Here is a 56,168-nt window from a genome sequence, read left to right on the forward strand (position 1 = left end):
CCACAAACCCCCCCCCCCCCCCCCCCCCCCCCCCCCCCCCCCCCGCCCCCCCCCCCCCCCCCCCCCCCCCCCCCCCCCGCCGCCGATGACCACCAAGCGCTCCGCTGCCATTGCGCGTCCCTTCGTGTCCGTGCCGGGCACCGCGCACCCGGCACACAGACGCTACGCGGACGCGCCGGATCAGTCCCGCCCGCCCGCGTCCGGCGCCGGACCCGCGCCGGGCCCCGGCGCGGGATCCGGGGCCGGGGCCGGGGTGTGGGACCCGGCCGGGACGGGCGCGGGCGCCGGGGCCGGGGTCCGCGTACGCCGGGACCGCGGCCGGAAGCCGAACAGCAGCCACAGCCCGAACAGCACCCCCAGCGCCACGACGAACGGCAGGATCGCGGCCACCACCACGACGAGCCACCGCACCACCGTCACCAGCGCGTCCCAGCCGCCGCCGAGCGCGTCCAGGAAGCCCGGGTCCCCGTCCCCGGAGTCCTTCTCCTCCTTCTCACGCTCGCTCAGGTCTAGCGTGACGGTCGCCATCGCCGTACGGTCGGCCAGCGACGCCTGCTTGGCCAGCAGCGCCTCCAACTCGGCCTGACGCGTGTTCAGCTGCGACTCCAGGGCCACCACGTCCGTGATGTCCTCGGCCCGGTCCATCAGCTTCCGTACGCGGTTGACGCTCGCGCGCTGCGTGGCGATCCGGCTGTTCACGTCGACCACCTGCTCGGTGACGTCCTTCGCGTTCGCCGAACGCGCCAACAGCTTGCCGGTGCCCGCCAGTTCGGTGAGGACGGAGTCGTACTCGGCCTCCGGGACCCGCAGGACGACGTTCGAGGTCACGCGGGTGTCGTCGATCCGCTCGGTGGTCTCGTCCTCGACCGCGCCGCCCGCCTCCAGCGCGACCGCACGGGCCTTCGCGAGGGCCTTCGTCACGCTCCCCACCTCCACCGAGAGGGTGGCGGTGCGGATCACATGGGTCTTCACGGACTTCTCGCTCAGGGTCCCGCCCTCGCCGGTCCGCTGCTCGCCGGTGTCCTCGTCCGCCGCCGCTCCCGCCCCCTGCCGGCCCACCGCCGGCTCGGCCGCGCTCTCGGCCTTCATGTCTCCGCTGTCCGAATTCGAACCGCTGCATCCCGCCAGGGCGAGTGAAGCGGTGAGAAGTGCTGCCGCGAATGCGGGAAGTGCACGCATGTCGGTCCCCCCAAGGCTGCCGTGCGTGAATGTCGCCGGTTCGACGGACCGGTGCCGGAGCGGGTTGCGCTTTTCCGGTCGCGAAGCGGTCACGGTCGGGACTCGGTACGGGCGGAGGCTCGCCGGACCCGCCCACGGGGGTCTGAGAGAGTGGAGACCATGGTGAGCAGCCCCGATCCCACGCCTCCCGCCCGCCCCGCGCCCCATGTCGTCGTCGTGGGCGGCGGCATCGCCGGTCTCGCCGCCGCCGACCGGCTGCTCTCCGCCGGGGCCCGGGTGACGCTCCTGGAGGCGACCGGCCGGCTCGGCGGCAAACTGATGCCCGGCGAGATCGAGGGCGCCCCCGTCGACCTCGGCGCCGAGTCCCTGCTCGCCCGCCGCCCCGAGGCCGTCGACCTCGCCCGCTCCGTGGGGCTCGCCGAGCGCCTCCAGCCGCCCGCCACCACCTCCGCCTCCGTCTGGTCGCGCGGCGCGCTGTACGCCATGCCCAAGGGCCATGTGATGGGCGTCCCCGCCGAGGCGTCGGACCTCGGCGGTCTGCTCTCCGCCGAGGGCGCCGCCCGGATCGGCCGCGAGCGGGAACTCGGCCCGGTGACCGTGGGCGACGACGAGTCCGTCGGCGAGTACGTCGCGCGGCGACTGGGCCACGAGGTCGTGGACCGGCTGGTGGAGCCCCTGCTCGGCGGTGTCTACGCGGGCGACGCCTACCGCATCTCGATGCGCGCCGCCGTCCCCCAGCTCTACGAGGCGCTGCGCACCCATGACTCGATGCTCGACGCCGTCCGCGCGATCCGCTCCAGGGCCGCCGAACAGCCCCGTGACGACACCGTGTTCACCGGTGTCGACGGCGGCGTCGGCCTGCTCCCGGGCGCCGTCGCCGACTCCGTACGGGCCCGCGGCGGCGACATCCGTACAGAGACGCCCGTCCTCGCCCTCACCCGCACCGCCGGCGGCTGGACGGTCCGGACCGATCAGGGGATCGTCGCCGCCGACGGAGTCGTCATGGCGAACCCCGCCTGGTCCGCCTCCGCGCTCCTCGCCCAGGAGTCGCCCGCCGCCTCCGCCGAACTCGCCGCGATCGAGTACGCCTCCATGGCCCTGGTGACGATGGCCTTCCGCCGCGACGCGATCACGCGACTGCCCGGTCTGCCCGACGGCAGCGGCTTCCTCGTACCGCCCGTCGACGGCCGCACCATCAAGGCCGCCACGTTCTCCACCCGCAAGTGGGGCTGGGTCGACCGGTCGGCGCCGGACCTGTTCGTACTGCGCACCTCCATCGGACGGTACGGGGAGGAGGAGCAGCTCCAGCGCGAGGACACCGAACTCGCCGGGGCCGCCCTGCGCGACCTCGGCGCGGCCACCGGACTCGCGGCGCGCCCCGTGGCCACCGAGGTGACCCGCTGGATCGGCGGCCTGCCCCAGTACCCGGTCGGCCACCCCGCCCGCGTCGCCCGGATCCGCGAGGCCGTCGCGAAACTCCCCGCGCTGCGCCTGTGCGGCGCGCCCTACGACGGCGTCGGCGTCCCGGCCTGCGTCGCGAGCGCCCGGCGCGCCGCCGACGAGATCATGGCCACGGCGACCCTGGCGCGGGGCACGGACCCGGACACGGGACAATAACCGTATGACTTCCGCACCAGACAAGATCCCCAACGCGGGCAAGAAGGCCAAGGATCTCAACGACGTCATCCGCTACACGCTGTGGTCCGTCTTCAAGCTGCGCGATCTGCTGCCGGAGGACCGGGCCGGTTACGCCGAAGAGGTCCAGGAACTGTTCGACCGGCTCGCCGCCAAGGACATCACCGTGCGCGGGGCGTACGACGTGTCCGGGCTGCGCGCCGACGCCGACCTGATGATCTGGTGGCACGCCGGGACCGCGGACGAGCTCCAGGGGGCGTACAACCTCTTCCGCCGCACCAGGCTCGGGCGGGCGCTCGACCCCGTCTGGTCGAACATGGCGCTGCACCGTCCCGCCGAGTTCAACAAGTCCCATGTGCCGGCCTTCCTGGCCGACGAGACGCCGCGCGACTACGTGAGCGTCTACCCCTTCGTGCGCAGTTACGACTGGTACCTGCTGCCCGACGAGGAGCGGCGTGCGATGCTGGCCGACCACGGAAAGATGGCCCGTGGTTATCCGGACGTCCGCGCCAACACCGTGTCATCCTTCTCGCTCGGTGACTACGAGTGGATTCTCGCGTTCGAGGCCGACGAACTGGACCGTATCGTCGACCTGATGCGTCATCTGCGTGGTTCGCAGGCACGGCTGTACGTACGGGAAGAGGTGCCGTTCTACACCGGCCGCCGCAAGTCGGTCGCGGACCTGGTCGCCGAACTCGCCTGATCCACAGGCGCGGCCCGCGATCCGCCCCGGGCGGTCGCACAACTGCATGACGGCCGGACCGCCCTCGGGCAGCCCGGCCGTCCCACCCGGAAGATCAGACGACCGGCGGCAGCCCGCGGCCGGACCTCTCGTCCAGCGACACCGGGTTCGGCTCCGCGTGCGGCGCGCACTCTGCGCGCCGCACCGGTGTCTTTCCGGCCAGCAGATACGCCTCGACGTGGTCGTTGACGCACTCGTTGGACCCGCCCGCGATGCCGTGCGTGCCCGCGCCGCGCTCGGTCACCAGCGCGGACCCGGCCAGCCGCCGCTGAAGCTCCAGCGCCCCCGGGTAGGGCGTCGCCGCGTCCCGCTCGGCGGCCAGGATCAGCGTCGGCGGCAGCTCACCGGGGCTCGTGCGGATGTCCGCCGGCCGCCGGCGCTCGGCCGGCCAGAAGGCGCACGGCAGATTCATCCACGCGTTGTCCCAGGTCTCGAACGGCGCGACCTCCGCGAGCCCGGTGTTGTCCCGGTCCCACACCTTCCAGTCCGTCGGCCACGGCGCGTCGTTGCACTCCACGGCCGTGTAGACGGCGTTGCTGTTCTCGTTCTCCACGGCCGCCGCGGCGCGCGGCGCGGCCTGGTCGACCAGGGGCTTCGTGTTGCCCTTCTGGAACTCCGACAGGGCCGTGGCGCGCACCGCCCAGTAGTCGTCGTAGTAGCCCACCCCGAGCATCGCCGCGTGGAGCTGGCCGGGGCCGACCTTGCCGCCCGCCGGCCGGTGCGCGACCTCGGCCCGTACCCGCTCGTAGGTGCGCTGGACCTCGTCGGGCGTGGTGCCGAGGTGGTACGTCGCGTCGTGCTTGGCGACCCAGGCGCGGAAGTCCGCCCAGCGCCGCTCGAAGGCGTACGACTGGTCGAGGTTGTTGCGGTACCAGATCTGCTCCGGGTCCGGGTTGACGGCCGAGTCGAAGACCATCCGGCGTACGTGGGACGGGAAGAGCGACGCGTACAGGGCGCCGAAGTACGTTCCGTAGGAGGCGCCCATGAAGGACAGCTTCTTCTCACCGAGGGCGGCCCGCAGGACGTCGAGGTCGCGGGCGTTGTTCAGCGACGTGTAGTGGCGCAGGGACGCCCCCGCGTTGCGCGCGCAGCCCTGGGCGTACGCCTTGGCGCGCGAGATCCGCTCCCGCTTGTACGACTCGGTGGGGTGCGTCGGCGCGAGCGTGGGCGCCTTCGCGAAGTCCGCGGGGCTCTGGCACGAGAGCGGCGCCGAGCGGCCGACCCCGCGCGGGGCGTAGCCGACCAGGTCGTAGGCCGCCGCGATCCGCTTCCACTCGGGCAGCTTGGCCGCCAGCGGGAAGGCCATGCCGGACGAGCCGGGACCGCCGGGGTTGTAGACGAGCGCGCCCTGGCGCCGGACGGTCTCCACGGCCTTGCCCTCGCCGCCCGCCGCGCCTGTTTTGCCCGACGCCTTCACCCGGCTGACGGTGAGCTTGATCCGCTCACCGTCCGGCCGGGCGTAGTCGAGCGGCACCTCGACCGTGCCGCAGGTGAGGGGGGCGGGCAGCATCTCGGCCTTGGGGCACGCCCGGAAGGTGATCCCCCTGGCGGCGGCGCGCTCGGCGGCGACGGCGGTGCCGCGCGCCTCGGGCGAGGCACCGGCGAGGTCCGCGCCGCCCGCTGGTGCGGCGGAGAGGGTGGACAGGACCAAGGATCCGAGGGTGGCCAGGGCCCCGTACTTCACAACTGCTCTCATCGCTTTCCCTTCGGGCGTGCCGCGTTGGGGGGAAGGCGATCATCTCCGGAGCCCCGGACATGCCAAGGATCTGTGAGCGGTGTCGGGACCCGTGACTCCGATGCGTCATACAGTCACTCAATGAGCCCGTACGGGGTGCGCGATCGGGTGCGGTGTGCTCCGCGCGCGGGTGTGTGCGACGGCGAGGGGCGGGGAGTGCGGCCGGTCCCGGCGCGAGCGCCGGTGTGAACCCGGGCCCCGGGGCCGGTCAGCCCCCTCCGCCTCCGCAGCCTCCTCCGCCTCCGCCGCAGCCGCCGCCACCCCCGCCTCCTCCGTCACCCGAGCCGCCTCCGCCGCCGCACCCTCCGCCCGAACTGCCGCAGCCCGACCCGCCCGAGCCACCGCAGCCGGCCCCGCCGTCGCCCGCGTCCGCGGCGCACCACACCACGGTCGTGGCGGCGAGATGCGGCGCCGGCTGGAAGTCACGGCCGGGACGCATGGCCCGTGCGGCTGTCAGCTGCTCCCGCAGCAGCGGGTTGTCCAGCGCCAGGTGTCCGTCCACGGCGATCCGGTGCTCGGGCGTCGTGATGTGCCGGTAGGCCGTACGGAACCTCAGCCGCGCCCGCACACCGGTGCCGGTGAGCCGCCGCTTGGCGAGCGCGGCGCAGATGAAGCCCGAGACGAACCCGATCACCGCCAGTGGCACGGTCGGGACGAGCGCGAGCGAGCCGGTGCCGATGAGCCGGGTGATGGCGACCGGGAAGGTGACCAGGCACACGACCCCCTGGACCAGCCCCCAGACCACCCACACGCGGGTCTTCCGGGCCGGTACCAGCAGCCCGCGTGCGGCGAGGGAGTCCCCGATGTCCTGGACGGCACGCCCGCGCATCACCGCGAGACGCAGTCCGTGCAGGGCACCGTGCGGCGCGCGGTTGTGCTCGTCGATGACGGCACGTTCCACCGCGTTGCGGGCCACGTCGCCGCGGAGGGCGACGATGCCGGGGCCGCCGATGGTCAGCCTGCCGTCCGCGTGCATCGCGACGACGGCGGTCTCGGCGACCCGCCCCGGTCCGCCGCCGAGGAAGGCCATGTCCATGAGGTCGCGGATGTCGGCCGTACCTCCGCTCGCCCGGGCGGAGACCACTCCGACGACCAGCGTGACGAAGGAGAGCGGGATGAGGATCTGGAGTGCGGTGAGCACGGTGTCCACGGCCGGTCACCGCCCCACGAGCACGGAGCGGGCGGCGCGCACCATACGGGTCGCCCGGCGCGGCGGTCGCGCGCCGGAGCGGTCCCGCCACCACCGGGTCAGCTCACGCCGGGCCGCGGCGTCCTCGGGCAGGTCGGCGATGAGCAGGTGCTCGGCGAAGTCGAGCGCGTCGCGCCGGTAACCGGCGCGCATGGGGCGGGACTTGGCGTACGCGAGGAACGCGGCGCGGTAGCCGGTGCCGAGGATGCGCGGGATGTCGGGCGCCACCTTGGCGACGACCTCCGCCCGCTTGCCCGCGAGCGCCCGGCTCTGCACAGCGAGCCGACGGGAGTCGAAGCCCTCCGGGGCGGGGGTCCCGGCGACCAGGGCGGACAGCAGGGCCGTCTGCGCGAGGGCGAGCCGCTCGCGGGCGTGGTCGGCGGGCTCGTCGGCCGGGGACGTCTCGGGCGCCTGGGGTGCCTCGGGGGCTCCGGGTCCGCCGGCCGGTGCCTCAACGGCTATGTGCGCAAGCGTGGTTGACGCCCGCTCGGGACGGGAATCGAGACGCGGACCCGGACCCGGACCGGCCAGCGTGGCGCGGATCGTGTCGAGTTCGGCGGCGAGTTCGGCGGTGGGCGGGAAGTTGTCGTCGCGCTCCAGCAGGACGCCGGGCGGCGAGACCCGCGAGCGCAGCTCCGCGAGTACGTCGAGCACCGGCGCGCTCACCGGGTGGGCGTGCGTGTCGTGCCAGACGCCGTCGCGTTCGACGCCGCCCGCGACATGCACGTACGCGATGGCCTCGACCGGCAGCCGGTCGAGTGCCACCACCGGGTCCTCGCCCCGGTTGACATGGTTGGTGTGCAGGTTCGCGACGTCGATCAGCAGCCGTACGCCGGTCCGCTCGACCAGCTCCGCCAGGAACTGACCCTCCGTCATCTCCTCGCCGGGCCAGTTGATCAGCGCGGCGATGTTCTCCACCGCGAGCGGCACGGGCAGTGAGTCCTGCGCGATGCGCACGTTCTCGCACAGCACCCGCAGCGCGTCCCTGGTGCGGGGGACGGGCAGCAGATGGCCGGCTTCGAGCCCTGGGGACGCGGTGAGCGGCCCACCGGCCCGTACGAAGGCGATGTGCTCGGTGACCAGCGGGGAGCCGAGGGCCTCGGCCCGCTCGGCGAGATCGGCGAGACGCCTGGCGTCGGGCCGTGCGGCGCCGCCCAGACCGAGGGAGACGCCGTGCGGGACCACGGTGACCCCGCGGGCGCGGAGCCGGACGAGCGAGTCGGGGAGATGGCCCGCGCAGACGTTCTCGGCGACGGCCTCCACCCAGTCGATGCCGGGCAGCGCCTCCACCGCTTCCGCGATCTCGGGCCGCCAGCCGATGCCCACTCCCAGGGCGGTCCGTGAGTCTCCGGGCCCCCCCGGACCCCGCTTGTCCCCAGGCTTCCCCGGTTCCCCCACGTTCACCACGTGTGTCGTACGGCTCATGTCTCCCCCTTCTCCGAGCCTCGGCGTGCGCCGGTTCAGGGGTAATGGCCCTGCCGGGCGCCGGTGAATCCACGAGAGGGGACGTTCAGAGCATCATTTGAGGTTCCCGTGATCGGCCGGTCGTCCGGCCGATCACGGGAACGCACGGTGGTTCACGGACTCGCCTCGACGCTCGGCGGCGCCGGACGGTTGGTGTTGACGGCCGTCGGCGCACCCGGCTGCGTGGAGGGCCGGGAGGTGAAGGAGCTGTCACCGGTCGGTGCGGCGGCGGGCGGCGACGGCGGGAGGCCGCCGTCCGGCGGCGGCGGACCGGTGGGGCTGGCGGTCTTGGTGCCCGCGGCCTCGCGTGCGATCTCGTCGAAGTCCACGAGTCCGGTGGCCTCAAGCATCGTGATGTGGTCCAGGACCGTCTGGTTGGCGTCGCTGGCGAGCTGCCGTATGAGGGTGTTCCGTGTCGTGTGTCTGACCTCTGCTATCAGCGCGAAGACCTTGCCGTGGGCGTTGCGCAGGAGGTTGGCGAACTTCCTGTCGTACTCGGCGCCGGTGGCGGCCGACAGCTCCCTGAGCCAGCCCTGCTGCTGCTCGTTGGGCTGGTTCGGCAGCGGGACGCCGAGCTTCGCCGCCACGTCGCGCGCGCGGATGTCGAGGTCGGTGTGGCCGACGACGAGATGGTCGCCCGCGTCCTTGATGGCCTGGCTGGGGGCACGTTCGATCGCCTGCTGGCCGGCGGGCAGCTCCCACAGCCCCGCGAGCCGTACCTTCACGAGGAAGTCGCGGTCCGTCGCCGAGAGCGGCCCCCACTGGGTCGCCACGCTCGACGCCGCGAGATTCGCCTCCCCGGTGCCGGACCGGTCGGCGTACGACCAGACAGGAAAGGCGAGTGCCCCGACCGTCGCGACGAGAGCCGCGATGATGAGTGCCGTGCCGTTGATACGTCGCAACAAAGTGTCTCCCGGGCCGATGTGCAACCGCGTACCACCGCGGAATCAACCGCGCGCTGACCGGTCGTTCAACCTACTTGGCGGTATGGGGAGATACGAGTCCCGGCCCGGGAATGTTCAACGCCGCAGCGCGGGATGATCGGCGACCACCGTGCACGACCCCGGTGCGATCTCCGTGAAGCCGGCGTCGCGGACCAACGGCAGCCCGCTGTGGATCAGTTGACGCCAGCGCGCGGCGTCCGCAGTGCGTACGGAGAGCGGGAATCCTGCCTCGCGCCACGCCTTGCGGTCCGTCTCCGACAGTTCCCACCAGGCGAGTTGGGCGCCGTGACCGGCCTGGGCCATCGCCTTGCCCGCCGACATGCCGAGGCCGGGGCCGAGCCAGAGCACGGGGGTGCCGGGGCCGGCGGCCGGTGGCGGGTCCCCGGGGTCGTCCAGATCGGTGCCGGAGACCTGGAGCTTCGCCAGCTCCTTGGGCCAGCCGTCCAGGGGGACGGGCGGGAAGACCCGTACCTCCGCGTACGGGGCGAAGACCGGGCCGTCGCCGGACCCGGCCGCCAGGGGTGTCGGCGCCGCGTCCGGACCCGGTCCGCTGTCCGAAGCGGCGTCAGGATCCGGTCCGGCGTCCGGACCGCCCACCGTGATCCCCGGCAGCAGCGACGCCTTCCGCCACTCCGCGCCGCGCGCCCTTCGCACCACCTTGCGGATCCGGGCGTCCTGCCAGTCCCGCATCGCCCTCGCCCACTCGCCCTCGCCCGTCGACCGCTCGTCGGCCAGCATGACCAGGACGGCGCGTGCGGCGGCCTCCAGCGCGTCGGTACGGGTGGGCGGCGCGGCCTTCTCGATCCGTACCACCAGCGGCAGCGCGAACTGCGGGGCCTCGTCGCGGGCTGTCCGCTCATGCCGGAACGGGCTGTCGGCCGGGTGCCCGGTGCGGTCCTCCGCGGGGCCGGCCGCCCCGGAGGCGGTGTCGTCGGTGCTCACGGGGCCAGTGTGCCAGCACCGGCTCGCCGGATTGTTGGCGGAATGGGCGCCTCCGGGTGACCATGCTCGGCATGAAGAGCGATCTCTTTTCCAACGAGAACATGGCGCAGCAGGCGACGACCCCCGGGATGAGCCTCCAGAACGCCAAATCCGTCAAGTACGCCGTCAACGGCGAGATGCACGCGCGTCAGGGCTCGATGATCGCCTTCCGCGGCAATCTCCAGTTCGAGCGCAAGGGCCAGGGCATCGGGGGCATGCTCAAGCGCGCCGTCACCGGCGAGGGCCTGCCGCTGATGGCCGTGAAGGGCCAGGGCGAGGCGTGGTTCGCGCACGAGGCGGCCAACTGTTTCATCGTCGACATCGAGCAGGGCGACGCGCTCACCGTCAACGGCCGCAACGTCCTGTGTTTCGACGCCACCCTCTCCTACGAGATCAAGACGGTGAAGGGCGCCGGCATGACCGGTGGCGGTCTCTTCAACAGCCTGTTCAGCGGCTACGGGAAGCTCGCGATCATCTGTGAGGGCAGCCCCATCGTCATCCCCGTCAGCCCGCAGGCACCGGTGTACGTCGACACGGACGCGGTCGTCGGCTGGAGCGCCCAGCTCAGCACCTCGCTGCACCGTTCGCAGTCCGTCGGCTCGATGATCCGCGGCGGTTCCGGCGAGGCCGTCCAGCTGATGCTCCAGGGCGAGGGATTCGTCATCGTCCGCCCGAGCGAGGTCACGTCGCAGGCCCCCGGAAGCTGACTTCCGCACGGGGCCCCGGGGAGCGCGGCGCCGCCCGGACGGCGGCGCGACGGGGTTCAGTACGCTCGGCGGTATGGGAGACGACGTCAGCGCCGCCGGGCCGGTCGTGTACGCGGACTGTGTGCACTGCGGAGAGCCGAGCGAGTACCCGGAATCGGTGAAGGGCATCACGCTGTGCCCCGTCTGCGAGTGGCACGAGGCGCAGCGGGCGGCCTGTTCCGGCTGACGGCCCCGCCGGCCGGCGGCCCGCTCCGTCCGGCGGTTCGTTCCGTCCGGCGGCCGGGTCAGCCCTTCATCAGCTCCGACACCTTCACGAAGCGGTAGCCGCGCTCGCGCAGCGCGGGCACGATCTTGCGCACCGCCTCGTCCGTCACCGGCGCCGCGCTCATGGTGCAGTGCATGACCACCACCGAGCCGGGCCGTACGTCCGCGAGCACCTGCTCGGCCACCGCGTCGGCGTCCGTGGCGAAGGCGTCGCCGCTGACGACGTCCCACTGGACCGCCGTCAGACCGGCCGGTGCCAGGGTCCGCAGCGTCGACCGGTCGTAACAGCCGCCGGGGAAGCGGAAGTAGGGCACCACCTGGCGGACCCCGGCCTTGCGGAACGCGCCGAACGCCCGCTCCACGTCGGCTGCCATGTCCTTCTCGCCGAGTGCCGGGAGCCCGTGGCAGTCGGCCGTGAAGGAGTGGTGGCTGTAGGAGTGGTTCGCGACCTCGAAGAGGGGGTCGGAGCCGATGTCCCTCGCCTGGAAGGGGTACTCCTCCACCCACCGGCCCGTCATGAAGATCGTCGAGGGGACTTCGAGGCGGCGCAGCGAGGAGATCAGGGTCGGATTGTCGAAGCGCTCGCCACGGGCGGCACGCGGCCCCTGGCCGGCGGTCATGTCGGCGTCGAAGGTGAGGGCGACGGTCTTGGCGGCCGTCTTGGCCCCGGGGGTGCTGGTGGGGTCCGCGCCACGGAGGAAGACGGGGGTCACGGCGGGACGTTCCGGCCCGGCCGGCTGCCGTGACGCGGGTCCGGGCGAGGGGCCCGCGGTCAGGCGCGCCTCGGTGTCGGCGCCGCATCCGGCGAGGGCGGCACCCAGCGTGGCCAGGGAGATGAGTCGCAGCAGATATTTAGGCATATGGGGAAAATATATGACTAAATGTTCATGCGGTGGTTACGGCGCTCGAAGATTGCCGGAACACGGCACTGCGCAGCCGTGACGGACCGTGAGAAAATCTCCTCCCATTCAAGGGTTCGCAGGGGGACCGGCGGAAGCCGGGGGAGGGGGCCGACCCGTGGATGTGTTCCTCGGCCTCGGTATAGCGGGCGTGGTCCTGCTCGCCGTGGCGCTGATCTTCGACGGCATCTTCGAGGGCCTGTTCGGCGGAGTGCTCGACGGCCTGTTCGCGGGTCTGCTGTCGCTGCCCGTCGTGGCGGGATTCGTGGCGATGCTGGGCTTCGGCGGCGCGATCGTGCTCGGCACGACCGATCTCGGAGCCGGCCCCGCCGTCGCCGTCGGAGCGGTCGCCGGTGCCGTCACCGGCTGGCTGGCCTGGAAGCTGAGCCGTGTGCTGATGCGAGACCAGACGGACGCCACGCCACGGGGAGCGGATCTCCTCGGTACGCCGGGGTCCGTGGTCACCGCCATTCCCGCCGACGGATACGGCGAGGTGATGCTCCGGGTGGCGGGCCAGCCGGTGAAGTTCTCCGCGAGGAGCGCGGTGCCGCTCGCGCGGGGAGCCGAGGTCTGGGTGGAGTCGACGCTGTCGTCCACCTCGGTCGGCGTCCGGCCCGTCGAGCGCTGAACCGGCCCCGGCCGGTCCGTCCACCGGATCAGTGCTCCGCCGGTCCGGCCCTCCGCCGAACCGTCCCGCGGCGGTCGGCGTCCCACAGGTGCGGCGTCCACAGCAGCCCGTACGTCAACAGGGGGAGTTCCACATGAGTCCAGTGATCATCGCGGTGGCGGGAGTGGTCGTACTTCTCGTCCTGCTCGCCCTCGTCGTCATCACCCGCTACAAGGTCGCGGGCCCCAGTGAGGCATTCATCATCACCGGCCGGCGCGGCAAGTCGTCCACGGATCCGGTCACCGGCCGGGTCAGCACCGACAACAGCGGTCAGAAGGTCGTGGTCGGCGGCGGTGTCTTCGTCGTCCCGTTCGTCCAGCAGAGGTTCACGCTCGACCTGTCCAGCCGGCACATCCCGGTCGCGGTCCGGGGCGCCGTGACCCTGCGCGGCGTCAAGGCGCATCTGGAAGGCGTCGCGATCGTCAAGGTCGGCGGCAACGAGGACGCCATCCGCGCCGCCGCGCAGCGGTTCCTGCGGCAGCAGAAGGGCATCGTCGGCTTCACCCAGGAGGTGCTCTCCGGCGCGCTGCGCGCCATCGTCGGCCGGATGGCCGTCGAGGACATCATCCGTGACCGCGCCGCCTTCGCGGGACAGGTCGCCGAGGAGGCAGAGGCCAGTCTCTCGGGCCAGGGCCTGATCCTGGACGCCTTCCAGATCCAGGACATCACCACCGAGGGCTCCTATCTGGAGGACCTGGGCCGGCCCGAGGCCGCCCGCGCCCGGCAGGAGGCGGACATCGCCGAGGCGATCGCCAAGCGGGCCTCCGAGCAGGCCAGGCTCAAGGCCGCCGAGGAGATCGCCGTGGCGGAGCGGACGTTCTATCTGAAGCAGGCCGAGATCAAGGTCGAGACCGAGGCGGCCAGGGCCAAGGCCAACGCGGCCGGACCGCTCGCCGAGGCCGCGCGCCAGCAGGAGGTGCTCGGCGAGCAGGAGAAGGTGGCGCAGCGTCAGGCGGCACTGACCGACCGTCAGCTCGACACCCAGGTGCGCAAGCCGGCCGACGCCGCCCGTTACCAGGCCGAGCAGGAGGCCGAGGCCCGCAGGATCGCGCAGGTCAAGGAGGCCGAGGCGGACGCCGAGCGGTCGCGGCTGACCGGTGAGGGCGAGAAGCTGCGCCGTGCGGCGCTCGCCGAGGCCGTAAGGATCGAGGGCGCGGCGGAGGCCGACGCCATCACGGCGCGCGGCAGTGCCGAGGCCGGGGCGATGCAGAAGAAGGCCGACGCGTTCGCCCAGTACGGCGACGCGGCCGTGCTCCAGATGCTCGTCGAGGTCCTCCCGGCCGTCGTCGCCAAGGCGTCGGAGCCGCTGAGCGCCGTCGACAAGCTGACGGTCATCTCCACGGACGGCGCGAGCCGGCTCTCGCGCACGGTGACCGACAATGTCGCGCAGGGCATGGAGCTGCTCTCGTCGACCACCGGCGTGGATCTCGCGGAGCTGCTCAAGGGGCTGACGCAGCAGGGGAGTCCGAAGGAGCCGGCCAAGGCCGCCGGCGCCGGGAAGGCCAAGGCGCCGGAGGGCGACAAGAAGATCGGGAGCGGCGGCTGACGGTCCGTCAGGCCGCCTGTGGGGAGGGGCCGGCCGGAACACTGTCCGGCCGGCCCCCGGTATGTCGGCGGCCGGTCCGCTGAACGCGGCTCCCGTGCCGCCCGTATCAAGGGGTCACTCCGTAATCCCCACAGGAGGCGACGAGTTGAGTCACAGGCGGATATCCAAGAGCAAGGCCGTTCTCGCGGGCGCCGGGGCGGTGGGTGTCGCGGCAGCGGCGATCCTGCTGCCGAACGCCAACGCCTCGCAGTCCGGCGCGGACGACGGCGCGGGCGACGGCGCCCGCCAGCAGGCGAGGACGGTCAGTGCCGCGTCGGCGCCGGAACTCGTCGCGCGGCTGTCCTCGCAGCTCGGTGAGGAGTACGCCGGCGCGTACTACGACGCGGGCAGGAAGCAGGTCGTGGTGAACGTCGCAGACGGCGACGGCGACGGCGGCCGGTCGGCCGAGCGGGTGCGCGACGCCGGCGCCGTGGCGAGAAGCGTCCAGCACAGCATGGGCGAACTCCGCTCCGCCACCGGCACGTTGAGCCGTGAGGCCACCATCCCCGGCACCGCGTGGGCCGTCGATCCCCGGACCAACCAGATCCTCGTCACGGCAGACACCACCGTCACCGGTGAGCGCTGGGACACCCTGGAGTCGACGGTGCGCTCGCTGGGCGACGGTGTGGCCCGCATCCAGAAGTCGGCGGGCGAGTTCAAACCGTTCCTGGAGGGCGGCGACGCCATCTTCGGCGGCGGCGCCCGCTGTTCGATGGGCTTCAACGTCACCACGCGCGACGGCACACCGGGCTTCCTCACCGCAGGACACTGCGGCGTCGCGGCCGAGCAGTGGTCCGAGGACCAGAACGGCGCGCCCGTCGGTACGGTCCGGGCGGCGACGTTCCCCGGCGACGGCGACTTCGCGCTCCTCACGTACGACGACCCGGCCACCCGGGCGCCCAGCGAGGTCGACATCGGCGACGGCCGGACCGTGCCGATCAGCGGGGCGGGCGAAGCCGCGGTGGGCCTGGAGGTGATCCGGATGGGCAGCACCACCGGGCTGGCGGACGGCACGGTCACCGGCCTGGGCGCCACGGTGAACTACGCCGAGGGCTCCGTCAGCGGGCTCATCCAGACCAACGTCTGCGCGGAGCCGGGCGACAGCGGGGGCCCGCTGTTCACGGCGGACGGTGCCGCGATCGGTCTGACGTCGGGCGGCAGCGGTGACTGCACGTCGGGCGGCGAGACGTTCTTCCAGCCGGTGACGACGACGCTGGCCGCGGTGGGAGCGGAGATCGGCTCCCCCTGACCCACGGGTCCCCGGCCGCCGGGCGGGCTGCGAACGAGCCCGTCCGGCGACCCGGGACGAACCGGTCGCCGGGCGGACCCGGTGACCGGCACCCCCGGACTACCGCCAGGGCCCCGTGATCGCGAACGTCTTGCCCGGCGTGTAGGAGTTCAGGTACATCGTGTCGCCGTCCGGCGCGAACGTGACACCCGCGAACTCACCCCACTCCGGCTCCTCGGGCGTCCCGATGTTCTCGGCCGCCCGCGCCATCTCGTACAGCTCACCGCGCCGCGTCAGCCCGTACACGTGCTGCGCGCCGCCGCCGTCCTCGCACACCATCAGACCGCCGCTGGGCGCGAGGCAGATGTTGTCGGGTGACTCGCCGGGCATCTGGATGTCGGTGTCCGGGCCGAAGGCGATCACCAGCGTGAGCCGGCGCCGCTGCGGTTCGTACTTCCACACCTGCCCGTAGTGGTCGGCCGCCGAGCCCTCCGCGCTCTTGGCGAAGCTCGACACGAAGTAGACGGACCGGTCGCCCCAGTAGCAGCCCTCCAGCTTCTGGGCGTGCGTGATGCCCTTCTTGCCGAAGTCCTGGAGCCGGATGGGCGTCTCCTTCGCCTGCGAGTCGGGCACGGGCACCCACTCGACGCGGTCGAAGCTCGCGCCCGGCTCCTGGACGACCGACAGATCGGGTACGCCGGGGACGCGCATGGCCTCCAGCGTGCCGCCCGCGCGCAGCGACCCCAGGCCGCCGAGCGGCTTCTCGGGCAGGAAGCGGTAGAAGAGTCCGAAGGGCCTGTCGAACGCGTCCTCCGTCTCGTACACCACACCCGTACGTGGGTCGATCGCGATCGCCTCGTGCTGGAAGCGGCCCATCGCCTTGAGCGGTACGGCACCGGTGCGGTGCGGATCGGCGCCGTCGACCTCGAAGATGAAGCCGTGGTCCTTGGTGTAGCCGTTGGTGCCGGCCTTGTCCTCGGTCTCCTCGCAGGTGAGCCAGGTGCCCCAGGGGGACGGGCCGCCCGCGCAGTTGACGGCGGTACCGGCGATGGCGACGCGCTCGCCCAGTACGTTGCCCTGTCCGTCGAGTTCGAGCGCCGTACAGCCGCCCTTGCCCATCGGGTCGTACGTCAGACCCTCGACGGTCGGGACGCCGATCCGGCCGTTGTGCCGGTTCTCGTGGTTGCGGACCAGATGGACGCGTCCGCGACGGCCGGCGAAGGCGGCCATGCCGTCGGGATTGCTGGGGACTTCGCCCTCGCCCGAACGCAGCTCGTCGCCCGTTCTGGACAGGACGCGGTAACGGAAACCTTTCGGCAGGTCGAGCAGGCCGTCCGGATCGGGGACGAGCGGGCCGTAGCCGCTGCGCCCCACTTCTTGTGCGACGGCGGTGCCGGCGAAGAGCTCCGACACCGCTCCGGTGAACGCGATTCCGGCGACCGATGCTCCGGTGGCCAGGACCTGACGTCGTGTTGCGGACATGAGGCAACTCCCTGTTGGCGGACAGGAGACGTGACCCGCACGTGTGTATCACGGGTGTAGTGCACACGTGAACTGTGCGGGCCACTGAGCCTGATGTGTCCTGAGAGATCAGCGGTTCAGCGGATCCGTCAATTCCCGGATCCGGGGTCCGCCGTTCAGGCCAGCGAGGCGGTGAGCGTGATGCTCGTGCCCGCGAGCGCCTGGCTCACGGGGCAGTTCGCCTTCGCGTCCTCGGCGGCCTTGACGAACGCCGCCTCGTCCAGGCCCTCGACCTCACCCTGAACGGTGATGTGGACGCCGGTGATGCCGGTGCCGGGCACCAGCGTCACCTCGGCCTGGGTGGTCAGCTTGGTCGGCGGGGTGCCGGCCTTGGTGAGACCGTTGGACAGGGCCATCGAGAAGCAGCTGGAGTGAGCGGCGGCGATCAGCTCCTCCGGGCTGGTCTTGCCGTTCGCCTGCTCGGCGCGGGAGGCCCAGGAAACCGGCTGCTCGGCGATGCCGGAGGAGTCGAAGGTGACGACGCCGCTGCCCTTGAGGAGGTCGCCCTCCCAGACGGTGTGTGCCTGGCGCGTGGTAGCCATGGTGATGGGAACCCTTCTGTATCGGGCGCGCGGGAGCCGATCGAACGCATCTCGCGCGCCGCACATCGTTACGGCACCGAACTTACTCGGCGAGCAGGCCCTTTGCGTCGCGTGCCAGGGCGGTGAGACGCGAGATCGCACGGAAGTACTTCTTCCGGTAGCCGCCGTTCAGCATCTCTTCGCCGAACAGCCGGTCGAAGGGGAGCCCGGAGGCGAGGACCGGTATCTCCCGGTCGTACAGCCGGTCGGCGAGCACGACGAGCCGCAGCGCCGTCGACTGGTCGGGCACGGGGCCCACATCCGTGAAGCAGGCGGCCCGCAGACCTTCCGTCAGCGCGCCGTACCGGCTGGGGTGGACGGTGGCGAGATGGGTGAGGAGAGCGGGGAAGTCGTCCAGGCTGGCGCCCTCGGTCGCGTGCGCGGCGCGCGTCACCTGCTCGGTGGTGAGCGGGGCAGGCGCCTCGGGCAGTCCCCGGTGCCGGTAGTCCTCGCCGTCGATGCGCAGCGGGCGGAAGCGGGCGGAGAGCCCCTGGATCTCGCGCATGAAGTCGGCGGCGGCGAAGCGGCCCTCGCCGAGCTTGCCGGGCAGCGTGTTGGAGGTGGCCGCGAGCGCCACGCCCGCCTCCACGAGCCGGCTGAGCAGGCTCGACACGAGGACGGTGTCGCCCGGGTCGTCGAGCTCGAACTCGTCGATGCAGAGGAGTCGGTGGCCGCCGAGGGTCCGTACGGTCTGCTGGAAACCGAGCGCGCCGACGAGGTTCGTCAGCTCGACGAAGGTGCCGAAGGCCTTCTGCTCGGGGGCGGCGGGGGCGGCGTGCCAGAGGGAGGCCAGCAGATGGGTCTTGCCGACGCCGTAGCCGCCGTCGAGGTAGACGCCGCGGGGGCCGGTCTCGGCGGCGGGTTTGCGGCCGAACCAGCGGCGCCTGCCCCGCGTGGTGTCCGTGGCGCCTCCCAGCCCGGCGGCGAACGCGCTCAGTACGGTGACGGCCTCGGCCTGGCTGGGCTGGTTGGGGTCGGGGACGTAGGTGTCGAAGCGTACGGAGTCGAAACGCGGCGGCGGCACCATCTCGCCGACCAGCCGCTCGGCGGCGACGCGGGGGGTGCGGGCGCAGAGGGATACGGGGGTGGCGGGGGAGGCTGGCACGTTGCCCCACTCTAGAGCGTGCGGATCGGTGCGGTGGCGGGTGGCCCGACGGGTGCCCGACCGCCCGTCGCGGGGGTGTGTCCTCAATCGCCGGACGGGCTTGAAAGGCGTGTCCGGCCGGGTTGGGGTGTGGGGCTCTTGACGGGGGGCGGTCCGTCTGCCGGCCGGTTTGTCCTCAATCGCCGGACGGGCTTGAGAGGCGCGTGTGGGCAGGCTATGGGTGTCGCGGTCTTGACGGGGGGCGGTCCGTCCGCCGGCCGGTTTGTCCTCAATCGCCGGACGGGCTTGAGAGGTGCGCCGGACGGGCTTGGGAGGGCCGCCGGGTGGCTTGGGAGGGCCGCCGGGCTGGTTGGAGAAGCCCCGGATGGGCCTCGGGGCTGCCGCCGAGGCCGGCCACAATCAGCCCGTCCGGCGATTGAGGACACCCACGACGGGCGGTCAGGTGCCGTCCGGCGCCGGGCGCAAGCAGCCCGTCCGGCGATTGAGGACGGGGCCGCCCGCCCAGCCGAAGGGCACCGCGCGTGTCAGACTGCGCGCATGCGACGCCTGTACCCCGTGCCGTCCGAGCCGACGCCCGACCACGAGTGGGCCCTCGACGTCCTCGCCGACGCCTACGCGTACCCCGCGCCCCGCGAGGACCGCCGCTCCTGGCTCCGCGCCAACATGGTCTCCACCCTCGACGGCGCCGCCCACCACGACGGCCGTTCGCAGGCCATCTCCTCCGGCGCCGACATGCGGATCTTCGGCACCCTGCGCGCGCTCGCGGACGTCGTGCTCGTGGGTGCTGAAACGGTTCGCCTGGAGAGCTACCGCCCCGCCCGCGCCCGCGAGGCCTTCGCCGAGCGCCGCGCCGCCGCCGGCCAGGCACCCGCGCCCGTGATCGCCGTCGTCAGCGCGAGCCTGAACCTGGACTTCTCGCTCCCCCTCTTCGTCTCGCCCCTCGTCCAGACCCTGGTCCTGACCGGCGCCGCCGCGCCCCCCGACCGGATCCGCGCCGCCGAGGAGGCCGGCGCGCGGGTGCTGGTCGCCGGGGACGGGCCGGGCGTCGAGCCGCGCCGCGCGACCGAGGCCCTGGCGGAGCTGGGCCTGAAGCGCCAGCTCACCGAGGGCGGCCCCCGGCTGCTCGGCCAGTTCGTGGCGGCCGACGTCCTGGACGAACTCTGTCTGACGGTCTCCCCCCTGCTCGCGGTCGGCGGCGCGCAGCGCATCACCGGCGGCCCCGACCTCACCGACCCCGAGCGCTTCGCCCTCGCGTCCGTACTGGAAGAGGACGGGTTCCTTTTCACCCGATACCGTCGGATCTGACATTGGGCGGAATTTCTCGTTCCGGTTAGCTTCCGCTGGGCACACTTACTCAGGCAGACCCCGTGCGGACACGGGGAAGGATGGTTTCCGCAGCGGGCCTCACCGGCCCCTGAACGTTGAAGGGCGCCTGTCGTGTTCACAAGCGTATTGATGATCGAGAAGCCCCTGTCGTCCGTGGACGTCGACTTCGTGACCACGCTCCACGGCGAGGAGAGCGTCACCTTCATCGTGCTCATGCAGCCCCGGGGCGACCAGGCGGACGCGCTGCTGCGCGCCATCGACGACGTCGCGTTCGGCGAGCTTCGGGAGGCCGGCCGTGAGGGCGAGGAGCCCGAGGGCGCCGCCGCCCGCGGCCCCGCCGAGCTGGCCCTCGCCCACTCCCTGGCCGCGCTGAAGGCGGCGGGCCGGGAGGCGAGCGGCCTGGTGGTCGAGAACCACCCGCTGGACCATCTCAAGTCCGTCGTCGAGCAGTCGGCCGCCGACGAGGTGATCGTCCTGACCGAACCCCACTACGTGGAGGAGTTCTTCCACCGGGACTGGGCCTCGCGCGCCCGCCACAAGGTCGGTGTCCCGGTGCTCAAGCTGTTCGCGCACGGCGCCGAGGACGAGAACGTCTGAGCGGGCGGGCCGAGGGGGCGGGCGGACCGGGCCGGAGCGAATAGGCTGGGGGACCGCCGGCGGCGCGCGTACGGCCGGCAGCCCGGCCCCGCGCCGCCGCACCGCATCGCACCGACCGCACCACCCTGGGAGAACACGCAATGGCACCCGGTATCCCCACCGCCATGGAACGGCCGCACTTCATCGGCATCGGCGGCGCCGGAATGTCTGGTATCGCCAAGATCCTCACCCAGCGGGGCGCCAAGGTCGCGGGCAGTGACGCCAAGGAGTCCGGCACCGCCGAGGCCCTGCGCGCCCTCGGCGCCACGGTCCACATCGGCCACGCGGCGGAGCACCTCGCGGACGACGCCTCGTGCGTGGTCGTCTCCAGCGCGATCCGGGCGGACAACCCGGAGCTGGTCCGGGCCGCCGAGCTGTCCGTCCCCGTCGTCCACCGCTCCGACGCGCTCGCCGCGCTGATGGGCGGCGGTCTGCGGTCCATCGCCGTCGCCGGTACGCACGGCAAGACGACGACGACCTCCATGCTGGCCGTCGCTCTCACGGAGCTGGGCCTCGACCCGTCGTACGCCATCGGCGGCGATCTGGACGGGCCCGGCACCAACGCCCGCCACGGCGACGGCGAGATCTTCGTCGCCGAGGCGGATGAGAGCGACCGGAGCTTCCAGAAGTACGACCCCGAGGTCGCCATCGTCCTCAACGTCGAGCTGGACCACCACGCCAACTACGCCTCCATGGACGAGATCTACGAGTCCTTCGAGACGTTCGTCGGCAAGATCGTCCCCGGCGGCACGCTGGTGATCGCCGCCGACCAGCCCGGCGCGGTCGAGCTGACCGCGAAGGTCCGCGACCTGTCGACCGTCAAGGTCGTGACGTACGGCGAGGCGGCGGACGCCGACGTCCGCGTCCACAAGGTCACCGCACGCGGTCTGACCAGCGAGGTCACGGTCGTCCTCGGCGGCCGGTTCCTCACCTTCACCGTCTCCGTCCCCGGCCGCCACTACGCCCACAACGCGGTCGCCGCCCTCGCGGCGGGCGTCGCGCTCGGCATCCCGGCGCACAACCTCGCCTCCGCGCTCGGCAAGTACACCGGCGTCAAGCGCCGCCTCCAGCTCAAGGGCGAGGCGAACGGCGTGCAGGTCATCGACTCGTACGCGCACCACCCCACCGAGATGGCCGCCGACCTGGAGGCGATGCGCGCCGCCGCCACTCCCGGCTCCCGGCTCCTCGTCGTCTTCCAGCCGCACCTCTTCTCGCGCACGCAGGAGCTGGGTACGGAGATGGGCCAGGCGCTCGCCCTGGCCGACGCCTCGCTGGTGCTGGACATCTATCCGGCCCGTGAGGACCCGATCCCCGGCATCACCAGCGCGTTGATCATCGACGCGGCGGAGCACGCGGGCGCGGACGTCAGGGCCGTGCACGACAAGGGCGCGGTGCCCGAGGCCGTGGCGGGAATGGCGAAGCCCGGTGATCTCGTTCTCACCATGGGGGCCGGTGATGTGACGGACCTCGGTCCGGAGATCCTGGCCCGGCTGACCCCTTAGAGAGGAAGTCATGGCGTACGACATCGACAAGCCCGACGAGCAGTGGCGCGAGGAGCTGTCCCCGGCCGAGTACCGGGTGCTGCGCCAGGCCGGTACCGAGCCTGCCTTCGTCGGTGAGTACACGGACACCAAGACGGCCGGCGTCTACTCCTGTCGCGCGTGCGGCGCGGAGCTGTTCCGCTCGGACACGAAGTTCGAGTCGCACTGCGGCTGGCCGTCGTTCTACGACCCGAAGGACAGCGACGCGGTCGAGCTGATCGAGGACCGCACGATGGGCATGGTCCGCATCGAGGTCCGCTGCTCACGCTGCGGCTCGCACTTGGGCCACGTCTTCGAGGGCGAGGGCTACCCCACCCCGACCGACCAGCGCTACTGCATCAACTCGATCTCCCTGCGGCTGACCCCCGACGAGGGCTGAGCGGCACGTCACACGGCGGCGAACGGTCCAACGACCGTTCGCCGCTGCCGCGTTCGGGGTGTCTCAGGCGCGGGCCGCGTACGTGACGAAGTGCGTCCAGGCACCCGGGGCGAGGGCCAGTTGGGGGCCCTCGGTGACCTTGGAGTCGCGGACGTGGATGGTGGTGGGGCAGGCGGCGACCTCGACGCAGGCGTCCTCGAAGCTGTCGCTGTAGGTCGACTTGTGCCAGGAGAGGGCTACTTCGACGCAGCTGTCTCCGTCGCCGCTGCTGTAACTGCTCTTGAACCAGGCCAGTTCCGTGGTGCTCATACCGCTCCTCGCATCTGCCGCAACAGGCTCAGGGAGTCCTCCAGGGAGAGAGCCTGTGAACGCATCCTGGCATATCGCATCTGGAGCTCGCTGACCACTTTCGGGTCAGTGATGAGGTGGCCGGTCTTCTGGCCCTCGCAGTAGGCGAGCCAGCGGTTGTCCGGTGTCTCCAGCAGTTGCATAGGACCGTGCAGCCCGGCGTGGTCCTCCTTCATCTGAGGCATGACCTGGATCTCGATGTTCCGTCGCTCGGCGAGGGCGAGGATGTGGTTGATCAGCTCCCGAGTCACCTCCCTGCCGCCCGTGTTGCGCAGGAACAGGTGCTCTTCGAGGATGAAGCTGTAGGACGTGTTCGGGCGCTCCCGCAGCAACCGCTGCCGCTCGGTCCGGGCCGCCATGTTCGATTCGATCTGGTCGTCCCCGAGGGGCGGAAGCTGGTCGATGAAGAGCTTCCGCGCGTACGCCTCCGTCTGCAACAGCCCCGGAATCAAGCGGCATTCGTACGTGTAGAGGCTGTGCGCCTCCGCCTCCAGCTTCGCCCACTGGCGGAACCACCGCGCCAGCCCCGGCTGTCGCGCGAGATGCTGCGCCGCGCCGCGCAACGCACCGAAGGCGTCCAGGACCTCCTCCGACCGCTCCACGAACTCCAGGGTCGGGAACCGCCGGCCCTGCTCGACGGAGGCCACCGTCGGTACCGAGTAGCGCACCCGGGGCGCGAACTCCTCCTGGGTCAGCCTCGCCCGTTTGCGGAACGCCTTGAGCACCGCGCCGAACGCCTTGAGGCTGTCCGAAGCCTCCGGCTCCTCCCCACCCGTACCGCCACCGCTCGTACCGCCCGATCCGTCCGTCATACGGCTGCTGCCTCTCCTGCGCGCCTGTCCCTGGCCGGTCACCCACAACTCGGAGATGATCACGCACAGTTACCTGCGCTGTCTACCTTCCGTACCCGTACGCTGACTCCGAGTACGGGTTCCCGACCTGGCCCGAACGCCCCGCTGACCTCGACGTTGATGCCATGAACGCACCCGTCACCCCACAACAGCGCGGCACCGTACGTCTGTTCACTCAGCGTTTCAGCTCCACGCCCCTCGGGGCCCGGCTCGCCCGTGAGTTGACGCTCCATCAACTGCACGCCTGGAGCATCCCGTACGGCTCCGAGGTGTCCGAGGCGGCGGCGCTCGTCGTCGCCGAGCTGGCCGCCAACGCGGTGACCCACGGCCGGGTCCCCGGCCGGGACTTCGAGCTGGGGCTCAGGCTCGCGACGGCGCCGGACGTCCTGCGGATCGAGGTGTCCGACACCCGTGGTGAACGCCGGCCGCCGGGGCCGGGGCATCTGCCGCCCGCCCCGCCGCTCGACGCGCGCTCCGGGCGGGGGCTGCTGATCGTGGAGGCCCTGGCGAGCCGGTGGGAGGTGCTGGACCGGGTGCCGGTGGGCAAGACCGTACGCGCGGAACTGGACCTTCCGCACTGAACGGACGTCCGGTCGCGGCGGCCTTGTGCGGGGTTGGCCTGTCCATGACGATAGGGCGCCGGTTCATCGCTTCGGAAGGGATATTCCATGCCCGAGCAGCCCGCTGGAACGCCGCGCAGACCGCGCAGAAGGACCGTACTCACCTCCGCCGCCGTGACCGCCGCGGCCGGTGTACCCCTGATCGCCTCCACCGGGCCGGCTGCCGCCGCGCCCAGTGGTCGCGGCCGTGAGAACGGCGGCGGGGCCGCGACCGCGCAGACGCCCGACCGCGAGCTGCGCAAGCTGCTCAAGGAGATCGACGCGGACCGGATCGAGGCGACCGTACGGCGGCTCGCCGCGTTCGGGACCCGGCACACCCTGTCGGTTCAGGACGACCCCGAGCGCGGGATCGGCGCCGCGCGTGACTGGATCCTGGCCGAGATGAAGAAGTACGCGGCGGTGTCGGGCGGCCGGATGACCGCCGAGCTCCAGTCGTACGTCCAGGAGCCCGCCTCGCGCATTCCGGTGGCGACAAGGATCACCAACGTCGTCGCCACGCTGCGCGGTTCGGTCACCCCCGACCGCGTGTACGTCGTCGCCGGGCACTACGACTCGCGCGTCACCGACGTCATGGACGCGACCAGCGACGCGCCCGGCGCCGATGACGACGCGTCAGGTGTCGCACTGGTCATGGAGCTTGCGCGGGTGATGGCGAAGCGGCGCCCGGCGGCGACGATCGTCTTCACCGCGGTCGCCGGTGAGGAGCAGGGCCTGTACGGCTCGCGATACGCCGCAACGCAGTTCAAGACGGCGGGTGTCGACGTCCAGGGCATGTTCACCAACGACATCATCGGCAGCTCGCGCGCCGACGACGGGACCCGTGACCCGTACACGGTGCGGCTCTTCGCGGAGGGCGTACCGACGTCCGAGACCCCGGAGCAGGCCAACACCCGCCGCTCGGTGGGCGGCGAGAACGACTCGGCGACCCGGCAGCTCGCCCGTTTCGTCAGCGACGTGGGGGACAACGACGCGACCGGCATGAACGTCCGCGTGGTCTACCGGCGCGACCGCTATCTGCGGGGCGGCGACCACATCCCGTTCCTCGAACAGGGCTATCCGGCGGCCCGGTTCACCGAACCGGCCGAGGACTTCGCGCACCAGCACCAGGACGTACGGGTGGAGGACGGCAAGCAGTACGGCGACCTGCCCGAGTTCTGCGACTTCGACTACATCGCCCGTGTGGCGCGGGTGAACGCGGCGGTGCTCTGGACCCTGGCGCAGGCGCCGGGCACCCCGCGCGAGGCGCGGATCGTCACGAGCAACCTGACCAACGACACCGAGCTGAAGTGGGCGCCGGGTACGGAGCCCGACCTGGCGGGCTACGAGGTGGTGTGGCGCGAGACCACGGAACCGGAGTGGACCCATGTGATCAAGGTCGGCCTCGCGACCACGCACACGGTGGACCTGTCGAAGGACAACGTGTTCTTCGGGGTGCGCGCGGTCAACCGTGACGGGAAGCGGAGCCCGGTGGCGTTCCCGATGCCGGGGAACTGAGGCCCGGCTACGCCTCCGCCGGCTGGAGGAGGTCCCAGCGGTTGCCGTACAGGTCCTCGAAGACCGCGACGGAGCCGTACGGCTCGTGTCGGGGCTCCTCCAGGAAGCGCACGCCGGCGGCCGTCATCCGGGTGTGGTCGCGTGCGAAGTCGTCCGTGTGGAGGAAGAAGCCGACCCGGCCGCCGGTCTGCGCGCCGACGCTCGCGCGCTGGGCGTCGTCGCCCGCACGCGCGAGGAGGAGCGCCGCCGCGCCGCCGCGCGGGCGTACGACCACCCAGCGGGAGCCGTCGCCGCGGTCGGTGTCCTCGACGAGCTCGAAGCCGAGGGCACCGGTGTAGAAGGAGACGGCCTCGTCGTAGTCGCGGACGACGAGGGTGACGAGGGCGATGTGTGGCATGCGGGTACGTTATACGTATGACCGGTGCCCGGACAAGATGGTTCCGGGCCCGCCCGGTGACCGGCTCGTCCTCGACCGCCGGACGGGCTGGATTCGGCCCGGCCGGGACGGCAACAATGCCGGCATGGACGCGCGGCAGTTCGACGTACTCACCCGTCGTGCCCGGCGGCTCGCCACCCCCGGGCACCCCGGCCAGCGCCGGATCCTCGGCATCGCGGGCGCGCCCGGCGCGGGGAAGTCCACGCTCGCCGCCGAACTCGTCGCGGCACTCGGCGCCGCCGCCGTACTCGTCCCCATGGACGGCTTCCACCTCGCCCAGGCCGAGCTGAGCAGACTCGGCCGCGCCGACCGCAAGGGCGCGCCCGACACCTTCGACGCCGTCGGCTACGCCGCGCTGCTCGCCCGGCTCCGGGCACCCGCGCCGGGAGTGGTCGTCTACGCGCCCGAGTTCGACCGGGGCCTGGAGGAGGCCGTCGCCGGGAGCATCCCCGTCGGCCCGGACGTCCCCCTCGTCGTCACCGAGGGCAACTACCTCCTGCACGACGGCGGCGACTGGGCACCGGTCCGCGCGCTCCTCGACGAGGCGTGGTTCCTGGAGCTCGACCCCGTCGTGCGCGTACGGCGCCTGGTCGACCGGCATGTGCGCTTCGGCAAGGAACGGCCGCACGCGGAGCGCTGGGTCAGGGACTCCGACGAGGCCAACGCGCGACTGGTCGCGGAGGGCCGCCACCGCGCGGACCTGGTCGTTCCGGTCACCGCCGGGCCCGGCTCACCGGCGCCGTAGGCACCTACCGGACACCGGGCGTCCGGCAGGGCCTACCATCGAACGTTCGACGCACATCGACGATCACAGTGGTACGGGGAAACGCGAGACGGGGAACGGGGACCGAGGGGACCCGGACCAGGGCCCGGGGCACGAAACCGAGCGCGATCATGGGGAGGCGTACGACGTGGGGTTGTTCAGACGTGGGCCGAAACGGCACGGGCGCGAGATGCCGCGCGATCCCGAATTCTCCTTCTTCTCGACCGGCGAGGCGGCCCTCTTCCGCAGTCAGGTCCGGGAGGCGTTCGCCGAGCGCGGTCTCGAAGTCACCGTCTACTCGGACCTGGTGACCGACAGCTCGGGCCGTCAGTTCGGGCTCGCCAACCTCGCCGCCGTCTGCCACAACGACGAGCGGGGCGCCCGCGTCTGGGGCGAACTCGTGCGCCAGCACGCCGGGATGGTGCTGCGGACCATGGACGGCCCGTCGGCCCTCGACACCCTGTCGCCCGAGCAGATCCGCGCCCAGCTCTACCCACGGGTGATCAGCGGCGACACCCTGGACGCGCAGTCCTTCGCCTACGCGCGCTCCGTCGCCCCCGGACTGTACGAGATCCTCGCCCTCGACCTCCCGGAGAGCGTCATGATGCTCACCGACGAGGCGCTGGAACCGCTCGGCACGCTGCCGGAGCTGCGTGCGCGGGCGCTCGGCAATCTGCGTCAACTGCCCGTCGAGGGGCGGGAGACGGTCAAGGACGCGGAGGGGATGCGGTTCGAGGTCGTCATGGGCGACTCGTTCTACACCGCGAGCCGTGTCCTGGCGCTGGACAGCCTCGTCCAGCAGGTGACCGGACGGCGGCTCGGTGCGGACGGCGCGCTCGTGGCGTTCCCGTTCCGTCACCAGGTCGCGTTCCATGTCATACGCGATGCCACCGTCATCCCCTCGCTGAACGCCATGGCGACGTTCGCCGCGTCCGGTTTCGAGGACACGCCCGGCGCGATCAGCCCGTACGTCTACTGGTGGCGCGACGGCACGCTGACCCAGCTCAGCGACAGGGACGAGGGGAACATCGAGGCGGGCGGACTGCGCATCGTGGTCGGCGAGGACTTCCAGGACCTGCTGGAACGCCTGGTGGCGGCCTCGCGGCCGGACGACGACTGACGCTCCCGGCTGGTTCGGCGGACGGCACCGCACGGCACGGCACGGCACGACGAAGGCGAGGAGAACCCTCTCCTCGCCACTCTCAACGTATAGCGCACCGGGGGGCTTGCGGCAAGGCCCGGGTGGTGGCGCAAAATCGTCGGCCCAGACCACAATCCGCTGAAATTTGGGGGACGACGTGCGGTATGTACTGGATCTTCAAGAGGTCGACCGGACACAGGTGCCGGTCGTCGGCGGCAAGGGCGCGCACCTGGGCGAGCTGTCGCGTATCGGGGACATCCGTGTGCCGGGCGGCTTCTGTGTGACGACGGACGCCTTCCGCCGGATCATGGCCGAAGCGCCGTCGATCGGTGACCGGCTCGACGAACTGTCGCGCCTGGACCCGGACGACCGCGCGGCGATCGGCACGCTGAGCGCGCTCGTCCGCCGGACCGTCGAGGCCGTCGCCGTCCCGGACGACGTCGCGGCGGCGGTCACCCGCTCGCTCGCCCGGCTCGGCGAGGGGGCCGCCTGCGCCGTGCGGTCCAGCGCGACCGCCGAGGACCTGCCGACGGCGTCCTTCGCGGGCCAGCAGGACACGTACCTGAACGTCGTGGGGCCGGAGGCGGTCCTCCGGCACATCAGCCGGTGCTGGGCCTCGCTGTTCACCGAGCGGGCCGTGACCTACCGCCGGCGCAACGGCATCGACCACCGTGCGGTCCAGATGGCCGTGGTCGTGCAGCGGATGGTCCTCCCGCACGCGTCCGGCGTCCTGTTCACCGCCGACCCGGTCACGGGGAACCGGAAGACCGCCACCGTGGACGCCGGGTTCGGCCTCGGTGAGGCACTGGTCTCCGGCCTGGTGAACCCGGACGTCTTCACGGTGCGGGACGGCGAGGTCGTCGGCAGGACCATCGCCGCCAAGCAGCGTGCCGTGCACGCGCTGCCCGACGGCGGTACGCGGGAAGTCGCGATCGACTCGCGGCAGCGGGAGCGCCCCGCGCTGACGGATGCCGAGGCCGTCCGGCTCGTGGACATCGGGCGGCGGATCGAGGCGCACCTCGGCCGCCCGCAGGACATCGAATGGTGCCTGGCGGACGGGGACTTCAGCATCGTGCAGAGCCGGCCCATCACGACGCTGTTCCCCGTCCCCGAGGCCGGTGACGAGGAGAACCACGTCTATCTCTCCGTCGGTCACCAGCAGATGATGACCGACGCCATGAAGCCCCTGGGGCTCTCGCTCTGGCAGTCGACGGCGATGACGCCGATGCACGAGGCGGGCGGCAGGCTGTTCGTCGACGCCACCGCGCGGCTCGCCTCGCCCGCGAGCCGGGCCGCCCTGCTGGAGGTCGTGGGCAGAGGCGATCCGCTGATCAGGGACGCGCTGGAGACCGTACTCGACCGTGACGGGTTCCTCCCTTCGATGTCCCCGACGCCTTCGACGCCTTCGACCCCTTCGACGCCGTCGGGGCCCCCGGCGCCCTCGGACGCGGGACAGGGCGGGCCCCCGCCGATCGAGACCGATCCCGCACTCGTCACCGGGCTGATCGAGCGCAGCCAGGCGTCCGTCGCCGCCCTGCGGGCCGGGATCCGGACGAAGACCGGACCGGCGCTGTTCGACTTCCTGCTGGAGGCGTTCGAGGAGCACAGACGAGTCCTCGGTGATCCGCGGAGCCTTCAGGCGGTCATGGCGGGGATGGAGGCCACCTGGTGGCTCAACGACAAGCTGGGGGAGTGGCTGGGCGAGAAGAACGCGGCCGACACGCTCACCCTCTCCGCCCCCGGCAACATCACGTCGGAGATGGGTCTCGCGCTGCTCGACGTCGCCGACGTGATCCGTCCACGGCCGGAGGTGGTGGCGTTCCTGCGGGACGTCGACGACGACGGTTTCCTGGACGAGCTGGCGAAGGTTCCGGGCGGGGCGGAGGCGCGCGACGCCATCGAGTCCTACCTCGACCGCTACGGCATGCGCTGCGTCGGCGAGATCGACATCACCAGGCCGCGTTGGCGCGAGCGTCCCGGCACGCTCGTGCCCGTCATCCTCGACAACGTCAGGAACTTCGGACCGGGCGCGGCCGGGCGGCGCTTCGAGGAAGGCCGGCGGAAGGCGGGGGAGAAGGCGCAGGACGTGCTGTCACGGCTGCGGGCACTGCCCGACGGGGAGCTGAAGGCCGCCGAGACCGAGCGGATGATCGACCGTGTCCGGACCTTCATCGGATACCGGGAGTACCCCAAGTACGACATCATCAGCCGCTACTTCGTGTACAAGCAGGCCCTGCTGGCGGAGGCCGGGCGTCTCGTACGGGCCGGCGTGCTCTCCGAGGCGGAGGACGTCTTCCACCTCACGTTCCAGGAGTTCCACGACGTGGCGCGCTCGGGGCGGCTGGACGGCCGGCTCGTCCGGCGGCGCGAGGAGGCGTTCCGCGCGTACCAGGCGCTCACACCGCCCCGGGTCCTCACCTCGGACGGTGAGGCCGTGACGGGCGCGTACCGGCGCGACGACGCGCCGGAGGGTGCCCTGATCGGTCTCCCGGTCTCCCCCGGGACCGTCGAGGGGAGGGCCCGCGTCGTCCTCGACATGGCGCGGGCGGATCTTGAGCCGGGCGACATCCTGGTCACGGCCTTCACGGACCCCAGCTGGTCCCCGCTGTTCGTCGGGATCGCGGGCCTGGTGACGGAGGTCGGCGGTCTGATGACCCATGGCGCGGTGATCGCCCGTGAGTACGGTCTGACGGCCGTCGTGGGCGTGGAGGGGGCGACCCGGCGGATCCGGGACGGCGAGCGGATCCGGGTGCACGGGACCGAGGGGTACGTCGAGATCCTGCCCTGACGGCCGTTCCCCACGGGGCGGCGCGCCCCTGCCGCCGTCCCCGCGGGGAGCCGGTGCGGGACCGGTCTCAGACGAAGCGCGACAGCACGCTGTACGGATACGGCAGCGGCCGTGCGCTCGCCTCGTCCAGACGCGCCGTCTGAGCCTCCGTCAGCTCCCAGCCCACCGCGCCCAGATTGTCCGTCAGCTGATCGTGCGTGCGCGCGCCGATGATCGGAGCCGTGACCCCGGGCCGCTCCAGCAGCCAGCGCAGCGCCACCTGCGACGGGGTGCGTTCCGTCTCGCCGGCGATCGCCTGGACGGTCTCGACGACCCGCCAGGTCTCCTCGTTGTCCCGGCCACGCCAGCTCTCGCCGTCACCGTGCGACTCGCGGCTGCCGGGCGGGACCGAGGTCATGCCCCGCTGGTACTTGCCGGTCAGCCAGCCGCCCTGGAGAGGGCTGTACGGGATGACGCCGACGCCAGCCGCCTCGCTCTGCGGCAGCAGCTCCCACTCCACCTCGCGCGCCAGCAGGTTGTAGATCGGCTGGAGGCAGACGTACGGGGCCCAGCCACGCCGGTCCGCGGTGTCCAGCGCCCGCTGGAGCTGGCCGGGTGAGACGTTGCTCGCGCCCAGGTAGCGGACCTTGCCCGCCTTCACGAGGGTGTCGAGCGTGCCGAGGGTCTCCTCGATCGGGGTCCTGAAGTCCCAGACGTGTGTCTGGTAGAGGTCGATGTAGTCGGTGCCGAGCCTCCGCAGACTCGCCTCCACCGACGCGATGACGTGCTTGCGGCCCAGGCCCGAGTCGTTGGGGCCCTCGCCCATCGGGAGGGCCACCTTCGTCGCGATGACGAGCCCGTCGCGGTCGCGGCCCTTCAGCCAGCCGCCGATGACCTCCTCCGATACGCCCTGGCCGTACGCGTCCGCCGTGTCCAGGAAGGTGCCGCCGGCCTCCGTGAAGGTGTCGAGGATGCGGTGCGCGCCCGCCTCGTCGTCCTTCGTGAAGGTCATCGTGCCGAGACAGAGTTCGCTGACACGGAGTCCTGTCCTACCGAGAGTTCGCTGCTTCATGCCCCCGACGCTAAGTCTTCGAGCGCACACCAGGGCAGACGGTTTCCCTCGCGGCGGAATCCCGTCCCGGTGGCGGGCCGCACCCTGGGCCGGTTCGCCCGCGCGGACCGCCCGCGCCGGATCAGCCGCCCGACAGCACCGCGCAGGACTCCGGCGGCAGCCGAAGCACCCCGTCGGGGCCGGGCGGCTCCACGGGGTCCCAGGCCAGCAGCGCCTGGCCGGTCCTCCCGCCGAGGGGGATCTCGGCCGGCTCCGCGGACAGGTTCAGGGCGACGCGCAGATCGCCGCGCCGGTAGGCGAGCCAGCGCGCGCCCTCGTCGTACGCCACCTTCACCGTCGCCAGGTCCGGGTCCGACAGGTCCGGGTGACTCTGGCGCAGGGCGATCAGATCGCGGTGCCAGGTCAGCAGCCGCGCGTGCGGCTCGCGGGTGGCCTCGGTCCGGTCCAGGCACGAGCGGTCGCGCGTCGCCGGGTCCTGCGGGTCGGGGATGGACTCGGCCGCCCAGCCGTGTGCCGCGAACTCCCGTCGCCTGCCGTTGCGTACGGCCTCCGCCAGCTCCGGGTCCTGGTGGTCGGTGAAGAACTGCCACGGCGTACGGGCGCCCCACTCCTCGCCCATGAACAGCATCGGTGTGAAGGGACCGGTCAGCACGAGCGCCGCCGCGCACGCCAGCAGACCGGGCGAGAGCGTCGCCGACAGCCGGTCGCCGAGCGCGCGGTTGCCGATCTGGTCGTGGGTCTGCGCGTAGCCGAGGAAGCGGTGGGAGGAGGTCCTGGCGGGGTCGACGGGGCGGCCGTGCGTCCGGCCCCGGAAACTCGAATACGTACCGTCGTGGAAGAAGGCGCGGGTCAGGGTCTTGGCCACCGCGGCGACCGGCTCGGCCGCGAAGTCGGCGTAGTAGCCCTGCGACTCGCCGGTGAGCGCGGCGTGCACGGCGTGGTGGAAGTCGTCGTTCCACTGGGCGTGCAGACCGAGCCCGCCCTGCTGGCGCGGCGCGGTCGTGCGGGGGTCGCCCAGATCGGACTCGGCGATCAGGAACAGCGGGCGCTCCAGCTCCTCCGAGAGCGCGTCGACGGCCGTGGACAGCTCTTCGAGGAAGGTCAGCGCGCGTGTGTCCGCGAGGGCGTGCACCGCGTCGAGGCGCAGCCCGTCGAGGCGGTAGTCACGCAGCCAGGCGAGCGCGCTCTCCAGCAGATACGCGCGGACCTCGTCCGAGCCGGGGGCGTCGAGGTTGACGGCGGAGCCCCAGGGCGTGTGGTGCGTGTCGGTGAAGTACGGGCCGAAGAGGGGCAGGTAGTTGCCGGACGGGCCCAGATGGTTGTGCACGACGTCGAGTACGACGCCCAGGCCCAGCCCGTGTGCCGTGTCGACAAAGCGCTTCAGCGCCTCCGGTCCGCCGTAGGGCTCGTGGACCGCCCACAGCGACACCCCCTCGTACCCCCAGCCGTGCGTCCCCGGGAAGGGGCACACGGGCATCAGCTCGACGTGCGTGATGCCCAGCGCGGCCAGCGGGGCGAGCTCGGCCGCGGCGGCGTCGAGGGTGCCCTCGTCGGTGAACGTGCCGATGTGCAGCTCGTACAGGACCGCCCCCGGCAGCGGACGGCCGCGCCAGGGACCGGCCCACTCGTACGCGGTCCGGTCGACGACCGCGCTCGGTCCGTCCGGTCCGTCCGGCTGGCGGCGGGAACGGGGATCGGGCAGCACGGGGCCGTCGTCCAGCGCGAAGCCGTAACGGGTCCCGCCGGACGCGTCGGACGCGGTTACCTCGACCGTCCACCAGCCCTCGCGGAGCGGATCACGGGTCATGGGGTGGTCGGCGGCGTCTCCCAGACGGAGCGTCACCCGGTCCTGCGCTTTCGGTGCCCAGACCTCGAACTGCACGGATGGTCCCCCTCGGTCGCCTCTGCCGTCGGCTCTCCTGCCACCATATGGTGACAAGAGTGCAGGCCGGAGGGTCGATGACGGCGCCGATTCGCCGGACACGACCGGAACCGGTCAGACCAGATGGATTCGTTCCTGGACCACGGGGTAGCCCGCGCGCGTGAAATGCGCGGCCATCGGGAAGTTCCCCCGGTCCGTCGCGCCCGCGATGAAATCCGCCCCGTTCTCCGCCAGCAGGTGCGTGCACTCGACCAGCAGGTCGTACGCGTACCCGTGGCCGCGCTGCTCCGGTACGACCCCGATGAAGCCGACGCACGGCCCCGACGGGTTGTGCGCGGGCACATGGATACCGACCAGCTCACCGGCCGGGTCGTACGCCAACTGCCACCACTCGCGCGGGGACGGGCACCAGCGGAAGAAGTCCAGCTCCTCCTGGGCGGCCCGGTCCAGGCCCGCCTCTTCGGTCGAGCGCGCCGCGTGCGCGTCGAGCGTCGCCGAGTGGACGCGGCGCAGCACACCGAAGATCACGTCGTCGTCGGGCTCGGGGCGGAACTCCAGCCGGCCCGGCCGCTCCGGCAGTCCCAGACCGGGCGTCCACCGGTACTGGAAGCGTTCCACCAGCGGCTTCATACCGGCCGCCCGCGCGGCGTCCGTCCGGGTGCCGACCGCCGCACGGAGGGCGGGGTCGTCGCGCCAGCCGGCGGGCGCGATCAGCTCGTACTCGACGTTCCAGGGTGCGCGGCGCAGCAGTTCGGCGCCCGCCTCGTCCTCGCCGTCCGCGACGTCGAACCAGTTGAGGAGCAGCGGCTCCCGGTCGTCGGGCCCGCCCCACCAGGCGGCGCGGGCCACGACGACACCGTCGCGCAGCGCCACCCGGCTCCACTCGGGGCGGTAGTCGCCGCCCTCGGCGACGGTGCGGTACCCGACCCCGGTGATCGCCCGGCCGACGAGGGCCGGGCCGGGCATCGAACGGAAGAGGGCTGCCTCGGAGCCGGTGATTGGGCGGAAGACCGGATCGGTCATGTAAATGGGCCTCCAGGAAAGGGGCGCTCACCGTAAACGACCAGTCCGGGGGCGGTCGAACCAATTTCGTCACCGTCCCATGACCCTTCTGGACACGTCACGGACTCGGCCCGACAATCAGTCATGTGACGTCCTCGTTCGAGTTCCACACGTATCCCGCGCGGCCGTCCGACGCCGAGCGCGACCGTGTGCTCGCGATCCTGAGAGAAGGAGCGGCCCAGGGCAAGCTGTCGCACGACACCTTCATACGACGGATGGATCTGGCGCTCGCCGCGCGCAGGTCCGACGAGCTGGAGGTGCTGACGGCCGACCTGAACACCGACGGCCGCTGGACACAGCGGCTGTTCAGCGCGGTGGGACGGGCGTCCGCGTTCTCCGTACGGCTGCGCAGGGCCTGGCAGGTCGAGCGCCTGCCGAAGCTGCTGCTGCCCGAGCCGGGCCCGTACCCGCTGCGTATCGGCCGCGATCCGATGAACGGCCTGCGGCTCACCCATGACACCGTCTCCCGGCTCCACGCCGAGCTGGGGATGCGGGACGGGCGGTGGCTCCTGCGCGATCTGGGGTCGACCAACGGGACCACGGTCAACGGGCGCCGGGTGACCGGGACGGTCGCGGTGCACGACGGCGACATGGTGAGCTTCGGCGAACTCCGCTTCCGCCTCGCGGCGCGCTGAGTCCGTCCGCGCGGGCCGCTCCGTCCGGGCGGTCACTCGCGGCGGCACAGCAGGGCCACCGGGCTCGTCGAGAGGAGTTCCGCCAGGGAGATCGGGCCTCCCGCGAACTCGCGGTCCGGGGACAGCGCGTCCGTCCAGCGGCCCGCCGGCAGCTCCAGCACCGTGCCCGACCAGCCGCCCGACGCCGTCAGGCGCCGCGACAGACGCGTGACCGCCGAGATGACCTCGCCCGAGCGGGAGAACGCCGTGCAGTGGTCCGCCGCCGGGCCCGTCGCCGCCAGCGGGGTGTACGTCGCCGACTCGGCGAAGGCGTCCGGGCGTTCGCGGCGCAACCGCAGCGCCGCCACCGTGAGCACGGTCTTCTCGTCCGGTGGCCCGGTACGGAACCGTTCCCGGTTGTCCGGGTCCACCAGGGCCAGATACTCCCGCTCCGTGTGCTGGTAGATGTCCGGCACCCCCGGCATCGTCAGATGCAGCAGTGCCGCCCCGAGGACGTTCGCCCGCACGTGCGGGGCGAGTTCGCGGGCCAGCCGGACCACCGCCTCGCGGGGCCGGCCCGCCGGACCCGCCGCGACGAAGTCCTGCACCGCCTGCTCGTAGACCGGGTCCTGCTCCGTCCAGCTGGTGTGCAGCCCCGCCTCCCGAACCGACTTGAGCAGCGCCGGCTCCATCCGGGCACCGTCCGGCGCCGCCTCCGCAGGGGTGAAGCCGACGGCCGTCTGCCAGGCCTGCCAGGCCAGTTGGGCGTCCGGCGCGGCGACCCCCGCCAACTGGCGCAGCAGCGCCTCCCACCGGTCCGGGCACTCGGACAGGACGGTGATCCTGGCCCGCACGTCCGCGCTGCGCTTGGTGTCGTGCGTGGTCAGCACGGTGCCGGTGGCCGGCCAGTCGCGGGACAGCCGGGCGCAGTAGTCGTGGAAGCGCTCGGGGCTCACCGCGGGCCGTCCCGGGTCGCCGCCGACCTCGTTCGCGGACAGCAGCGGGACGTGGCGGTAGAACGCCGTGTCCTCCACGGCCTTGGCGCGCAGCGCGGACGACGTCTGGGCGAAGCGCGCGCAGAACGCCGTCCGGTCGGGGCCGCCGCCGAGCCTGCCGAGCGCCAGCTCCCGTACGATGTCGACGGCCGCCGCCTCCTCCGGCACCGCGAACGCCGCCCTCGCCTGCCGCGCCGCCTCCTCCGGCACCGCGGCCTCGTCGGACGCCCGGCACGGCCCGCCCGCGACCGTGTAGGGCCGGTAGACGGGCACCCGGACCAGCAGCTCCCGGATCGCCGTCCGCAGCGCCCACGGCGCGTGGTCGCGCAGGGTGACGTCGGCGGCGCAGATCCGTTCCGCGATGCGGGCCAGTGTGCCGGTCTCGGCGGCCAGTTCGTCGACGACGACCTTGTACATCGCGCGCCGTACGGTCGCTTCCCAGTAGCCGCCACGGTCGCCCGCCGGTCCGGCGAAGTCCCGGAAGCGGTGCGCCAGTTCGACGGCGCCGGCCGGGTCGGTGAACAGCCCGTCGATGTGGTGCAGCGCGTCGTACCCCGTCGTCCCGGCCACCGGCCAGCTCGCCGGCAGCGGTTCGTCACCGGTGAGGATCTTCTCCACGACCGTCCAGCAGGCACCGCCCGTCGCCTCGTTGAGCCGGCGCAGATACTCCTCGGGGTCGGCCAGACCGTCCGGGTGGTCGACGCGCAGTCCGTCGACGACGCCGTCCCGCACGAGTTCCAGGATCTTGGCGTGGGTCGCCGTGAAGACCTCCGGGTCCTCCACCCGCACCCCGATCAGCTCCGAGATGGTGAAGAAGCGGCGGTAGTTCAGTTCGGTACGGCCCAGCCGCCACCAGGCGGGCCGGTAGTGCTGGGCGTCCAGCAGCGCGGGCAGCGGCAGCGCCTCGGTGCCGGCGGCGAGCGGGAAGCGCTGCTCACCGTGGTGCAGCATGCCGTCCTCGACACGGAGTGCGGCCAGTTCACCGCCCACCGGACCCGGCAGCACGGGCAGCAGCAGCTTCCCGCCGCCCGCCTCCCAGTCGATGTCGAACCATCGCGCGTACGGCGAAGCCGGGCCCTCCCGCAGCACCTCCCACAGGGCCCTGTTGTGCCGTGGCGCGGTCGCCATGTGGTTGGGGACGATGTCCAGGACGATCCCGAGCCCGTACTCGCGCGCCCGGTGGGCGAGCTGTCGCAGCCCCTCCTCGCCGCCCAGTTCGGCGCGGACGCGCGTGTGGTCGACGACGTCGTAGCCGTGGGTCGAGCCCGGTACGGCCTCCAGCACCGGTGACAGATGCAGGTGCGACACCCCGAGCGCGGCCACGTACGGCACGGCTCTGGCGGCGGCGGCGAACGTGAAGTCGGGCTGGAGCTGGAGTCGGTAGGTGGCAGAGGGGGTCATGCGAACGTACGTACCCCGCTGAGCGGCATGTGTGTCATCCGCTCACGCATTCGGCACTCCGGAAGCGATCAAGGGGCACCACACGGAACGGGGCGGGGGTACGTCCCCCGTACCCCCGCCCCGGCCGTTTCGGCACCGCTCCCGGCCTACTCCAACCGCATCAGCACGGTCAGGCTGCGGCCGATCATCGTGACGTGCTCGCCCGCGTCCACCTTCGGACCCTCGCCCGGCGGCACGCCCTCCGGGCGGGCCGTGTCCACGACGACCTGCCACTGGCTGCCGTGGTCCACCGGCACGGCGAAGTCCAGCTCCTCCGCGCTCGCGTTGAACATCAGCAGGAAGGAGTCGTCGGAGATCCGCTCGCCACGCGGTCCGGGCTCCGAGATGGCCTGTCCGTTCAGGAAGACGGTCAGTGCCTTCGCGTCGGTCGCCTGCCAGTCCCCCTGGATCATCTCTTCACCCTCAGGGGTGAACCAGGAGATGTCCGACAGGTCGTCGTGCGTCCCCTCCACCGGACGCCCGTGGAAGAACCGCCGCCGCCGGAAGACCGGATGGTCCCGCCGCAGCCAGACCATGGTCTGGGTGAAGGCCAGCAGGCCCTCGTCCTGCTCGGCGCCCTTCTCGGGCCAGTGCACCCAGGAGATCTCGTTGTCCTGGCAGTACGCGTTGTTGTTGCCGCCCTGCGTACGGCCGAACTCGTCGCCGTGGCTGAGCATCGGCACGCCCTGGGAGAGCATCAGCGTCGCGATGAAGTTGCGCGTCTGGCGGTCGCGCAGCTCCAGCACCGCCGGGTCGTCGGTCTCCCCCTCCACCCCGCAGTTCCACGAGCGGTTGTGGCTCTCGCCGTCCCTGTTGCCCTCGCCGTTCGCCTCGTTGTGCTTGTCGTTGTAGGCGACGAGATCGTGCAGGGTGAAACCGTCGTGGCAGGTGGTGAAGTTGATGGACGCCAGCGGGCGCCGTCCGTCGTCCTGGTACAGATCGGACGACCCGGTGAGCCGGGAGGCGAACTCCGCGAGGGTGCGCGGCTCACCCCGCCACAGGTCGCGGACCGTGTCGCGGTACTTGCCGTTCCACTCGGTCCACAGCGGCGGGAAGTTCCCCACCTGGTAGCCGCCCTCGCCCACGTCCCAGGGCTCGGCGATCAGCTTCACCTGACTGACCACCGGGTCCTGCTGGACCAGGTCGAAGAACGACGACAGCCGGTCCACCTCGTGGAACTGACGGGCCAGCGTCGCAGCGAGGTCGAAGCGGAAACCGTCGACGTGCATCTCCTCCACCCAGTACCGCAGCGAGTCCATGATCAGCTGGAGCACGTGCGGACTGCGCATCAGGAGCGAGTTCCCGGTGCCGGTGGTGTCCGTGTAGTAGCGCGGGTTGTCCGCGCCCAGACGGTAGTAGGAGGCGTTGTCGAGGCCCCTGAAGGAGAGCGTGGGGCCCAGGTGGTTCCCCTCGGCCGTGTGGTTGTAGACGACGTCGAGGATCACCTCGATGCCCGCCTCGTGCAGCGCCTTCACCGCCTGCTTGAACTCCAGCACCTGTTCGCCCCGGTCTCCCCAGGAGGCGTAGGTGTTGTGCGGGGCGAAGAAACCGATGGTGTTGTAGCCCCAGTAGTTGTTGAGGCCGGAGTCCACCAGCCGGTGGTCGTTGACGAACTGGTGCACCGGCATTATCTCCAGCGCGGTGACGCCCAGCTCGGTCAGATGCTCGATGACCGCCGGATGGGCGAGCCCCGCGTACGTGCCGCGCAGCTCCTCCGGCAGCTCCGGGTGCAGCATCGTCAGGCCCTTCACATGGGCCTCGTAGATGACGGTGCGGTGGTAGTCGGTGCGCGGTCGACGGTCGTCGCCCCAGTCGAAGTACGGGTTGACCACGACGGACGACATCGTGTGCGGCGCCGAGTCCATGTCGTTGCGGGAGTCCGGCTTGCCGAAGTGGTAGCCGTACACCGACTCGTTCCAGTCGATGCTGCCGCTGATCGCGCGGGCGTACGGGTCCAGGAGCAGCTTCGCCGAATTGCAGCGCTGCCCGTTCTCGGGCTCGTACGGCCCGTGGACCCGGAAGCCGTACCGCTGGCCGGGCATGATGCCCGGCAGATAGGCGTGCCGGACGAAGGCGTCGGCCTCGCGGAGTTCCACCGCCGTTTCTGAACCGTCGTCGTGCAGCAGGCACAACTCGATCCGGTGCGCGGCCTCTGAGTAGACCGCGAAGTTGGTACCGGCGCCGTCGTACGTGGCGCCGAGGGGATACGTCTGTCCCGGCCAGACCTGCATAGATTGACTCTTCCACTTCTGATCCAGGTGCTGGGGCCTTCTTCGATCGTGATACTCCCCGAAAGAAGCGCAACCTCCTAGCAGGCCCGTGCGGAAGCCGGGCCGGAAGCGGTCGTTCGGGCCGACCGGGTCAACTTCGGGTGCTCGGCGAGTCACCCCGTCGCAGGACAGTGTCCCACGTCGCATATGGCCGGATTCTGACCATACGGTGCCCCCTTGGCCGACCATCCGTCACCAGGCCCAATCCCTATGAAACATCCCACTCCGGCCGAGATCGGCGCTCGGAACGCCCGTGCCCGCTCCAGGAGTTGAGAAACCAGCCTGTGCATCCGGCTGCACCTCCTCCCCAATGCGCAGTACCCTTCCTTGATCGTTGAAAGGGGAGGGAAGGCGGTGCGCGGGTGAGCTCGGGAGGGCTGGAGCTACCCCCAGGTGACCCAGGTCACGAGGGGGTTTCCGGCGACATCCCGCCCGGAGCGGTCTCCCTCGCACGGCCGATGGAGATCGGGGCGGAGCTGGACTGGGGCCCGGAGGCCTGGACCGAGGTGCGTACGCGCGCCCAGCGGGCCGGCCGGGCCTATATCTGGCTGAATCTGGTCGAGCAGCGGCTCCGTGCCGTCGTCTCGGCGATCCTCAAACCCATCTACGAGCCGGTGCACGGCGACGAATGGGTGGTGGCCGCCGCCGGACCCGCGGGGCAGGAGTGGGTGCAGCGCGCCGTCGCCGTCCGCGAGGTCTCCCGCCGCAAGGGCTATCTCCTCGACCCCGCGGACGACAACGTCCTGAGCTTCCTGACGCTGCCGCAGCTGCGGGAGCTGATGGTCCAGCACTGGCCGGGCTTCCAGCCGTACTTCGACGACCGCCGCGACGTCGAGCTGGCCCTCGACGAGCTGGAGGTGGCCCGGAACGTCGTCTCCCGCAACCGGGCCCTGTCCGAGGCCGTCCTCGCACAGGCCGAGCGGGCCTCGGCGCGGCTGCTGGAGATCCTGGGCAGCGGAACGGCGGTGCCGTCCGCCGACCGGCTCAGGGTGGACGCCGTGGAGGACCTGGTCGGCGACCGGTACGCGGACGTGGTCTCCGTCCACCCGGACCGGGTGCGGCTCCAGCGGCAGCTTCCCGCCGAGGACCTCTTCGGCGGCGCCCGGCGCCTCGACGCGGTCGGGATAGGGCTGAACCTCCTGGTGCAGAACTTCTCCGGCCGGCGCCTCGTGAGGCTCGCCGAGTCCGGCTGCCGGATCCGGCTGCTCTTCCTGAACCCGGCCAGCAGCTCCGTCAAGCGGCGCGAACGCGAACTGGGTCTCAAGAAGGGCGAGCTGAGCCGCTCCGTGGAGATGAACATCCTCCATATGCGCCGGGTCCGCTCCCGCCTCCGTGACCCGGGCGCCTTCGAGATCCATGTCTTCGACGAGACCCCCCGCTTCACCGCCTACCTCGTCGACGGGGACGGCGCGGACGGACTGGCGGTCGTGCAGTCCTATCTGAGACGGGCGCGCGGCATGGAGGCGCCGGTGCTGGTGCTGCGGGGCGCCGGGCGCGACGTCGTGCGGGTCGGCCAGGACACCGAGCACGGTCTGTTCCAGACCTACCGGGAGGAGTTCGAGTCGGTGTGGACCGACTCGCGCCCCGTCTCCTGACGGTGCGGGAGCCCGCTGACGTGCTGAGGGCGCGTCAAGGCTTCCCCCGGCGTTGTCAGTGCCGCGTGCGAAGGTGAATGTCGAACGGGGAGAAGCGTGAGGGAGGACCGGGATGGGCTGGCACGGGGAGCCGTTGGTCGGATTCGATCTGGAGACGACCGGTACGGAGCCGCTGGAGGCGCGCATCGTGACGGCCGCGGTGATCGCGGTGCGGGACGGCGCGGTGGAGGAGCGGCGGGACTGGCTGGCCGATCCGGGCGTCAGGATCCCGGAGCAGGCGTCGGCGATCCACGGGGTCACCAGCGAGCGGGCGTCGGCCGAGGGCCGGCCCGCGCGTGAGGTGGCCGACGAGATCGCGACCGCCCTGGCCGAGTACTGGACGCGGGGCGTGCCGGTCGTGGCGTACAACGCGTCGTTCGATCTGACGCTGCTTGCGGCGGAGTTGGCCCGGCACCGGCTGCCGTCGCTGAACGACCGGGTGGGCGGGCCGATCGGCCCGGTGATCGATCCGTACACGATCGACCGCGCCGTCGACAAGTACCGTCGCGGCAAGCGGAATCTGGAGGCGGTCTGCACCGAGTACGGGGTGGTGCTGGACAGCGCGCACGACGCGGGCGCGGACGCGCTGGCGGCCGTGCGGGTGGCGACGGCGATAGCGGGCCGCCACCGTCAGGTCGGGGCACTCACGGCGGCGGCCCTGCACGAGCGGCAGATCGTCTGGTACGCGGAGTGGGCGGCGGACTTCCAGAGCTTCCTGCGCCGCAAGGGCAACACGGACGCGGTGGTCGACGCGGACTGGCCGCTGCGCGAACTGGTCCCGGCGGCGCGCTGAATCCGCGCCCCGCCGGCGGTCCGGGGCGGACACCTGCCGCCGGCCGGCCCGTCAGAAGGGGTACCAGCGCACCTCGGGGTCACCGTCGCGCAGCGACGCCACCCGGCGGCGGAACTCCGTGAGCGCCTTCGGGTTGGTGGGCGCGTGCTGCGCCACCCACGCGCAACTCGCCGTCTCGCGGGCACCGCGCAGCACGGCGCAGCCGGACCAGTCGCGTACGTCCCAGCCGTAGCCGGCGGTGAAGGTGTCGTACGCCTCCGGGGCCATGCCGTACCGGTCGCGGGACAGCGCCATCACGACCAGGTCGTGTTCGCGCAGATCGGTGGAGAAGGTCTCCAGATCCACCAGGACCGGCCCGTCCGGGCCGACATGGACGTTGCGGGGCAGCGCGTCGCCGTGGATCGGGCCGGGTGCCAGACGCGGGGTGAGCGCCGCCGAGGCCGTGGCGAAGCCGTCCCTGCGCTCGCGCAGATACCCGGCGTCGGCCGGGTCGATCGCGTCCCCCGCGATCCGCAGCCACCGCTCCACGCCGCCGAGCAGCTCCCGGCGGGGCAGCTCGAACGGCGGCGCGGGCAGCGCGTGGACGAGCCGGAGCAGTGCGGCCAGATCGGCCGGGCCCGCGGGGCGTACGGCATCGGGCAGCCGCCGCCAGAGGGTGACCGGGTGGCCGTGCACCGTACGGGCCTTGGGCTCGGCGGCCCGGACCGCCGGGACACCGCGCTCCGCCAGCCAGTCGGCGACGGCGAGTTCACGCTCGGCGCGCTCCAGCAGCTCCGGCGCCGCGGCGAGGCTCCTGCCCACCTTGACGACCAGGTCGCCCGCCCCGAACACCGCGTTCTCACCCAACGCCAGCAGCTCGGCGCCGTGCGGCGCGCCGTGCGACGGCCCCCGCACCAGTCCCGTGGCGTCGAGTACGGCGCGCGCCTGTGTCTCGTCCATCGAACTCTCCCGTGAGTCTCCCGCGTGACAGACCGGGCCCGTCCGGGGATCGGAGGACGAACCGGCCTCCGGGCGGACGTGGTGAACCGGTCCGGGCACGGCCCCCAGTCTCGCATCCGCGCAGGTTGGCTTGACGAACCCGGCGCTCCTCAGCACGATGACGGAGGCCGCCGGGGCGGCCGTCCCCACAAAGCCGCCCGAAGGAGCCGAATCCGTGACACTGGCGACCGCGAAGACGCGGTCCGGCAAGGAGCCGCGGTCCGGCGGCAGCGGGCCCGGGGGCGGACCGCGACGGGCCGGAGTGCTCGACCGCGGCGCCTGGTTCCTGGTGCTGCCGGCCCTGATACCGATCCTGGTGCTCAGCGTCGGCCCCCTGCTCTACGGCATCGCCCTCGCCTTCACCGACGCGCAGTCGGGCCGCACCGAGCCCACCCGGTGGATCGGCACGCTGAACTTCCAGGACCTGTACCACGACACACTCTTCTGGGAGTCCTTCCGGATCGGCCTGCTGTGGGCGGTCGGTGTGACGGTCCCGCAGTTCCTGCTCGCCCTCGGCCTGGCCCTGCTGCTGAACCAGCGGCTGCGGTTCCGCTGGCTCGCGCGGGCCCTGGCGATCGTCCCCTGGGCCATGCCCGAGGTGGTCGTCGGCATCATGTGGCGCCTCGTTTACAACGCCGACGCCGGAATCCTCAACGAGACGATCCGCGACGTCGGCCTCGGTGACGGCCGTGACTGGCTCACCGGCCTGGCCACCGCGCTGCCCGCCGTGATCGTCGTGGGGATCTGGGCGGGCATGCCGCAGACCACCGTCGCGCTGCTCGCCGGACTCCAGAACACCCCGGACGAGCTGCACGAGGCGGCGGCCCTGGACGGGGCGGGGGCCTGGCGCCGGTTCCGTACCGTCACCTGGCCCGCGCTCAAGCCGGTCGCGCTCGCCATCACGGCGCTCAACTTCATCTGGAACTTCAACTCCTTCGCCCTGGTCTACGTGCTGACCAGCGGCGGACCCGGCGGCCGGACCCGGCTCCCCATGCTCTTCGCCTACGAAGAGGCGTTCCGCTACGGGCAGTTCGGCTACGCCGCCGCCATGGGCTGTGTCATGGTCGCCGTGATCTCCGTCCTCCTCGCCCTCTACCTGGTGGGACGTCTCAAGTCGGGGGAGGAGAAATGAGTCCGCGCACCAGCAGACCGGCGCGCGCCGGGCAGTACCTCGCGCTCCTGTGCTATCTGGTCTTCCTCGCCTTCCCGTTCCTGTGGCTGATCTCCACCGCCTTCAAACCGGCGCGTGAGCTGGGCAGTCTGCACCCGACCTGGATACCGGACAGCCCGACCCTGGAGAACTTCCGGCAGGCGTTCGACGAGCAGCCGCTGCTCAGGGCCGCGGGCAACAGCCTCACCGTCGCGCTCTCCGCCGCCCTGATCGCCGTCGTCATCGCGACCCCGATGGCCTATGTGATGGCCCGGCAGCGGAGCAGGCTCGCGACCGCGGCGACCGGATGGGTCGTGGTCAGCCAGGCGTTCCCGTTCGTCCTGGTGATCATCCCGCTCTTCCTGGTGCTGAAGAACCTCCATCTGATCAACTCCCTGCTCGGGCTGATCATGGTGTACGTGGTGTGGTCCCTGCCGTTCGCGCTCTGGATGCTGGTCGGTTACGTGCGGGCCGTCCCCGCCGAGCTGGAGGAGGCGGCGGCCGTCGACGGCGCGGGCCGGCTCCGTACGCTCGTCTCGGTCACGGCCCCGCTGCTGGCGCCGGGCGTCGTCGCCACCGCGATGTTCGCCTTCATCACGGCGTGGAACGAGTTCTTCTTCGCGCTCGTCCTGCTCAAGTCCCCGGAGAAGCAGACCCTGCCGGTGATCCTCACCCACTTCCTCGGTGCCGAGGGCGTCGCCGACCTGGGGCCGCTCGCCGCGGCGGCGTTCCTCGCGACGCTTCCCTCCCTCGTCGTCTTCGCGATCATCCAACGACGGATCACGGGCGGCATGCTCGCCGGGGCGGTGAAGACCTGATGCGCGGGAGAAGCCGGAAGGGCAGGGGCATGGAGGCCATGGGCAGGGGCGCGGGCCGGGGCAGGGGCGCGGGTGCGCGGCTGGTGGCCGCCGCCGCCACCCTCGGACTGCTGCTCACCGGCTGCTCGGGCGGCGACGGCGAGTCGTCGGACGGGCGGACCACCCTGCGCTTCCAGTCGCTGGCCTGGCAGGACGAGTCGGTCCAGGTCAACAAGGAGCTGGTGAAGGAGTGGAACGCCGAGCACCCCGACGTCCGGGTCGAGTACGTACAGGGCAGCTGGGACAGCGTCCACGACCAGCTGCTCACCTCCTTCGAGGGCGGTGAGGCGCCCGACATCATCCATGACGCCTCGGACGACCTCGCCGACTTCGCGTACGGCGGCTATCTCGCCGACCTCGACGGACTGCTGCCCGACCGGCTGGAGCGGGACATCCCGGAACGCAGCTGGGAGACCACGCGGTTCGGGGACGGGGTGTACGGCGTGCCGTTCCTCCAGGAGCCGCGCGTGCTGATCGCCAACAAGAAGATTCTGGAAGCCTCCGGCGTACGGATACCGACCGTCGACGAGCCCTGGACCTGGGCCGAGTTCAGGGCGGCGACGAAGGAACTGACGGCGGGGGAGGGGCGGAAGCCGGGCGCCGGGCAGGCGGAGTACGGGGTGGCCTGGCCGCTCAAGGACCCGGTCTCCGCGACGCTCAACCTCAGCCGGTCCACCGGTGGGCAGCTCTTCCACCGGGGCGCGGACGACAAGGTGAGGATCCTTTACACGGAGGCGGACGCCGAGGTGCCCGCCGTCATCCACGACCAGGTCAACCGCGACGGCAGCGCGTCCGGCGCCACGCTCGGCATGGGCGGTTCGGACACGCTGCCGGGGTTCTTCGGCGGGAAGTACGCGATGGTGCCGCTCGGCTTCTCGTACCGTCAGCAGATCATCCAGCAGGCGCCGGAGGGCTTCGAGTGGACGGTGCTGCCGGCCCCCGCCGGGGCCGACGGCGCGACGCAGGGCGTCAGTCCGCAGACCCTGTCGGTCTCCGAGGACACGCCTCACAAGGAGGAGGCGGTGGCCTTCATCGACTTCCTGCTCCAGCCCGAGAACATGGTCCGCCTCGCCCAGGGCGACTGGATGCTCCCCACGGGGACGGCCGCGCTGGCCGATCCGTCCTTGCACACGGGGAAGCACGGCTGGGCGACCGGTGCCGCGCTCGCCCGCGAACTGCTGCCGGCGCCCGCGCAGACGGTGCGCGGCTACCCGGAGTGGAAGGACAAGGTCGCGACGCCGGCGCTCCAGGAGTACTACAGCGGCGCGATCGACCGCGCCGAGCTCGAGGAACGCCTGGTGAAGGACGGCAATCTGGTGCTGGCCCGCTACCAGCGCTGAGGGGGCTCCCTCAGGCGGGCGCGGTCCGCCGGCGGGCCGGGCGGGACTCCGGGGGCGGCGCCCCGGGGTGTCCCGCGCTGCTCCGTCTCCCCCTTCCGTGTCCCGCGGAGGAAATCGGTTGTGCGAGACGGTCCGGGCCGTCTAGCGTCCCCGGCATGGGTAGCAACTTCACGGCGATCACAGAGGCCCGCTCCGTCCGGGGCTCCGTCGCCGCCTTCTCCCGGCTGCGGCGCTCCCCCGGCGCCCTGACCGGACCGGGGACCCTCGACCGCTGACTCCCGGCGTCCCCCGCGCGCACCGATCCGCGATCCCGCACGGTCTCCCGAGAGCCGTGATCCGTGATGCGCGTCCGTGATCCGTGCGCCGCCCCACCCTGCTCCGGTCAGGGCCTTCGTCTGCCCACGAAGCCCTTTCAGGAGACAGGACGCAGGCCATGGCCCGCAGCCCGCGGCACCGCCGATCCCGCACGCTCTCGCAGAACTTCCTCACCGACCGGGCCACCGCGGCCCGTTTCGTACGCGCCGCCCGCCCCGACCCCGCCGGACTGCTGCTCGAAGTCGGCCCAGGGAAAGGCGCGCTGACCACCGCGCTCGCACCGCACTGCCGCGAGCTGCGCGCGTACGAGATCGACTCCGGGCTCGTCCCGGAGCTCCGCTCCGCCGTCGCCGACGCTCCCCATGTGCGGGTGTACGAGCGGGACTTCGTCACCGTACGCCCGCCGGGCGAACCCTTCGCCGTCGTCGGCAACGTGCCCTTCTCGCGTACCGCCGACATCGTCGACTGGTGTCTGCGCGCCCCCGCGCTGACCGACGCCACGCTCATCACCCAGCTCGAATACGCCCGCAAGCGCACCGGCGGGTTCGGACGGTGGTCGCTGCGGACGGTGGAGACCTGGCCGCACGTCGAGTGGCGGCTGCTCGGCCTGGTCGGACGACGGGAGTTCCGCCCGGTGCCCCGTGTGGACGCGGGCATCCTGCGGGTCGAGCGGCGCCCGCGCCCGCTGCTGCCCGCCGCCCAGCTCACCGACTACCGGCGGCTGGTCGAGGCGGGCTTCACCGGGGTCGGCGGGTCGCTGTACGCGTCGCTGCGCCGGGCCGGCCACCCGCGCCGCCTGCTCGACGCGGCGTTCGACGCGGCGCGCGTCGAACGGGCCGAGATCGTCGCGTTCGTGCCGCCGGAGGCGTGGCTGACCCTGCACACGGTGCTGCGCCGCCGCTGAGCCCCGCCCGCCGGGCCTGGCATCGGACGAGATTGAACGAGACGTCTCGTCTCGTTCAATGCTAGGCTGCCGGGTATGACCTCACGACGGCCCGCCCATATCGCCATGTTCTCCATCGCCGCCCACGGGCACGTGAACCCGAGCCTCGAAGTGATCAGGGAGCTCGTCGACCGGGGCCACCGCGTCAGCTACGCCATCCCGGCCTCCTTCGCCGGGAAGGTGGCCGCCACCGGCGCCGAGCCGGTGATCTACACCTCGACCCTGCCGGTGGACGACGACCCCGAGGCGTGGGGCACCGAGCTGGTCGACAATCTGGAGCCGTTCCTCACCGACGGCGAGCAGGCGCTGCCCCAACTGGCCGAGGCGTTCGAGAACGACCGCCCCGACCTCGTCATCAGCGACATCGCGTCGTACCCGGCGCCGGTCCTGGCCCACCGGTGGGGCGTCCCGTATCTCCAGCTCTCACCGAACATGGTCGCCTGGGAGGGGTACGACGAGGAGGTCGCCGCTCCCCGGAACGCGCTGCTCGCCGGGTCCGAGCGCGGCCGGGCCTATCTCGCCCGCTTCCGGGAGTGGCTCGACGCGAACGACATGGGCCTTCCCCCGGACCGGTTCGTCGTCCATCCCGATCGCGCGATCGTGCTGATCCCGAAGGCACTCCAGCTCTTCGCCGACCGGGTGGACGAGTCCGTCTACACCTTCGTCGGCGCCTGCCAGGGGCGGCGCGCCGACCAGGGGGAGTGGGAGCGGCCGGCCGGGGCGGAGAAGGTGCTGCTCGTCTCGCTCGGCTCGGCGAACACCAAGCATCCCGACTTCTACCGCGCCTGCGTCGAGGCGTTCGGCGGACTGCCCGGCTGGCATGTCGTGCTCCAGATCGGCAAGTTCGTCGACCCGTCCGAACTGGGCGAGATCCCCGGCAACATCGAGGCGCACTCCTGGGTGCCCCAGCTCGCCGTGCTCAGGAAGGCCGACGCGTTCATCACCCACGCGGGCGCCGGCGGAAGTCAGGAAGGGCTCGCGACCGGCACGCCGATGGTCGCCGTACCGCTGCTCGCCGACCAGTTCGGCAACGCCGACACGCTCGTCTCGCTCGGTGTCGCCCGGCGCCTGTCCCTGGAGGAGGCGACGGCCGGGGCGCTGCGGGAGGCGGTCACCGGGCTCACGGCCGACCCCGAAGTCGCCCGCAGGGGCGAGGAGATCAAGCGGGACATGGCCAAGGAGGGCGGCGCGCGTCAGGCGGCCGACATCATCGAGACCGCGCTCCCGGCGGACGCGGCCTGAACCCGGGTGCCGCACGCCCGGGTTCGCGGGGGCCGGCCGGGTGTTCGCCGCGGTCTCCGACTCGAACCCATGGTCGGATTCCGGCCTTCTCCTCCCGCTCCCCGGTGATCCGGAGGGGGGTCGCTCGCGTTGCCACGGGGCGGTGACATCCCTGACAAGGGGGATGGAAGCCCCTTACAACTATCGCGCCGGGGCGGGAGATCGCGGTCGTCGTCCGAGTTGGGCGCCCATGGCCGATTTCGCATTAAGCAACGTTGTTTTCTAAGTCACAGCAGCCTGAAGGTCTTGATCTGAGCGCGACAATCAGCCAGGGTTTCGACTCAGCCCGCCGGATGTTCTTCGTCCGACGGGCCATCCCCCCACAAATGCTCACGAGGAGAACCCTCTTCATGACAACTCACAAGCGTGTCGCCCGGACGAGACTCACCGCGGCCATAACCGCGGTGGCAGCCGTCGCCGGTATCACCGCCTTCGCCCCCACGGCGGGCGCGGCCACCCCCCTCGGCACGGTGTACGGGGCCGACGCCAAGGGCGCGGTCGCGGGCAGCTACATCGTGATGCTGGACCAGAAGGCCGACAAGAAGGACCTCGCCGCGCAGTACGGCGGGAAGCTGAACCGCACCTACTCCTCCGCCGTCAACGGCTTCTCGGCCAGCGGCCTTTCGGAGACCGAGGCCAAGCGGCTCGCCGCCGACCCGGCCGTCTCCAAGGTCGTCCAGAACAAGAAGTTCTCGATCGACGCCACCCAGGACAACCCGCCGTCCTGGGGTCTCGACCGGATCGACCAGACCGCGACCGCCGGTGACAACGCCTACACCTACCCGGACGCCGCGGGCGAGGGCGTCACGGCGTACATCATCGACACCGGAGTCCGCGTCACCCACGCCGACTTCGAGGGGCGCGCGTCGTCGGGCTTCGACGCGATCGACAACGACGACGACGCCGACGACGGCAACGGCCACGGCACACACGTCGCCGGCACCGTCGCGGGCGCCGCGCACGGTGTCGCCAAGAAGGCGAAGATCGTCGCGGTCCGGGTCCTCGACGACTCGGGCAGCGGCACCACCGAGCAGGTCGTCGCCGGTATCGACTGGGTCACCGCGAACCACAGCGGCCCCTCCGTCGCCAACATGAGCCTCGGCGGCGGCGCCGACCCCGCCCTCGACGAGGCCGTCCGCAACGCCATCGCCTCCGGCGTCACCTTCGGCGTCGCGGCGGGCAACGACAGCAGTGACGCGGGCACGACGTCCCCGGCCCGGGTCGAGGAGGCCATCACGGTCGCCTCGTCCACCGTGGACGACCAGCAGTCCTCGTTCTCCAACTACGGCGCGGTCGTGGACATCTACGCCCCGGGCAGCGACATCACGTCCACGTGGAACGACAGCGACTCCGGCACCAACACCATCTCCGGCACGTCGATGGCGACCCCCCATGTCGTCGGCGCCGCCGCGGTGTACCTGGGCGGGCACCCCGACGCCGCCCCCGCCGACGTCGCCACGGCCCTGACCGACGGCGCCACGCCCGACGCCATCAGCGACGCCGACCCCGGCACCGCGAACAAGCTGCTGAAGGTCGTCGAGTGACCAGGACGGCCTGACGCTCGGCACGGCACAGGACCGGCGGTCGTCGCGCTCTCCCCCACGGGGCGCGGCGACCGCCTTCCGCATGCCGCGGCGGCCTCGGGCGCCCGCCGATTTATCGTGGACCCATGACGACGACCAGGTACGCGGCGCTGCTGCGCGGAATCAATGTCGGCGGCAGCAGGAAGGTCCCGATGTCCGCGCTGCGCGACGTGCTCGCCGGTCTCGGCCACGGCGACGTCGCCACGTACCTCCAGAGCGGCAACGCCGTCTTCAGCGACACCACCGGCGCCGACGACTCCACACTCGCCACCGCCCTCGGCGACGCCCTCCAGGAGGAGTTCGGCTTCGCCGTCGACTGTCTGGTGCGCGACGCCGCCTATCTCAAGGCCGTCGCCGACGCCTGCCCCTTCCCCGCCGCCTCCCTCCAGGGCAAGCAGCTCCATGTCACCTACTACTCCGAGCGGGTGGGCCCCGAACGCTTCGCCGCCGTCGACCGGGAGTCCTATCTTCCCGAGGAGTTCCGGCTCGGCGACCGCGCGCTGTATCTGTACGCCCCCGACGGTCTCGGCAGGTCCAGACTCGCCGAGGTGCTCTCCAGGCCCCGGCTCCTCCCCGGCACCGTCGCCACCAGCCGCAACTGGAACACCGTGGTGAAGCTGGTGGAGATGACCCATGGCTGACTCGCCCGCGGTCGTCGCCGCCATCGAGGCCGAGCTGCGCCTCCTCGATCCGGCCGTCCGCTCCTCGGCGGAGCTGATCGGGGAGCTACTCCACCCGGACTTCACCGAGTTCGGCTCCTCCGGCCGGCGCTGGGACCGCCGGTCGATCATCGCGGCCCTCACCGCGCACGACGCGCCCACCGCCCGCCCCGTCACCACGTCCGGGATGAGGGGCGTCGAACTCGCGCCGCACGTGGTGCTGCTGACGTTCGACACCGAGCACAAGGGGCGCCTGGCGCACCGGAGTTCGCTGTGGATGCTGACCGGCGGCCTCTGGCTCCTCTACTTCCACCAGGGCACGGTCTTCACGCCGTAGCGACCCCGGGGCGGCCCCGGCCGGCGGCAGTCCCGGGGCCCACCATTCGGGTGGATCCGTACCGCCGCGCCCGTAATGTCGCTCACGCACCGCTATAAAGGGGCCCGTCACGTTGATCGACTGATGGGTGCTCACCATGCTGAAGGCCGCACTGCGGGTCCTCGCCACCGCCACACTCGCCACCACCGCACTCGCCCCGACCGCCGCGTCCGCGTCGACCGCCGCGCCGATCCCGGCACCGGCGCCCGCCAAGGCCCCCGCGCCCGCCGTCGACACGGGCCCCTGCGGTCCGGTCACCGAGTACCGCTCCTGGGACTGGTGGCGTACGACCACCAACCCGCTCATCGCGGACACCGTCAGGGAGAAGTCGGTGTCGGAGCGGTGGCAGTGGCGCAACGACGACAACACCCTGTGGCGCGGTGACACCCGCGAGAACGTGGAAGACCTGTTCGACCAGGGCTTCACCCCGCGCGGGGACGCGATGGTCCCGCTCGCCGAGTACATCGTCCAGGGCGGCGGACAGAACAGCGCGCACGTCAGCACCACCTGTGAGAAGTGGGTGGCCCAGAAGTTCGCCACCTACGGGTCCGCCAAGACCGGCTGGGTGTACGAGATCGACGCCCCCGGCGGCATCGACGTGAACGCCACGGCCGCGGTCAACCGCTACGAGTCGCCCTACCTCTGGAACAAGGAGATCGACTTCCCGGGCGGCATCGAGGGCCGGTACATCAAGAAGGCGTGCAAGTACCACCTGGTCAAGACCGACCCGAAGACGAAGGTCAACACCTACGACAGCCTCGGCTGCAAGACGAACAGCGGCTTCCGGCCCCTGACCGCCGAGCCGGCGTCGGCGCTCGCCGCCAAGTAGCACCCCGCCCCGGCCGCCGGACCGACCTCGTCTGTCGGTCCGGCGGCCGGGGCGGCACGGTCGCGGGAGCGCCGCCGTCCGTCCTCAGTCGCCGGGCGGGCCCGGCTCGCCGTCGACACCCAGCTCCGCCAGCAGCCGCTCGCGCAGCGCCGCGTAGTCCGGGCTGCCGTGGCCGCGCGGCGCCGGCAGCCCGACGGGGACGTCGGCGCCGATGCGTCCATCGGCGAGGACGACCACGCGGTCCGCGAGGACGATCGCCTCGTCCACGTCGTGCGTCACGAGCAGGACCGCCGGCCGGTGCCTGGCGCACAGCCGGCGCAGCAGCACATGCATCCGGATGCGGGTCAGCGCGTCCAGCGCGCCGAACGGCTCGTCGGCCAGCAGCAGTCCGGGCTCCCGCACGAGCGAACGGGCCAGCGAGACCCGCTGCTGCTCGCCGCCGGACAGTTCGACGGGCCAGGCCGTCTCCCGCCCGACCAGGCCGACTTCGGCGAGCGCGGCCCGGCCGCGCCCGGTCGGGTCCGGGCCTTCGAGGCCGAGGACGACGTTGTCGAGCACGCGTTTCCAGGGCAGCAGACGCGCGTCCTGGAACACGACGGAGACCGGCTCGGGCGAGCCGAGTTCGCCGGAGCCCGTGACCTCGTGGTCGAGACCGGCGAGCGCGCGCAGGAGTGTGCTCTTGCCGGAGCCGCTGCGGCCGAGCAGCGCCACGAACTCCCCGGCGCGCACGGTGAGATCGAGCCCGTCGAGGACGTTCCGGTCGCCGAAGGAGCGGACCAGATTCCTGATCCGTACAGATCCCGTGTCGGTGTCGGTGTCGGTGCCGGTGCCAGGGGCCGCGCCGGTGCCGGCCGGGTGTTCGGCGGTCAGCCCGCCAGTGTGCGCCGCCATGACAGCGTCCTCCGTTCGACGAGACGTACCAGCGCGTCCGAGACCAGGCCCAGGAGCCCGTACACGACCAGGCCCACGATGATGACGTCGGTCTGCCCGTACGTCCTCGCCAGCTCCATCATGTAGCCGATGCCGCTGGTGGCGTTGACCTGCTCGACCACCACCAGGGCCAGCCAGGCGCCGGTCACGGCGAACCGCATGCCCAGCAGGAATCCGGGCAGCGCGCCCGGCAGGACGACATGGCGCAGGAAGGCCGTACGGCTCAGCCGCACCGTCTCGGCCAGCTCCACATAGCGGTTGTCGATGGTGCGCAGCCCGTTGTGCGTGTGGATGTAGACGGGCACGAAGACGCCCAGGGCGATCGTGATGACCTTCATGGACTCACCGATGCCGAACCAGAGGATCAGCAGCGGGATCAGGGCGAGTGACGGGATGGCCCGCTTGATCTGCACGGGGCCGTCGATCACCCCTTCGGCGATCCGGCTGAGCCCCGAGACGAGGGCCAGCAGCAGACCTCCCAGGACGCCGAACAGCAGCCCGAGCGCGGCCCGTTGGGCGGAGGTGGCGAGATTGGACTGGAGCCGGCCGGTCTCGATCAGATCACCGGCCGTGGTGACCACGGTCCACGGCGCCGAGAGGTTACGGGCGTCGATGAGACCGGTGGCGGAGCCCGCCGCCCAGACGGCGAGCAGCAACAGGGGGCCCAGCGCCCAGCCGTACGGGACGGGGCGCCCGAGACCGAGCCGCCGTCGCGGCCCGAGCCGGGTGGGGGAGAGGGACTCCGTCCGGGCGGGCTGTGCCGACGGCGGCGCGGACGGAGTCGCCGACGCCCCGGCGCCGCCCGTCGAAGGAGCCTTGGCGAGGGTCACTTCCTCGGCCGCTTCCGTGCTCATGATCCGGCTCCCGTGCCCGCCCCGGTGTCGGCTCCGGTGCCCGCGACCGCTTCGGCGCCGACCTTCTCGTAGCGCCGGTCGAAGAGGATCTCGGCGTCGAACGGCTTCTGGTCCGTCTCCCTGGCCAGCAGGTCCACCGTCTTCTGCTGATCGGCGATGGCCCGCGTCCAGTCGTCCGGGATCGAGGGGTGCCCCCCGGTCTCGACCAGGTACTCGCCGTCCTCGCGCGACAGCCCCTGGTCCTTCACGTAGTACCCCTCGATCCACTCCTCGGGATGGGTGTCGATCCAGACCCTGGCCCTGGCCCAGTACTTGACGAACTCCCTGATGGCGGCGGCCTTCTGAGGGTCGCTCACCGAAGCCGTCGGCACCCAGAGGTGCCCGGGGTCGTCCCGTAGCCCGTGCGGGATCGTCCTGCCGCCGTCCTTGCCGTACTTCGCCGGGTACCGCTTGATGTTGACCCCGCCCAGCGGCGCCGCGTCGACCTGCCCGCCGCCGAGGGCGGTGGGATAGACGTCACCGGTGCTCGGCAGCTCGACCAGTTCCACATCGCTCCTGGCGAGTCCGGCCTTGGCCAGGATGCGCAGGACGAGCGCGCCCTGTGCCTGCCCGGGGCTGTACGCGATCTTCTTGCCCCGCAGGTCCGCGAGGCTGTCGATGTCGGCGCCCGGCGCGATGCCGAGCTCGTATATCGGGTTCTTGACGGGGTCGGTACGGAACGCCGCGGCCACCAGCTTGGTGTCGAGCCCGGTCCAGTGGGCGTGGATCGACGGGATCTCGGCCGCCGAGCACACGTCCAGGGAGTCGGCGCGGAACGCCTCGGAGCACTGCGGACCGCCGCTGAGATTCGCCCACTTCACCTCGAAGGGAATCCTGTCGATCTGTCCGGACAGCTTGAGCGCCACCTGGATCTCCGGACTGCCGACGGTGATCCGGGTGTCCGGGTCCACGGTCTCCGGGATCTCGGTCCCGGACAGGTCCTGGGCGGACGCGGTGGTGGTGGCGGTGTTGTCGGCGCAGCCGGTGAGCACGGCCGAGCCGATCAGTACGGTGGCGAGCAGGGCAGCACGGAGTGCTCTGGACATGTCTGTTCCCGGTTCTCTGAATTGCTGGGGGCGTCGCGGAATGGCGCGGTGCGGTCAGCTACAGAGGGCGGTGGCGACGCGCATCAGATCGACGGCGCGTCGCCTGCTCAGCCGCTGGGACATGGACATGCCCGCGAAGCTAGCGGCGGTTCCGAGCCATGGGCAAGGGGCCCGGTCCGAATGAGCGATACGGCAACAAGGGCTTCGTACCGCCGCCATACGCCCGACATGAACCCGCGGCGGAAGATCAGCCGACCGTGACCGGAACCCTGATCACCGCGTCGAAGAGATATCCCTGCGTGTTCGGCACCGCGCGCTCGGGCTGTGTGTTGCCCGCCGTGTCCGTGGCCCGCGCCAGGAGTTCTGCCGGCCCGGTGGTCCGGGGGCGCCAGGGCGCGTACCAGCGGACCCAGCCGTTGCGGCGGGGTGTGTCCCGCAGCCGCGCCCGCTGCCAGCGGGCGCCGCCGTCGGTGCTGAACTCGACCTGCCGCACGGGCG

General features: G+C 71.9%; 50 protein-coding genes and 1 pseudogene (1 of these 51 only partly in view). 28 read left to right on the forward strand and 23 right to left on the reverse strand.

The features are described 5' to 3' along the window. Positions 1–180 precede the first annotated feature (180 nt). Complete coding sequence (locus ACZ61E_RS02280; protein ID WP_469696842.1) at positions 181–1,089, reverse strand: DUF4349 domain-containing protein; 909 nt, start codon at positions 1,087–1,089, stop codon at positions 181–183. A gap of 249 nt (positions 1,090–1,338) precedes the next feature. Between ACZ61E_RS02280 and hemG the strand changes: the two genes are divergently transcribed. Together hemG and hemQ are read left to right on the forward strand one after the other, a co-directional pair. Next, a complete protein-coding gene (gene hemG, locus ACZ61E_RS02285; protein WP_469696844.1) occupies positions 1,339–2,796 on the forward strand; it encodes a protoporphyrinogen oxidase in 1,458 nt (485 codons plus the stop codon). Between the two features lie 4 nt (positions 2,797–2,800). Beyond that, complete coding sequence (gene hemQ / locus ACZ61E_RS02290) at positions 2,801–3,517, forward strand: hydrogen peroxide-dependent heme synthase (protein ID WP_469696845.1); 717 nt, start codon at positions 2,801–2,803, stop codon at positions 3,515–3,517. 94 nt (positions 3,518–3,611) lie between these two features. Here hemQ and ACZ61E_RS02295 read toward each other — a convergent pair whose 3' ends face one another. From ACZ61E_RS02295 to ACZ61E_RS02315, 5 genes are all read right to left on the reverse strand, one after another. After that, on the reverse strand, positions 3,612–5,252 hold the full coding sequence (locus tag ACZ61E_RS02295) for an alpha/beta hydrolase (protein ID WP_469696847.1): 1,641 nt from the start codon (positions 5,250–5,252) through the stop codon (positions 3,612–3,614). 247 nt (positions 5,253–5,499) lie between these two features. Further along, positions 5,500–6,441, reverse strand: a complete 942-nt coding sequence (locus tag ACZ61E_RS02300) for a TIGR04222 domain-containing membrane protein (RefSeq protein WP_469696848.1) — start codon at positions 6,439–6,441, stop codon at positions 5,500–5,502. 6 nt (positions 6,442–6,447) lie between these two features. Beyond that, positions 6,448–7,905: an MbnB/TglH/ChrH family RiPP precursor modification enzyme gene (locus tag ACZ61E_RS02305; RefSeq protein WP_469696850.1), complete on the reverse strand. Its 1,458-nt coding sequence runs from the start codon at positions 7,903–7,905 to the stop codon at positions 6,448–6,450. Positions 7,906–8,057: 152 nt separating this feature from the next. Further along, on the reverse strand, positions 8,058–8,846 hold the full coding sequence (locus ACZ61E_RS02310) for a DUF4142 domain-containing protein (RefSeq protein WP_469696852.1): 789 nt from the start codon (positions 8,844–8,846) through the stop codon (positions 8,058–8,060). Between the two features lie 117 nt (positions 8,847–8,963). Further along, entirely contained in the window at positions 8,964–9,830 is an 867-nt protein-coding gene (locus tag ACZ61E_RS02315) for a peptidyl-tRNA hydrolase (protein WP_469696854.1), read from the reverse strand. A gap of 71 nt (positions 9,831–9,901) precedes the next feature. Here ACZ61E_RS02315 and ACZ61E_RS02320 point away from each other — a divergent pair, with 71 nt between their 5' ends. Further along, the gene (locus tag ACZ61E_RS02320; RefSeq protein ID WP_469696856.1) at positions 9,902–10,576 is read left to right on the forward strand and encodes an AIM24 family protein; all 675 of its coding nucleotides are present in this window, start codon (positions 9,902–9,904) and stop codon (positions 10,574–10,576) included. A 73-nt stretch (positions 10,577–10,649) separates the two neighbouring features. Beyond that, entirely contained in the window at positions 10,650–10,802 is a 153-nt protein-coding gene (locus ACZ61E_RS02325; protein ID WP_469696858.1) for a hypothetical protein, read from the forward strand. A gap of 58 nt (positions 10,803–10,860) precedes the next feature. Here ACZ61E_RS02325 and ACZ61E_RS02330 read toward each other — a convergent pair whose 3' ends face one another. Further along, a complete protein-coding gene (locus ACZ61E_RS02330) occupies positions 10,861–11,700 on the reverse strand; it encodes a polysaccharide deacetylase family protein (protein ID WP_469696859.1) in 840 nt (279 codons plus the stop codon). Between the two features lie 157 nt (positions 11,701–11,857). On the opposite strand from ACZ61E_RS02330, the gene ACZ61E_RS02335 reads away from it, so the two are divergent. The 3 genes from ACZ61E_RS02335 to ACZ61E_RS02345 all read left to right on the forward strand — a co-directional run bounded on the left by ACZ61E_RS02335 (position 11,858) and on the right by ACZ61E_RS02345 (position 15,240). After that, positions 11,858–12,367, forward strand: a complete 510-nt coding sequence (locus tag ACZ61E_RS02335; protein ID WP_469696860.1) for a hypothetical protein — start codon at positions 11,858–11,860, stop codon at positions 12,365–12,367. A gap of 133 nt (positions 12,368–12,500) precedes the next feature. Continuing rightward, positions 12,501–13,952, forward strand: coding sequence for a flotillin family protein (locus ACZ61E_RS02340; RefSeq protein WP_469696862.1), 1,452 nt, complete (start codon positions 12,501–12,503; stop codon positions 13,950–13,952). A 145-nt stretch (positions 13,953–14,097) separates the two neighbouring features. Next, a complete protein-coding gene (locus tag ACZ61E_RS02345; RefSeq protein ID WP_469696863.1) occupies positions 14,098–15,240 on the forward strand; it encodes a S1 family peptidase in 1,143 nt (380 codons plus the stop codon). A 99-nt stretch (positions 15,241–15,339) separates the two neighbouring features. Here the strand turns inward: ACZ61E_RS02345 and ACZ61E_RS02350 are convergent, their stop codons facing one another. The 3 genes from ACZ61E_RS02350 to zapE all read right to left on the reverse strand — a co-directional run bounded on the left by ACZ61E_RS02350 (position 15,340) and on the right by zapE (position 18,426). Further along, positions 15,340–16,701: an alkaline phosphatase PhoX gene (locus ACZ61E_RS02350; RefSeq protein WP_469696865.1), complete on the reverse strand. Its 1,362-nt coding sequence runs from the start codon at positions 16,699–16,701 to the stop codon at positions 15,340–15,342. Between the two features lie 155 nt (positions 16,702–16,856). Further along, positions 16,857–17,282, reverse strand: coding sequence for an OsmC family protein (locus ACZ61E_RS02355; RefSeq protein ID WP_469696867.1), 426 nt, complete (start codon positions 17,280–17,282; stop codon positions 16,857–16,859). 82 nt (positions 17,283–17,364) lie between these two features. Continuing rightward, complete coding sequence (gene zapE / locus ACZ61E_RS02360) at positions 17,365–18,426, reverse strand: cell division protein ZapE (protein WP_469696868.1); 1,062 nt, start codon at positions 18,424–18,426, stop codon at positions 17,365–17,367. A gap of 537 nt (positions 18,427–18,963) precedes the next feature. Here zapE and ACZ61E_RS02365 point away from each other — a divergent pair. From ACZ61E_RS02365 to msrB, 4 genes are all read left to right on the forward strand, one after another. Continuing rightward, positions 18,964–19,731 carry a pyrimidine reductase family protein gene (locus tag ACZ61E_RS02365; protein ID WP_469696870.1) on the forward strand — a complete coding sequence of 256 codons (768 nt, stop codon included), beginning with the start codon at positions 18,964–18,966 and terminating at the stop codon, positions 19,729–19,731. A 132-nt stretch (positions 19,732–19,863) separates the two neighbouring features. Beyond that, positions 19,864–20,349 carry an indole-3-glycerol phosphate synthase gene (locus tag ACZ61E_RS02370; protein WP_469696872.1) on the forward strand — a complete coding sequence of 162 codons (486 nt, stop codon included), beginning with the start codon at positions 19,864–19,866 and terminating at the stop codon, positions 20,347–20,349. 140 nt (positions 20,350–20,489) lie between these two features. Further along, positions 20,490–21,890, forward strand: a complete 1,401-nt coding sequence (gene murC / locus ACZ61E_RS02375) for a UDP-N-acetylmuramate--L-alanine ligase (protein ID WP_469696873.1) — start codon at positions 20,490–20,492, stop codon at positions 21,888–21,890. Between the two features lie 10 nt (positions 21,891–21,900). Continuing rightward, positions 21,901–22,308 (forward strand): peptide-methionine (R)-S-oxide reductase MsrB, encoded by a 408-nt coding sequence (gene msrB / locus ACZ61E_RS02380; RefSeq protein ID WP_405823818.1) that lies wholly within the window; start codon positions 21,901–21,903, stop codon positions 22,306–22,308. A 63-nt stretch (positions 22,309–22,371) separates the two neighbouring features. Here msrB and ACZ61E_RS02385 read toward each other — a convergent pair whose 3' ends face one another. Both ACZ61E_RS02385 and ACZ61E_RS02390 read right to left on the reverse strand, forming a co-directional pair. Beyond that, on the reverse strand, positions 22,372–22,617 hold the full coding sequence (locus ACZ61E_RS02385; protein ID WP_469696874.1) for a DUF397 domain-containing protein: 246 nt from the start codon (positions 22,615–22,617) through the stop codon (positions 22,372–22,374). After that, positions 22,614–23,468 carry a helix-turn-helix domain-containing protein gene (locus ACZ61E_RS02390; RefSeq protein WP_469697125.1) on the reverse strand — a complete coding sequence of 285 codons (855 nt, stop codon included), beginning with the start codon at positions 23,466–23,468 and terminating at the stop codon, positions 22,614–22,616. The genes ACZ61E_RS02385 and ACZ61E_RS02390 overlap by 4 nt, the downstream gene beginning before the upstream one ends. Before the next feature lie 164 nt (positions 23,469–23,632). Here ACZ61E_RS02390 and ACZ61E_RS02395 point away from each other — a divergent pair, with 164 nt between their 5' ends. Both ACZ61E_RS02395 and ACZ61E_RS02400 read left to right on the forward strand, forming a co-directional pair. Further along, positions 23,633–24,088: an ATP-binding protein gene (locus ACZ61E_RS02395; protein ID WP_469696876.1), complete on the forward strand. Its 456-nt coding sequence runs from the start codon at positions 23,633–23,635 to the stop codon at positions 24,086–24,088. 87 nt (positions 24,089–24,175) lie between these two features. Further along, positions 24,176–25,621, forward strand: a complete 1,446-nt coding sequence (locus tag ACZ61E_RS02400; protein ID WP_469696877.1) for a M20/M25/M40 family metallo-hydrolase — start codon at positions 24,176–24,178, stop codon at positions 25,619–25,621. 7 nt (positions 25,622–25,628) lie between these two features. Here ACZ61E_RS02400 and ACZ61E_RS02405 read toward each other — a convergent pair whose 3' ends face one another. Then, on the reverse strand, positions 25,629–26,018 hold the full coding sequence (locus tag ACZ61E_RS02405; protein ID WP_469696878.1) for a VOC family protein: 390 nt from the start codon (positions 26,016–26,018) through the stop codon (positions 25,629–25,631). A 124-nt stretch (positions 26,019–26,142) separates the two neighbouring features. Here ACZ61E_RS02405 and ACZ61E_RS02410 point away from each other — a divergent pair, with 124 nt between their 5' ends. The 3 genes from ACZ61E_RS02410 to rph all read left to right on the forward strand — a co-directional run bounded on the left by ACZ61E_RS02410 (position 26,143) and on the right by rph (position 30,749). Further along, a complete protein-coding gene (locus tag ACZ61E_RS02410) occupies positions 26,143–26,802 on the forward strand; it encodes a nucleoside/nucleotide kinase family protein (RefSeq protein ID WP_469696880.1) in 660 nt (219 codons plus the stop codon). Positions 26,803–26,968: 166 nt separating this feature from the next. Continuing rightward, on the forward strand, positions 26,969–27,940 hold the full coding sequence (locus ACZ61E_RS02415; protein WP_469696881.1) for a hypothetical protein: 972 nt from the start codon (positions 26,969–26,971) through the stop codon (positions 27,938–27,940). A 178-nt stretch (positions 27,941–28,118) separates the two neighbouring features. Next, the gene (rph, locus tag ACZ61E_RS02420; protein WP_469696882.1) at positions 28,119–30,749 is read left to right on the forward strand and encodes a rifamycin-inactivating phosphotransferase; all 2,631 of its coding nucleotides are present in this window, start codon (positions 28,119–28,121) and stop codon (positions 30,747–30,749) included. Positions 30,750–30,816: 67 nt separating this feature from the next. Here the strand turns inward: rph and ACZ61E_RS02425 are convergent, their stop codons facing one another. From ACZ61E_RS02425 to ACZ61E_RS02435, 3 genes are all read right to left on the reverse strand, one after another. Continuing rightward, entirely contained in the window at positions 30,817–31,800 is a 984-nt protein-coding gene (locus ACZ61E_RS02425; protein WP_469696884.1) for an aldo/keto reductase, read from the reverse strand. A gap of 121 nt (positions 31,801–31,921) precedes the next feature. Then, a complete protein-coding gene (gene treZ / locus ACZ61E_RS02430; RefSeq protein WP_469696885.1) occupies positions 31,922–33,682 on the reverse strand; it encodes a malto-oligosyltrehalose trehalohydrolase in 1,761 nt (586 codons plus the stop codon). A 114-nt stretch (positions 33,683–33,796) separates the two neighbouring features. After that, positions 33,797–34,705, reverse strand: coding sequence for an N-acetyltransferase (locus ACZ61E_RS02435; protein WP_469696886.1), 909 nt, complete (start codon positions 34,703–34,705; stop codon positions 33,797–33,799). Positions 34,706–34,830: 125 nt separating this feature from the next. Here ACZ61E_RS02435 and ACZ61E_RS02440 point away from each other — a divergent pair, with 125 nt between their 5' ends. Then, complete coding sequence (locus tag ACZ61E_RS02440; RefSeq protein ID WP_469696888.1) at positions 34,831–35,379, forward strand: DUF1707 and FHA domain-containing protein; 549 nt, start codon at positions 34,831–34,833, stop codon at positions 35,377–35,379. A 32-nt stretch (positions 35,380–35,411) separates the two neighbouring features. Here the strand turns inward: ACZ61E_RS02440 and treY are convergent, their stop codons facing one another. Further along, on the reverse strand, positions 35,412–37,754 hold the full coding sequence (gene treY, locus ACZ61E_RS02445) for a malto-oligosyltrehalose synthase (protein WP_469696889.1): 2,343 nt from the start codon (positions 37,752–37,754) through the stop codon (positions 35,412–35,414). 146 nt (positions 37,755–37,900) lie between these two features. Continuing rightward, the gene (glgX, locus tag ACZ61E_RS02450; RefSeq protein ID WP_469696891.1) at positions 37,901–40,024 is read right to left on the reverse strand and encodes a glycogen debranching protein GlgX; all 2,124 of its coding nucleotides are present in this window, start codon (positions 40,022–40,024) and stop codon (positions 37,901–37,903) included. 401 nt (positions 40,025–40,425) lie between these two features. Here glgX and ACZ61E_RS02455 point away from each other — a divergent pair, with 401 nt between their 5' ends. Next, positions 40,426–41,658, forward strand: a complete 1,233-nt coding sequence (locus tag ACZ61E_RS02455) for an SAV2148 family HEPN domain-containing protein (protein WP_469696892.1) — start codon at positions 40,426–40,428, stop codon at positions 41,656–41,658. A gap of 112 nt (positions 41,659–41,770) precedes the next feature. After that, entirely contained in the window at positions 41,771–42,490 is a 720-nt protein-coding gene (locus ACZ61E_RS02460; RefSeq protein WP_469696894.1) for an exonuclease domain-containing protein, read from the forward strand. A 51-nt stretch (positions 42,491–42,541) separates the two neighbouring features. Here ACZ61E_RS02460 and ACZ61E_RS02465 read toward each other — a convergent pair whose 3' ends face one another. After that, a complete protein-coding gene (locus ACZ61E_RS02465) occupies positions 42,542–43,429 on the reverse strand; it encodes a phosphotransferase enzyme family protein (RefSeq protein WP_469696895.1) in 888 nt (295 codons plus the stop codon). Between the two features lie 214 nt (positions 43,430–43,643). On the opposite strand from ACZ61E_RS02465, the gene ACZ61E_RS02470 reads away from it, so the two are divergent. The 9 genes and pseudogenes from ACZ61E_RS02470 (at position 43,644) to ACZ61E_RS02510 (ending at position 52,801) form a co-directional block, all read left to right on the forward strand. Then, positions 43,644–44,600, forward strand: a complete 957-nt coding sequence (locus ACZ61E_RS02470; RefSeq protein ID WP_469696897.1) for a carbohydrate ABC transporter permease — start codon at positions 43,644–43,646, stop codon at positions 44,598–44,600. Beyond that, a complete protein-coding gene (locus ACZ61E_RS02475; RefSeq protein ID WP_469696899.1) occupies positions 44,597–45,436 on the forward strand; it encodes a carbohydrate ABC transporter permease in 840 nt (279 codons plus the stop codon). Before ACZ61E_RS02470 ends, ACZ61E_RS02475 begins: the two co-directional genes overlap by 4 nt. Before the next feature lie 38 nt (positions 45,437–45,474). Further along, complete coding sequence (locus tag ACZ61E_RS02480; protein WP_469697127.1) at positions 45,475–46,815, forward strand: ABC transporter substrate-binding protein; 1,341 nt, start codon at positions 45,475–45,477, stop codon at positions 46,813–46,815. 433 nt (positions 46,816–47,248) lie between these two features. After that, positions 47,249–48,034, forward strand: coding sequence for an ErmE/ErmH/ErmO/ErmR family 23S rRNA (adenine(2058)-N(6))-methyltransferase (gene erm, locus ACZ61E_RS02485; protein WP_469696900.1), 786 nt, complete (start codon positions 47,249–47,251; stop codon positions 48,032–48,034). Then, positions 48,031–49,315 (forward strand): annotated as a pseudogene (gene mgt / locus ACZ61E_RS02490) (macrolide-inactivating glycosyltransferase). The gene erm and the pseudogene mgt overlap by 4 nt, the downstream one beginning before the upstream one ends. Before the next feature lie 389 nt (positions 49,316–49,704). Beyond that, positions 49,705–50,898: a S8 family peptidase gene (locus tag ACZ61E_RS02495; RefSeq protein ID WP_469696901.1), complete on the forward strand. Its 1,194-nt coding sequence runs from the start codon at positions 49,705–49,707 to the stop codon at positions 50,896–50,898. 125 nt (positions 50,899–51,023) lie between these two features. Then, the gene (locus ACZ61E_RS02500; protein WP_469696902.1) at positions 51,024–51,578 is read left to right on the forward strand and encodes a DUF1697 domain-containing protein; all 555 of its coding nucleotides are present in this window, start codon (positions 51,024–51,026) and stop codon (positions 51,576–51,578) included. Continuing rightward, positions 51,571–51,933 (forward strand): nuclear transport factor 2 family protein, encoded by a 363-nt coding sequence (locus tag ACZ61E_RS02505; protein WP_469696904.1) that lies wholly within the window; start codon positions 51,571–51,573, stop codon positions 51,931–51,933. The genes ACZ61E_RS02500 and ACZ61E_RS02505 overlap by 8 nt, the downstream gene beginning before the upstream one ends. Before the next feature lie 136 nt (positions 51,934–52,069). Then, on the forward strand, positions 52,070–52,801 hold the full coding sequence (locus ACZ61E_RS02510; RefSeq protein ID WP_469697128.1) for a scabin-related ADP-ribosyltransferase: 732 nt from the start codon (positions 52,070–52,072) through the stop codon (positions 52,799–52,801). Between the two features lie 84 nt (positions 52,802–52,885). Here the strand turns inward: ACZ61E_RS02510 and ACZ61E_RS02515 are convergent, their stop codons facing one another. The 4 genes from ACZ61E_RS02515 to ACZ61E_RS02530 all read right to left on the reverse strand — a co-directional run. Further along, positions 52,886–53,692 (reverse strand): ABC transporter ATP-binding protein, encoded by an 807-nt coding sequence (locus ACZ61E_RS02515; RefSeq protein ID WP_469696905.1) that lies wholly within the window; start codon positions 53,690–53,692, stop codon positions 52,886–52,888. Continuing rightward, positions 53,668–54,585: an ABC transporter permease gene (locus tag ACZ61E_RS02520; protein ID WP_469696906.1), complete on the reverse strand. Its 918-nt coding sequence runs from the start codon at positions 54,583–54,585 to the stop codon at positions 53,668–53,670. Before ACZ61E_RS02520 ends, ACZ61E_RS02515 begins: the two co-directional genes overlap by 25 nt. Then, on the reverse strand, positions 54,582–55,670 hold the full coding sequence (locus tag ACZ61E_RS02525; protein ID WP_469696908.1) for an ABC transporter substrate-binding protein: 1,089 nt from the start codon (positions 55,668–55,670) through the stop codon (positions 54,582–54,584). Before ACZ61E_RS02525 ends, ACZ61E_RS02520 begins: the two co-directional genes overlap by 4 nt. Positions 55,671–55,917: 247 nt before the next feature. Continuing rightward, a protein-coding gene (locus ACZ61E_RS02530; RefSeq protein WP_469696909.1) for a sulfite oxidase crosses the window boundary here: on the reverse strand, positions 55,918–56,168 show its final stretch. It continues 949 nt past the right edge of the window; the window shows 251 of its 1,200 coding nt (coding positions 950–1,200); the start codon falls outside the window, past its right edge; its stop codon occupies positions 55,918–55,920.

Source organism: Streptomyces sp. NPDC104581 (assembly GCF_055583685.1).

Bases quoted from the DNA above. Each gene is read 5' to 3' on its own strand.
- msrB (WP_405823818.1), top strand. From the start codon at position 21,901: ATGGCGTACGACATCGACAAGCCCGACGAGCAGTGGCGCGAGGAGCTG.
- ACZ61E_RS02425 (WP_469696884.1), bottom strand. From the start codon at position 31,800: ATGAAGCAGCGAACTCTCGGTAGGACAGGACTCCGTGTCAGCGAACTC.
- ACZ61E_RS02320 (WP_469696856.1), top strand. From the start codon at position 9,902: ATGAAGAGCGATCTCTTTTCCAACGAGAACATGGCGCAGCAGGCGACG.
- ACZ61E_RS02355 (WP_469696867.1), bottom strand. From the start codon at position 17,282: ATGGCTACCACGCGCCAGGCACACACCGTCTGGGAGGGCGACCTCCTC.
- ACZ61E_RS02500 (WP_469696902.1), top strand. From the start codon at position 51,024: ATGACGACGACCAGGTACGCGGCGCTGCTGCGCGGAATCAATGTCGGC.
- ACZ61E_RS02495 (WP_469696901.1), top strand. From the start codon at position 49,705: ATGACAACTCACAAGCGTGTCGCCCGGACGAGACTCACCGCGGCCATA.
- ACZ61E_RS02405 (WP_469696878.1), bottom strand. From the start codon at position 26,018: ATGCCACACATCGCCCTCGTCACCCTCGTCGTCCGCGACTACGACGAG.
- ACZ61E_RS02400 (WP_469696877.1), top strand. From the start codon at position 24,176: ATGCCCGAGCAGCCCGCTGGAACGCCGCGCAGACCGCGCAGAAGGACC.
- ACZ61E_RS02330 (WP_469696859.1), bottom strand. From the start codon at position 11,700: ATGCCTAAATATCTGCTGCGACTCATCTCCCTGGCCACGCTGGGTGCC.
- ACZ61E_RS02505 (WP_469696904.1), top strand. From the start codon at position 51,571: ATGGCTGACTCGCCCGCGGTCGTCGCCGCCATCGAGGCCGAGCTGCGC.
- ACZ61E_RS02365 (WP_469696870.1), top strand. From the start codon at position 18,964: ATGCGACGCCTGTACCCCGTGCCGTCCGAGCCGACGCCCGACCACGAG.
- ACZ61E_RS02520 (WP_469696906.1), bottom strand. From the start codon at position 54,585: ATGAGCACGGAAGCGGCCGAGGAAGTGACCCTCGCCAAGGCTCCTTCG.
- ACZ61E_RS02480 (WP_469697127.1), top strand. From the start codon at position 45,475: ATGGGCAGGGGCGCGGGCCGGGGCAGGGGCGCGGGTGCGCGGCTGGTG.
- ACZ61E_RS02295 (WP_469696847.1), bottom strand. From the start codon at position 5,252: ATGAGAGCAGTTGTGAAGTACGGGGCCCTGGCCACCCTCGGATCCTTG.
- ACZ61E_RS02435 (WP_469696886.1), bottom strand. From the start codon at position 34,705: ATGACCGATCCGGTCTTCCGCCCAATCACCGGCTCCGAGGCAGCCCTC.
- ACZ61E_RS02395 (WP_469696876.1), top strand. From the start codon at position 23,633: ATGAACGCACCCGTCACCCCACAACAGCGCGGCACCGTACGTCTGTTC.
- ACZ61E_RS02350 (WP_469696865.1), bottom strand. From the start codon at position 16,701: ATGTCCGCAACACGACGTCAGGTCCTGGCCACCGGAGCATCGGTCGCC.
- ACZ61E_RS02390 (WP_469697125.1), bottom strand. From the start codon at position 23,468: ATGACGGACGGATCGGGCGGTACGAGCGGTGGCGGTACGGGTGGGGAG.
- hemQ (WP_469696845.1), top strand. From the start codon at position 2,801: ATGACTTCCGCACCAGACAAGATCCCCAACGCGGGCAAGAAGGCCAAG.
- murC (WP_469696873.1), top strand. From the start codon at position 20,490: ATGGCACCCGGTATCCCCACCGCCATGGAACGGCCGCACTTCATCGGC.
- ACZ61E_RS02465 (WP_469696895.1), bottom strand. From the start codon at position 43,429: ATGGACGAGACACAGGCGCGCGCCGTACTCGACGCCACGGGACTGGTG.
- ACZ61E_RS02305 (WP_469696850.1), bottom strand. From the start codon at position 7,905: ATGAGCCGTACGACACACGTGGTGAACGTGGGGGAACCGGGGAAGCCT.
- ACZ61E_RS02460 (WP_469696894.1), top strand. From the start codon at position 41,771: ATGGGCTGGCACGGGGAGCCGTTGGTCGGATTCGATCTGGAGACGACC.
- ACZ61E_RS02525 (WP_469696908.1), bottom strand. From the start codon at position 55,670: ATGTCCAGAGCACTCCGTGCTGCCCTGCTCGCCACCGTACTGATCGGC.
- ACZ61E_RS02410 (WP_469696880.1), top strand. From the start codon at position 26,143: ATGGACGCGCGGCAGTTCGACGTACTCACCCGTCGTGCCCGGCGGCTC.
- ACZ61E_RS02510 (WP_469697128.1), top strand. From the start codon at position 52,070: ATGCTGAAGGCCGCACTGCGGGTCCTCGCCACCGCCACACTCGCCACC.
- ACZ61E_RS02515 (WP_469696905.1), bottom strand. From the start codon at position 53,692: ATGGCGGCGCACACTGGCGGGCTGACCGCCGAACACCCGGCCGGCACC.
- ACZ61E_RS02340 (WP_469696862.1), top strand. From the start codon at position 12,501: ATGAGTCCAGTGATCATCGCGGTGGCGGGAGTGGTCGTACTTCTCGTC.
- hemG (WP_469696844.1), top strand. From the start codon at position 1,339: ATGGTGAGCAGCCCCGATCCCACGCCTCCCGCCCGCCCCGCGCCCCAT.
- ACZ61E_RS02475 (WP_469696899.1), top strand. From the start codon at position 44,597: ATGAGTCCGCGCACCAGCAGACCGGCGCGCGCCGGGCAGTACCTCGCG.
- glgX (WP_469696891.1), bottom strand. From the start codon at position 40,024: ATGCAGGTCTGGCCGGGACAGACGTATCCCCTCGGCGCCACGTACGAC.
- treY (WP_469696889.1), bottom strand. From the start codon at position 37,754: ATGACCCCCTCTGCCACCTACCGACTCCAGCTCCAGCCCGACTTCACG.
- ACZ61E_RS02280 (WP_469696842.1), bottom strand. From the start codon at position 1,089: ATGAAGGCCGAGAGCGCGGCCGAGCCGGCGGTGGGCCGGCAGGGGGCG.
- ACZ61E_RS02385 (WP_469696874.1), bottom strand. From the start codon at position 22,617: ATGAGCACCACGGAACTGGCCTGGTTCAAGAGCAGTTACAGCAGCGGC.
- ACZ61E_RS02325 (WP_469696858.1), top strand. From the start codon at position 10,650: ATGGGAGACGACGTCAGCGCCGCCGGGCCGGTCGTGTACGCGGACTGT.
- erm (WP_469696900.1), top strand. From the start codon at position 47,249: ATGGCCCGCAGCCCGCGGCACCGCCGATCCCGCACGCTCTCGCAGAAC.